Source organism: Paracoccus haeundaensis (assembly GCF_006239215.1).
GTDB classification, from domain to species: Bacteria; Pseudomonadota; Alphaproteobacteria; order Rhodobacterales; family Rhodobacteraceae; genus Paracoccus; species Paracoccus marcusii.
In genome coordinates this window covers 111,161-153,705 of sequence record NZ_VDDC01000012.1, presented here as the reverse complement: position 1 = coordinate 153,705, position 42,545 = coordinate 111,161, and the positions used below count along the sequence as shown (strand labels likewise).

Below are 42,545 nucleotides of genomic sequence, written 5' to 3'. Positions count from 1 at the left end.
GGCGGCGTCCGCCGCGTCGCTGGCCGGCGCGGCGCCGGTGTCGTTCGATGCGGCGACGGCCTCGGCCGCGGCATCGGCGGCGATGGCGGCGGCGTCGGCGGCCGCATCGGCTGCGGCATTGGCCGCATCCTGGCTGTCCGTCGCCTCTGTCGCGGGGGCCTCGTCTGCGGTTTCCGCGGCTGTCTGTGCGGCGTCGGCGGCATCGTCGGCCAGGCGCGCGGCGTCGCCCGCGACGGTGTCGGGGGCCGCGGTCGGGGCCTCGGAGGCCTGGGCCATCTCAACGGGTTCGTCGGTGCGGTCTTGCATCAGGTATGACGCGCCCCCCGCGGCCAGAACCAGAATCACGACGATGGGCAACAGTTTCGGCATCATGGACCCCTGATGTTCACGGCATTTGCACACTCTATGACACAGCCCCCCGCGCCGGAAAAGCGCCGCACCCCCCGATTGCCCCCGGATCAGGTCGCCGCAGGGCCGAATTGCGCCCCGTCCTGATCAATTCCGGTTGAATAATGGCGCGGTTGCCCTTATTTTCCTGTCACTTCGCATTGGCCATAAAAGGAGCAACGCCATAGCCCGCCGCCCGCATAACGCACCGCCCCAACGTGACACCGGTCCCCGCACCAACGAACGCATCCGCGTGTCCGAAATCCGCCTGATCGGTCCCGAAGGGGAAAACATCGGCGTCGTGCCGCCGTCGGTCGGCATGCAGATGGCACAGGATGCCGGGCTGGATCTGGTCGAGATTTCGCCGAACGCGGCCCCCCCGGTCTGCAAGGTCATGGACCTCGGCAAGTACAAGTACGAGATGCAGAAACGCGAGGCCGAGGCCCGCAAGAAGCAGAAGGTCATCGAGGTCAAGGAGATCAAGTTCCGTCCGGGAACCGATACCCACGACTATGATGTCAAGATGCGCAGCGTGCTGAAATTCCTGGAAGGCGGCGACAAGGTCAAAGTGACCCTGCGCTTCCGCGGCCGCGAGATGGCCCACCAGGACCTTGGCCTGGAACTGCTGCACCGCGTCCGCGACGACGTCGGAGAGGCCGGCAAGGTCGAGACCATGCCCAAGCTGGAAGGTCGCCAGATGGTGATGATGATCGCTCCGCGCTGATCCATCCCGACTGCGACATGCTGAAAGGCCGTGCGGCATTGCCGCGCGGCCTTTTGCGTTGCATGGATAGGGGCATGACCCACCAGCCTGTCCTGCGCGTGATGCGCCTTCCCGATGCCGACCCCGCCCTTCCGCTGCCGTCCTATCAGACGGCGGGGGCGGCGGGGGCCGACCTGTGCGCCAATCTGGCCCCCGCGGACCGGGTGCAGGGGGTGACCCTGCCGCCGATGGGCCGCGCGCTGATCCCCACCGGGCTGGCCCTGGCCATCCCGCAGGGCTGGGAGGTCCAGGTCCGCCCCCGGTCCGGGCTGGCGCTGAAGCACGGCCTGACCCTGCCCAACAGCCCCGGCACCATCGACTGCGACTATCGCGGCCCCCTGGGGGTGATCGTGCTGAACCTGGGCGATGCGCCCTTCACCATCCGCCACGGCGACCGGATCGCCCAGATGGTCGTGGCCCCCGCGCCGCAGGCCCGGTTCGAACTGGTCGACGCGCTGGACGACACCGTGCGCGGGCAGGGCGGGTTCGGTTCCACCGGGGGGGCGGGGCTGTGACCGGCGTCTTCCTGATCGTGATGCTGCTGATTTTGGGCCGGGTGCTGCATCTGCCACGCCAGGTGGTGCTGCTGATGGTGGGGATCCTGTGGGTCGGCATGCTGTCGCTGCAGGTGATCGCGCCGGGCAGCGGTGCCGCCGCCGCCCTTGGCGGCAGTGCGGCGGGCTGGCTGGTTCTGGGCGCGGTGGTGATGCTGGTCATCGGCTATCGCCGGCTGCTGGCGCGACTGCGCGTTCAGGCCACGCCCGCGCCCGCCCCCGTGACCCGCGATGCCGGGCTGTCGGACGCAGAGCTGGACCGCTATGCCCGCCATCTGGTCCTGCACCAGATCGGCGGTGCGGGCCAGATGCGGCTGAAGGACGCGCGGGTGCTGGTCGTCGGGGCAGGGGGGCTGGGCTCGCCCGTCTGCCTGTACCTGGCTGCAGCCGGGGTGGGGCGGATCACGCTGGCCGATGACGACACGGTCAGCCTGTCCAACCTGCAGCGCCAGGTGATCTTTCGCGACGATCTGCGCGGCGAACCCAAGGCCTATGCAGCGGCCGAGGCGATGCTGCGGCTGAACCCGCATCTGGACGTGACGCCCCTGATCCGCCGCATCACCGAAGGCGACAGCGACCTGATCGCGGGACATGATCTGGTCATCGACGGCACCGACAGTTTCGCGGGCCGCGCCGCGATCAATCGGGCCTGCGTGGCGGCGGGGGTGCCCCTGCTGTCGGGCGCCATCGGCCAGTGGGAGGGGCAGGTGACCTTGTTCGACCCGGCCCGCGGCGGGCCCTGCATGGGCTGCCTGTTCCCCGTGGCCCCCGAACGCGACGCCCCCTGCGCCGACGCGGGGGTGGTCGGCGCGCTGCCTGGCGTGATCGGCAGCCTGATGGCGCTGGAGGCGATCAAGCACCTGACCGGCGCGGGACAGGGCCTGCGCGGCAGGATGATGCTGTTCGACGGGCTCTATGGCGAAACCCGGACGATCGCCTGCGCGCAGGACCCGGCCTGTCCGGTCTGCGGGGCGCAATCGGCGCTGGAACCCGGCGCGGCGCAACCCTAGGCTGCCTGTCGACGACAGGAGGTCTTGATGAATCCGCAACTGACCCGCTGGACCGGCCCCGAAGGCCTGCCGCGTTTCGACCTGATCCACGACACGGATTTCGCTCCCGCCTTTGACCAGGCGCTGGCCGCGGCCGAAGCCGCGAACGAGGCGATCGCCGCCAACCCCGACGCGCCCGACTTTGACAACACCATCGCGGCGATGGAGACCGCGGACGAGGATCTGAACCGTGTCCTTTCGGTGTTCTACACCTTGGCTGGGGTCGATTCGAACGACGTGCGCCAGGCGCTGCAGCGCGATTTCGCCCCCAGGCTTGCCGAATACGGCAGCCGGATCAGCATGGATCCGCGTCTGTACGCCCGCGTGCGCGCCGTGGCGGCCGCCGCCCACGGCCTGTCGCCCGAGGATCGGCGCATCACCAAACTGGCGCTGCGAGACCTGACGCGGGCCGGGGCGGGCCTGAACGAGGCGGGCCGCGCCCGCATGGCCCAGATCCGCGCCCGGCTGGCCGTGCTGACCACCGAGTTCACCCAGAACGTGCTGACGGACGAACGTGATTATGTCCTGCCCGTGGCCGACGACGCCCTAGCGGGTCTGCCCGACTGGCTGGTCCGTGCCATGCGGGCGGCGGCGCGCGAACGCGGCATGACGGGGCAGGTGGTGACGCTGAATCGATCGTTGATCGTCCCGTTCCTGGAACATGCCCAGGACCGCGCGCTGCGCGAGACGGCGTTCCGGGCCTGGACCGCACGGGGGTCGGGTTCGGGGGCAGGCGGCGCGGCGACCGACAACCTGCCGCTGGTCTCCGAGATCCTGGCCCTGCGCCATGAGCGCGCGCAGCTGTTGGGCTATGCCGATTTCGCCAGCTACAAGCTGGAGACGCAGATGGCGGCGACGCCCGAGCGGGTGCGCGACCTGCTGTCCCAGGTCTGGACCGCGGCGCGCGCCCGCGCGCTGTCAGATCAGCAGGTGCTGGCCCAGATGCTGCACGAGGACGGCGTCAACGGTCCCCTGGAGGCTTGGGACTGGCGCCTCTATGCCGAACGGCATCGCGCCCGCGCGCATGATTTCGACGCCGATGACGTGGCCCCCTATCTGACGCTGGACGCGATGCTGGGTGCGGTCTTCGACGTCGCGCATCGCCTGTTCGGCCTGGAGTTCCAGCCGCTGGAGGCGCCGCTCTGGGCGCCCGACGTGCGCGCTTGGCGGATCACCCGCGACGGTCAGCTGATGGCCGTCTTTGTGGGCGACTATTTCGCGCGGCCGTCCAAGCGGTCGGGGGCGTGGTGTTCGGCCCTGCAGATGCAGCACAAGATCGGTGACGGTCAGAGGCCGATCGTGGTCAACGTCTGCAACTTCACCCCGCCGGACCAGCCGGGTGGGCCGGCCTTCCTGTCCTGGGACGATGCACGCACGCTGTTCCACGAATTCGGCCATGCGACGCATCACATCCTGTCGGATGTGACTTGGCCCTCGATCTCGGGAACATCGGTCGCGCAGGATTTCGTGGAACTGCCCAGCCAACTTTATGAACACTGGCTGGAGCAGCCCGCGGTGCTGGACGCCCATGCGCGCCACCATGAGACCGGTGATGTCCTGCCAGCCGATCTGCGCGACCGGATGCTGGCGGCGGGCAAGGCCGGGGCAGGGTTCTCGACCGTGGAGTATCTGGAGAGCGCGCTGGTGGACCTGGCCTTCCATGAGGGTGCGCCGGCATCCGACCCGATGGCACGGCAGGCCGAGGTGCTGACGGGGCTGGAGGCGCCGGACGCCATCCCCATGCGCCATGCGACGCCGCATTTCGCGCATGTCTTTGCGGGCGACAGCTATGCGGCGGGCTATTACAGCTACATGTGGTCCGAGGTGATGGACGCGGATGCCTTCGCGGCCTTCGCCGAGACGGGCGACATCTTCGACCCCGCAACGGCGCGGCGGCTGGAAGAGACGATCCTGTCCAAGGGCGGATCGGCGCCGGCGGATCAGCTGTGGATGGCCTTTCGGGGCCGCATGCCGGGCGTCGATGCCCTGCTGAAAGGGCGCGGGCTGGACTGAGGTCCGCGCGACAGGACGAAGGAGAAGACCCATGACGCCCATCCTGCCCGCCGCCCTGATGGCGGCGCTGGCCCTCGCGGCCTGCAAGACCGAGACCGGCGGCGGCGCCGTGCTGCCCCCCGCGCAGGGCGGCGCGGCGCTGGTCGACGGGACCTATGATCTGCGGGCCGAGGCCTGCGGGGATCCGGCCTCGGAGACGCGGCTGACGCTGGCGGGGGAAAGCTGGCGGTTCTACGAGGCACGCTGCACGCGCAGTGCTGTGGGGACGGACGGGGCGGTGACGCTGAACTGTTCCAGCGAGGGCATGACGGACACGCGTGCCGCCGGCGCCACGATGGAGGGGGCGGCGCTGCGCCTGACGGATGCGGGCGGCACGCGCCTCTATCAGCGCTGCGACGGTTGAGGGTGTGACGGGCCGGGGCGGGGATGCCGACCGATGGTCGGCGTGCTGCCGCCTGGGCCTGAGGCGCCGCTGACGCGGCGCGGTCGTGCGGGGCCGGGGCGGCGTTCCCCGGCCCTGTGGCTCATTCGATCTCGACCAGGAGGTCCTTGGCGTCGATCTGCTGGCCGGGGCCGACATGCAGCGCCTTGATGGTGCCGTCGCGGTCGGCGTGCAGGCCGGTCTCCATCTTCATCGCCTCGATCGTCAGCAGCAGATCGCCTTGCTTGACCTGGGCGCCCTGAGCGACACCGACGGACGCCACGACGCCCGGCATCGGCGCGCCCACATGGCCGGGGTTCGCGGCATCGGCCTTGGGGCGCGCCGCCTGCGCGCCTGTGGCGGAGCGGTTCGGAACGCGGACCTGACGCGGTTGGCCGTTCAGTTCGAAGAAGACCTTCATCTGGCCGGTCTCGTCGGTCTCTCCCAGGGTCAGAAGGCGGACCTCCAGCGTCTTGCCGGGATCGATCTCGACGCTGATCTCGTCGCCCGGCTCCATGCCGTAGAAGAAGGTGCGGGTCGGCAGGGTGCGCACCGGGCCATAGGCCTCATGGCGCTGCATGTAGTCGGTGAAGACCTTGGGATACATCAGGTATCCGTTCAGATCCTCGTCGTCGATGGTCTTGCCGTCCAGCATCTCTGACAGCTTGGCACGCTCGGCCTCCAGGTCGACGGGTTCCAGATGCGCACCGGGGCGGTCGGTGATCGGGGTCTCTCCCTTGAGCACCTTGGCCTGGATCGCCCGCGGCCAGCCACCGGGGGGCTGGCCCAGATTGCCGCGCATCATGTCCACCACCGAATCGGGGAAGGACATGTCGCGGTCGGGGTTCATGACGTCCTCGGGGGTCAGGTTCTGGGATACCATCATCAGCGCCATGTCGCCCACGACCTTGGACGACGGCGTGACCTTGACGATGTCGCCGAACATCCGGTTCACGTCGGCATAGGCCTGCGCCACCTCGTGCCAGCGATCCTCCAGGCCCATGCTGCGGGCCTGAGATTTCAGGTTGGTGAACTGCCCGCCGGGCATCTCGTGCAGATAGACCTCGGAGGCCGGGGACTGCAGGCCTGATTCGAACGCGGCATAGCTTTCGCGCACGCGTTCCCAATAGTTGCTGATCGCGCGGACGGCGCCGATGTCCAGGCCGGTGTCGCGATCGGTCTGGGCCAATGCCTCGACCACGGACCCCAGGGTCGGCTGGCTGGTGTTGCCCGACAGCGCGTCCATCGCGCAATCGACGGCATCGACGCCCGCATCGGCGGCGGCCAGGATGGTGGCACCGCCCATGCCGCTGGTGTCGTGTGTGTGGAAGTGGATCGGCAGGCCGACCTCCTCCTTCAGGGCCTTGATCAGGATGCGGGCGGCGGGCGGCTTCAGCAGGCCCGCCATGTCCTTCAGGCCCAGCACATGCGCGCCCGCGGCCTTCAGCTCCTGCGCGGTTTTCACGTAATACTGCAGGTCGTATTTGGACCGGTCGGGGTCCAGCATGTTGCCGGTATAGCAGACCGTGCCTTCGCAGACCTTGCCGCTGTCGATCACCGCGTCCATCGCGACGCGCATGTTCTCGACCCAGTTCAGGCTGTCGAAGACACGGAACACATCGACCCCGGTCTCGGCGGCCTGCTTCACGAAGAACTGCACCACGTTGTCGGGATAGTTGGTGTAACCCACGCCGTTCGACGCGCGTAGCAGCATCTGCGTCATCAGGTTGGGCATCTGCGCACGGATGTCGCGCAGGCGCTGCCAGGGGCATTCCTGCAGGAAGCGATAGGCCACGTCGAAGGTCGCGCCCCCCCAGCATTCCACGCTGAACAGCTGCGGCAGGTTCGCAGCATAGCTGGGCGCCACGCGGATCATGTCGATCGACCGCATCCGTGTCGCCAGCAGCGACTGGTGCCCGTCGCGCATCGTGGTGTCGGTGATCAGCAGCTGGGTCTGGGCGGCCATCCAGTCGGCCACGGCCTGGGCGCCCTTGGTCTCCAGCAGCTGGCGGGTGCCGGGCGCAGGAGCGGCCTTGGGGGCGGGCGGGACCGGCGCGCGGGCCTGGGCCGGGGGCAGGGCGCGGCCCGCCGTTTCGGGATGCCCGTTCACGCTGATGTCGGCCAGATAGGTCAGGATCTTGGTCGCGCGGTCCTGACGCTTCTTGAAGTCGAACAGGTCATCGGTCGTGTCGATGAACTTGGTCGTGTAGGTGTCATCCAGAAAGGTCGGATGTTTCAGCAGGTTGATGACGAAGTCGATGTTGGTGGAAACGCCACGCACCCGGAACTCGCGCAGCGCGCGGTCCATGCGGCGGATTGCCTGGTCGGGGGTCTGCGCCCAGGCCGTTACCTTGACCAGCAGCGAATCGTAATAGCGCGTGATGACGCCCCCCGAATAGGCCGTGCCGCCGTCCAAGCGGATGCCCATGCCGGTGGCCGACCGATAGGCGGTGATGCGGCCGTAATCGGGGATGAAGTTGTTCTGCGGATCTTCCGTCGTCACCCGGCACTGCAGGGCATGGCCCGACAGGGTGATGTCGGCCTGGCTGGCATGGCCCGTGGCGCTGGCCAGCGTCTCGCCCTCCGCGATGCGGATCTGGCTTTGCACGATGTCGATGCCGGTGACCTCCTCGGTCACGGTATGCTCGACCTGGACGCGGGGGTTCACCTCGATGAAGTAGAACTGCTGGCTGTCCATATCCATCAGGAACTCGACCGTGCCGGCGTTCTGATAGCCGACCGCCTGCCCGATCTTCAGCGCCAGGCCGCAGACCTCGGCGCGCTGCGCCTCGGTCAGGTAGGGGGCGGGGGCGCGTTCGACGACCTTCTGGTTGCGGCGCTGCACGGTGCAATCGCGTTCATAGAGGTGATACAGGCCGCCATGCGTGTCGCCCAACAGCTGCACCTCGACATGGCGGGCGCGCAGGATCATCTTCTCCAGATAACCCTCGCCATTGCCGAAGGCCGCCTCGGCCTCGCGGCGACCCTCGCGGACCTTCTCGACCAGCTCGGCCTCGCTGTTGATCGGACGCATGCCCCGACCGCCACCGCCCCAGGACGCCTTCAGCATCAGCGGATAGCCGACATCCGCCGCCTCACGCTTGATGGCGTCGAAATCTTCGCCCAGCACCTCGGTCGCGGGGATCACCGGCACGCCCGCCTCGATCGCCACGCGCCGCGCGCTGGCCTTGTCGCCAAGCGCGCGCATCGTGTCGGCGCGCGGACCGATGAAGGTGATGCCGGCCGCCGTGCAGGCATCGACGAAGTCGGGGTTTTCCGACAGCAGGCCGTATCCCGGATGGATTGCGTCGGCGCCCGACAGCTTGGCCACGCGGATGATCTCGGGGATGGACAGATAGGCCGCGACCGGCCCCAGCCCCTCGCCGATGCGATAGGCCTCGTCCGCCTTGAAGCGGTGCAGGCCCAGCTTGTCCTCCTCGGCATAAACGGCGACCGTCTTCTTGCCCAGCTCGTTGGCCGCGCGCATCACGCGAATGGCAATCTCGCCCCGGTTCGCCACTAAAATCTTCTTGAACATGCCAAGCCCCCTTCCTCGTTGCCAAGCATCCTATCTGTGCTGCGATGCAGCGCAAGTGTTAGCGATAACCAGAAGCCTCCGCCCCGCGATCTGCGACCAAAAGCTGATAGGTCACGCAGCAGATGTTACGGTGCCGCAGCGATGTTCCGCCTTCGTTCGCAGATGGAACTTGCTTTTCGCCCAAGCGTCCCTATCTGATGCGACTGGTCAGAGGGGCACGTATGGAACAGAAGTTCATCGAGGTTCGCGGCGCGCGCGAACACAATCTGAAAAACGTCGACATGGATATCCCCCGCGATCAGCTGGTGGTGATCACCGGTCTGTCGGGGTCCGGCAAGTCGTCCCTGGCCTTCGACACGGTCTATGCCGAGGGGCAGCGCCGCTATGTCGAAAGCCTGTCGGCCTATGCGCGCCAGTTCCTGGACATGATGGGCAAGCCCGATGTCGACCATATCAGCGGCCTGTCCCCCGCGATCAGCATCGAGCAGAAGACCACCTCCAAGAACCCGCGTTCCACCGTGGGCACGGTTACCGAGATCTACGATTATTTGCGTCTGCTGTTCGCGCGCGCCGGGACGCCCTATTCCCCCGTGACCGGCCTGCCGATCGAGGCGCAGCAGGTGCAGGACATGGTCGACCGCACCATGGCCCTGCCCGAAGGGACGCGCGCCTATCTGCTGGCCCCCATCGTCCGCGACCGCAAGGGCGAGTACAAGAAGGAGCTGGCCGAGCTGCGCCGCCAGGGCTTTCAGCGGGTCAAGATCAACGGCACCTTCCACGACCTGGACGACGCGCCGACCCTGGACAAGAAGTTCCGCCACAACATCGACATCGTGGTCGACCGCATCGTCGTGCGCGAGGGGCTGGAGACGCGGCTGGCCGACAGTCTGCGCACCGCGCTGAACCTGGCCGACGGCATCGCCCATCTGGAGCTGGCGCAGGAGGAGGGGGCCGAGGGCGAACCCGAGCGCCTGACCTTCTCCGAGAAGTTCGCATGCCCCGTCAGCGGCTTCACCATCCCCGAGATCGAGCCGCGGCTGTTTTCGTTCAACGCGCCGTTCGGCGCCTGCCCGGTCTGTGACGGTCTGGGGGTCGAGCTGTTCTTCGACGACCGCCTGGTCGTGCCCGATGCGGCCCTGTCGGTGGACAAGGGCGCGATCGTGCCTTGGGCCAAGACCAAGTCGGCCTACCTGACCCAGACCATCAACGCGCTGGCCAAGCATTACGGCTTTGACAAGAAGACCCCGTGGAAGGATCTGCCTGACAGCGTTCAGCAGATGTTCCTGCGCGGGTCGGGCAAGGACGAGATCAAGTTCCGCTTTGACGACGCCGGTCGCGTCTATGAGATCAGCCGCGTCTTCGAGGGCGTGATTCCCAACATGGAACGCCGCCTGCGCGAGACTGACAGCGCCTGGGTGCGCGAGGAGTTTGAGCGTTACCAGAACAACCGCCCCTGCGGCGCCTGCGGGGGCTATCGCCTGAAGCCCGAGGCGCTGGCGGTCAAGATCGCCGGCAACCACGTGGGCGAGGTCGTGCAGCTGTCGATCCAGGAAGCGCTGGACTGGATCACCGACGCGCCGAACCACCTGTCCAAGCAGAAGGCCGAGATCGCCGCCGCGATCCTCAAGGAGATCCGCGAGCGGCTGGGATTCCTGGTCAATGTGGGCCTGAACTATCTGACCCTGTCGCGCGCGGCGGGCACGCTGTCGGGCGGCGAAAGCCAGCGCATTCGCCTGGCCAGCCAGATCGGGTCGGGCCTGACCGGGGTGCTGTACGTTCTGGACGAGCCGTCCATCGGCCTGCACCAGCGCGACAACGACCGGCTGCTGACCACGCTGATGAACCTGCGCGACCAGGGCAACTCGGTCCTGGTGGTCGAGCATGACGAGGATGCGATCCGCCATGCCGACTATGTCTTTGACATGGGGCCGGGGGCGGGGGTGCATGGCGGCACCGTGGTCAGCAAGGGCACGCCCGCCGAGATCGCCGCCGATCCCGACAGCCTGACCGGACAGTATCTGTCCGGCAAGCGCGCGATCGAGGTCCCCGAGACCCGCCGTAAGGGCAACGGCAAGAAGGTCACCGTGGTCAAGGCCACCGGCAACAACCTGAAAAATGTCACCGCCGAATTCCCGCTGGGCCGCTTCGTCTGCGTGTCGGGCGTGTCGGGGGGCGGCAAGTCCACCCTGACCATCGAGACGCTGTTCAAGACCGCATCCCTGCGCCTGAACGGCGCCCGCCAGACCCCCGCGCCCTGCGAGACGATCCGGGGGCTGGAGCATCTGGACAAGGTCATCGACATCGACCAGCGCCCCATCGGGCGGACGCCGCGGTCCAACCCGGCGACCTATACCGGGGCCTTCACGCCCATCCGCGACTGGTTCGCGGGCCTGCCCGAGGCCAAGGCACGCGGCTACAAGCCGGGTCGGTTCAGCTTCAACGTCAAGGGCGGGCGCTGCGAGGCCTGCCAGGGCGACGGCGTCATCAAGATCGAGATGCACTTCTTGCCCGACGTCTATGTCGAGTGCGAGACCTGCAAGGGCAAGCGCTATAACCGCGAGACGCTGGAGGTGCAGTTCAAAGGCAAGTCCATCGCCGATGTGCTGGACATGACTGTGGAGGACGCGCAGGAATTCTTCAGCGCCGTCCCCTCGATCCGCGAGAAGATGGACGCGCTGATGCAGGTGGGCCTCGGCTACATCAAGGTAGGCCAGCAGGCGACGACCCTGTCGGGTGGCGAGGCGCAGCGCGTCAAGCTGTCCAAGGAGCTGTCGCGCCGGTCCACCGGCCGCACGCTGTATATCCTGGACGAACCGACGACGGGCCTGCATTTCGAGGATGTGCGCAAGCTCCTGGAGGTGCTGCACGAGCTGGTCGACCAGGGCAATTCGGTCATCGTGATCGAGCATAACCTGGACGTCATCAAGACGGCGGACTGGATCATCGACATCGGCCCCGAGGGCGGCGATGGCGGCGGGGTGATCGTGGCGGCAGGCACGCCAGAGGACGTCGCGCATGTCGAGGCCAGCCATACCGGGCGCTATCTTGGACCCATGCTGAACCCCGCCCGCAGCCGCGCTGCGGAGTAGGGCAGGGGGTGCAAAAGAAAATCGCCGAGGGTGCGTTTTTTCCTCTTGCACCCCCCGGCGGGCTTTCGTACATACCCGCTCACCGAAGGCGAGACGGTGAAACGGATCGCAAGAGGAACTGGAGTGCGGGCGTAGCTCAGGGGTAGAGCATAACCTTGCCAAGGTTAGGGTCGGGCGTTCGAATCGCCTCGCCCGCTCCAAAAACAAAAGGCCAGACCTTCGGGTCTGGCCTTTGTCATTTGTGGCCTGCGGCTTGGTGTCAGGCGGCATTAGCCCGAATTCCATTGTGATTGCCTGCGACAATGGTCTGGGTGAATCCGATGCACAAACAGCCTTTGTTGGCACGCGGAGGATGATCCGCCGGATGCGACAGCCACGGTCAGGGCCGCTTTGTTGTACGCCGGTCGATCGGTGACGACATAGGCCGATCCAACCATCGGCACCCTTGGCGTCCGTGCGCAGGCGATCACGGGGGACCGCCTGCGCAACCTTGTCAGCCGTCGACGCGAATGCGGGCGTTCTGCGGGTCGTGCGGGCTGTCCTCGGTCACCACCGCGTCATACAGCTCGCGGAACATCCGCACCTGAAGCTTGGTGCCGGGCGTCGCCAGGTCGGGGCGGACATAGCCCATGCCGATCTGCTTGCCGAAGGCCGCCGAATAGCCACCCGAGGTCAGGCGCCCGATCTTTTCCCCGTCCAGGAACAGCGCCTCGCGGCCCCAGGGGTCCGCATCCGCCGGCCCGTCGATCAGCAGCGTGACGCAGGTTGACCGGATCCCCTTGGCCTGCATCGCGGACTTGCCGCGGAACTCCTTGCCCAGGTCCACGAACCGGTCCAGCCCAGCCTCCAGCGGCGTCGCATCCCGGCCCAGTTCGGTGCCGAAGGCGCGGTACGACTTCTCCTGGCGCAGCCAGTTCTGCGCACGCGCGCCGACCAGCTTCATGCCAGACGGCTCTCCGGCGGCGATCAGCTTGTCGAACAGGTGGTTCTGCATCTCGATTGGGTGGTGCAGCTCCCATCCCAGCTCGCCGGTATAGGCGACGCGGATGGCCATGACCGGGACCATGCCCAGCTCGATGTTGCGCATCGACAGCCAGGGAAAGCGCTTGTTCGACAGGGCGGTCGCGGGTTCCGCGTCACGGATCATCCGGGCCAGGATGTTCCGGCTCTCAGGCCCTGCCAGGGCAAAGACGCCCCATTGCGTGGTCACGTCCTGCACATGGACGTACTGGCCCCCGGCGGCCATGAAATCCTGCGCCGACTTCACAAGGTTGTCGCGGTCGTAGTCGGTCCATGCGCCGGCGCTGACCAGGTAATAGTCCTGCTCTCCACGCCGCACGATGGTGTATTCGGTCCGGACCGTGCCTGCATCGGTCAGCGCATAGGTCAGGTTGATCCGTCCCACCTTGGGCAGCTTGTTGGTGGTCAACCAGTCCAGGAAGGCGGTCGCCCCCGGCCCGGTGACGGTGTGCTTGGCAAACGCCGTCGCATCGACCAGGCCCGCTGTCTGGCGCACGGCCTCGGCCTCGGCCTTGGCGTATTGCCACCAGCCGCCGCGACGGAAGCTGCGGCTGTCATGGTCGTCAAAGCCCTCGGGCGCGTAGTAGTTCGGGCGTTCCCACCCGTTCACATGCCCGAACTGCGCGCCATGCGCCGCCTGCCGGTCATAGGCCGGGGATGTACGCAGGGGGCGGCAGGCGGGCCGCTCCTCGTCGGGATGGTGCAGGATGAAGACGTGGTCATAGGCCTCCTCGTTCTTGCGGGCGGCGTATTCCGTGGTCATCCAAGACCCGAACCGGCGAGGGTCCAGCGAGGCCATGTCGATCTCGGCCTCGCCCTCGGTCATCATCTGCGCCAGGTAATGGCCCACGCCCCCGGCTGCGGTGATGCCAAAGCTGAACCCCTCGGCCAGCCACATGTTGCGCAGGCCCGGCGCGGGGCCGACCAGCGGGTTACCGTCGGGGGTATAGCAGATCGGGCCGTTGAAGTCGTCCTTCAGACCCACCGTCTCCGAGGTCGGAATGCGATGGATCATCGCCATGTATTCCTTCTCGATCCGCTCCAGGTCCAGGGGGAACAGGTCGGCGCGGAAACTGTCCGGCACGCCGTATTCGAACCGCGCGGGTGCGCCTTTTTCATAGGGGCCCAGGATCCAGCCGCCGCGCTCCTCGCGGACATACCACTTGGCATCGGCATCGCGCAGGACCGGATGCTCGGGGTTGCCTTCGGCGCGCCAGCGCATCAGCGCCGGGTCCGGCTCGGTCACGATGAACTGGTGTTCGACCGGAATGGCGGGGATCTTGATGCCCAGCAGCTTGGCCGTGCGCTGTGCGTGGTTGCCGGTCGCAGTCACCACATGTTCGGCGTGGATGTCATAGACCTCTCCGGACGGGATCAGGTTGCCGCCGCGATCCACCATCTTTTCGACCGTCACGACCCATTCGCTGCCGGTCCAGCGATAGGCGTTCACCTGGATCTTGCGCTCGATCCGGCAGCCCGCCATCCGCGCGCCCTTGGCCATGGCCTGGGTCACGTCGGCGGGGTTGATGTATCCGTCGGTCGGGTGGAACAGCGCGCCCTTCAGATCCTCGGTGCGGACCAGCGGCCAGCGCTCCTTGATCTGGGCGGGGGTCAGGAACTGATGCTCGATCCCGATCGTCTCGGCGGTGGCGGAATACAGCATGTATTCGTCCATCCGCGCATCCGTCTGCGCCATGCGCAGGTTGCCGCAGCGGGTGAAGCCCGCGTTCAGCCCCGTCTCGGCCTCCAGCCCGGCATAGAGCTTGACCGAGTAATCATGGATGTGGCTGGTCGCATAGCCCATGTTGAACAGGGGCAGCAGACCCGCCGCGTGCCACGTCGATCCGGCGGTCAGCTCGTCGCGTTCGACCAGCAGCGTGTCCCAGCCCGCGCGCGCCAGATGCAGCGCGATGCCGCATCCGACCGCGCCCCCGCCCACGACCAGAACCTTCACATGCGACGTCATCGCGCTCTCCTGTTGGAACCGTTTCGCCTGTGATGCCCCATCGGTGAAACGCCGCGTCAAAGGCGCCCGACATCTGCGGGCGAAAAACGACATGGCCTTGCCCAGACCCGCCCCCGTCGCTAGGTTGCGGCCCACGCCAACAAGGGGGCACCATGGACATCTGCCGCAGCACCGACGCCATGCGCGCCTGGCGCCGGGACGCGGGCCGCACAGCCCTGGTGCCGACGATGGGTGCGCTGCATCAGGGCCACCTGACCCTGGTCGCGCGGGCCCGCGACTGGCTGGACGGGCAGGGTGGCGGCCGGGTGGTGACCTCGATCTTCGTGAACCCCGCGCAGTTCGGCCCGAACGAGGATCTGGACAAGTATCCCCGGCAGGAGGCGCAGGACCTGGACCTGCTGCGCGAGTCCGGCTGCGACGCGGTGTTCCTGCCGCAGGTGTCCGACATCTGGCGCCCCGGTGCGCAGACCCATGTGCAGGTGACGCAGCTGGGCGGCATCCTGATGGGCCGCCTGCGCCCCGGCCATTTCCGCGGCGTGGCGACCGTGGTCACCAAGCTGTTCAACATCGTCCAGCCCCAGGCCGCGGCCTTTGGCGAAAAGGACTATCAGCAGCTGACCCTGATCACCCGTATGGTCGAGGACCTGGACATTCCCGTGACCATCCTGCCGGTGCCCACCGTGCGCGAACCCGACGGGCTGGCCATGTCCTCGCGCAACCAGCGCCTGACGGCCGAGGATCGCGCAGCCGCCCCGGTGCTGGCCCGTGCGCTGGACCATGCGGCGGAATCGGTCGCGATGGGTACACCCGTCAGCCTGTTGCGCCGCCAGATCCGCGCCATCCTGTCCACGGAACCGCGGGCCGACATCCGCTCGATCGACATCCGCGACGCGCGCGATCTGTCTCGCATCGCCGTCGTGGGCGGTCCGGTGGCGATCCTGCTGGCCGTCCGTTTCGGCGACGTGCTGCTGATCGACCAGCGCACCGCCCATCCCTGACCCGCGCGGCCCCGCGCATCCCCTTGAAAGGCCGACCCATGTCCGCGCAAGCTCCCGTCCGCCGCGTCACCGCGCCCCAGATCGCCGACCGCAAGGGTGCGGCCCCCATCGTCGCGCTGACCGCCTATACCGCGCCGATGGCGGCGATGGTCGATGCCCATGCCGACGTGATCCTGGTGGGCGACAGCCTGGGCATGGTGGTCCACGGCCTGCCCTCGACCATCGGGGTCACGCTGGAGATGATGATCCTGCACGGCCAGGCCGTCATGCGCGGGTCCGACCGCGCCATGGTCGTGATCGACATGCCCTTCGGAAGTTATGAGGAAGCGCCGGAACAGGCGTTCCGCAACGCCGCCCGCGTGATGGCTCAGACCGGCGCCGGCGCCGTCAAGCTGGAGGGGGGCGCCCGCATGGCCCCCACCATCCGCTTTCTGGTCGACCGCGGCATCCCGGTCATGGCCCATGTCGGCCTCACGCCGCAGGCCACGAACACGATGGGGGGGTTCAAGACGCAGGGCCGCGATCCGGCCACCTGGCCCGCCTTCGTCGCGGATGCCCGCGCCGTCGCCGATGCGGGCGCGTTCAGCGTCGTGGTCGAGGGGGTGATGGAGGCCTTGGCCGATCAGATCACCGATGCCATCGCCGTGCCGACCATCGGCATCGGCGCCAGCGCGCGCTGCGACGGGCAGATCCTGGTGCTGGACGACATGCTGGGCCTGTCGGGTCGCGTGCCGCGCTTTGTCCGCCGTTTCGGAGAACTGGGCAAAGAGGCCGACCAGGCCATCGCCGCCTATGCGGCCGCGGTCCGTGACCGCAGCTTTCCGGCCGCGGCCGAACTGTACCGTTAAGACGCGCTCAGTCGTCGCGCGGTTCGAAATCGGCGGTGGCGGCCAGGCGGGACAGCAGCAGCGGGATCAGCAGCAGGGCGGCAAGGCCCAGATAGATGGTGCCAAGGCTGAGGTGTTCGGCCAGGAAACCGATGCTGCCCGGCGCCAGCAGGATGCCGGAATAGCCCATCATCGTGACCACCGACAGGCCCATGCCAGCGGCCAGTCCCGGCACGTTCCCGGCCGCGGAAAAGGCGATGGGCACCATGTTCGCGATGCCGATGCCCGCCAGCGCGAATCCCGCGATCGCCGGGGCGGGGCTGCTCGACAGCCCGGCCAGGACCAGGCCCGCCATCGCCACGGCCGAACTGGCGCGCAGGGTGGTGACCGCGCCAAAGCGGCGGCGCAGCCCGTCGCCCGCAAAGCGCATCGCCGCCATCGTGCCCGCGCAGGCAGCAAAGCCCAGGCCCGCCACCGACAGCGACGCGCCCATCTCGCGCTGCAGATAGACGGCGGCCCAATCCAGGATCGCGCCTTCGGGAATCATCGCGGCCAGGGCCATCAGCCCGATCAGCCAGGGCAGGGGGCTGCGCGGCAGGCGCAGCGGCGCCTTGGGCGCGCCCGCCTCGGGGGCGTCCTCCAGCAGGCGGGACAGCGCCCACAGCAGCACCAGCGCAAAGACCGCGGTGATGACGGCGGCATGGGCCAGCTCCCCGAATCGCTGGATCAGCCAGCCGCCCGCGGCCGCGCCGGCAAAGGCCCCCAGGCTCCAGAACCCGTGGCAGGACGACATGATCGCCCGGCCGCGCGCGCGTTCCACGGCGACCGCGTTGGCATTCATCGCCACGTCCATGCCGCCGACCATGCCGCCGAACAGCACCACGGTCGCCGCCACGGTCCAATAGGTCGGCGCCAGAGAGATCCAGATCATCGACGGCGCGGCCAGCCATGCGGCCAGCCGCACGGCGCTGGCCGATCCGGCCCGCGCGACCATCGCCCCGAACAGCGGCATCACGCAGATCGAGCCCAGGCCCAGCCCCAGCACGATCACCCCGGCGCTGGCCTCGGTGATGCCAAGCCGTTCCATCAGGACGGGGATTTTCGGCGCCCAGCTGCCCACCAGCAGGCCGTTCACGAAAAACAGGGCCGACACGGCCCAACGCATCGTCATCACAGCATCGACGGCACGACCAGGTCGGGCGGGCGGTGCCCGTCGGCAAAGGTCTTGATGTTGATGATCACCTTCTCGCCCATCTCGGCGCGGCCCTCGACGGTCGCGCTGCCCATATGCGGCAGCAGGACAACGTTGGGCAGCTCGCGCAGGCGGGGGTTGATCTCGTGGCCATGCTCGAAGACGTCCAGGCCCGCGCCCGCGATCTCTCCGGCCCGCAGCATGCGGGTCAGGGCGTTCTCGTCGATGACCTCGCCGCGCGAGGTGTTCACGATCACGGCGGTCGGCTTCATCAGCTTCAGCCGACGCGCGTTCAGCAGGTGGAAGGTCGAGGGCGTGTGCGGCGCGTTCACGCTGACGATGTCCATGCGCGCCAGCATCTGGTCCAGGCTCTCCCACCAGGTCGCGCCCAGGGCCTCCTCGATCTCGGGGCGCAGGCGGCGGCGGTTGTGATAGTGGACCTGCATGCCGAAGGCGGCGGCTCGGCGCGCGACGGCCTGGCCGATGCGGCCCATGCCCAGAATGCCAAGACGCCGCCCGCCGACGCGCCCGCCCAGATGGGCGGTGGGCGACCAGCCCTGCCAGCGTCCGGCCTGCATCTCGGCCAGGCCCTCGGGGATCTTGCGGGTCACGGCCAGGATCAGCGCCAGCGTCATGTCGGCGGTGTCCTCGGTCACGACGCCGGGGGTGTTGCTGACCAAGACGCCGCGCTGGCGGGCGGACATCACGTCGATATGGTCGATGCCCGCGCCGAAATTCGCGATCAGCTTCAGCCGCTCGCCCGCGCGGGCCAGCATGGCAGCGGTGATCTGGTCGGTCACGGTCGGCACCAGGATGTCCGCGTCCTGCATCAGCGATACCAGCTGATCGGACGACATCTTGCGGTCGTCGTCGCGCAGGGCCACGTCGAACAGTTCGGACATGCGGGTCTCGACCGCCTCGGGCAGGCGGCGCGTCACGGCGACGCGCAGTCTGCTGCGGGGGGCTGCGGGGGTGGGGGGCATGGTCACCTCACTGTGTCAGAGCCTTGATCGGTCGCCTGCAGGCACGCCCTTCCCATCGGCGGACGCTTTTGGCAAACTGCCCGCGTTGAGGGGCAGGCACAAGACCCCAGAAGGGGCGTCCGCGCCCCGCACAGGACAGGAACGGACAACGCATGACGGCACGGCCAGGCAGGACGGGCGCAAGGGTGGCACTTGCGCTTGTGGCGATAATGGGGGCTGCTGCCCCGCAGGCGATGGCCCAAAGCGAACCGCAACAAAGCCAAGGTGCGACCGAACAGCGGGGTCCGGTGACCAACCTGCCGCTGCCCCGCTATGTCAGCCTGAAGGGCAACGAAGGCAACGCCCGTCGCGGGCCCAGCCTGTCGCACCGCATCGACTGGGTGTTCCGCCATGCGGGGATGCCGCTGCGGGTGGTGGCCGAATTCGGTCATTGGCGCCGGGTCGAGGACAAGGACGGGGCAGGGGGCTGGATCCACTATGCGCTGCTGTCGGGGGTCCGCACAGCGTTGGTCACCCAGGACATGCTGGAACTGCGCGCCCGGCCGCATCGCGATTCCGACATCGTGGCGCGGGCCGAGGCCGGGGCCATCCTGCGGCTGAACGAATGCGAACCGGAATGGTGCCGCGTGTCGGGCGGCGGCCAGCGGGGCTGGGTGCCCAAGACGGCGATCTGGGGCGTGGACGCGGGCGAAATCCGCGACTGATCCGCGCCGCATTGCAACAATTCGCCGCGCTTTCGATCCCCTGCGCCCGTTGACCCCGGACGGTCACGGGTCTAAACCGCACTCAGCCAACCCGTCGCGGGGTCAGCCGTGATCCCCGCGACCGACAAGGGGATCGTCACCCGTGCAAAACATTACGCAGGACTATCTGCCCATCCTCGTCTTCGCGGCGATGGCCTCGGCGCTTGCGCTGATCTTGCTGCTGTCCGCGTTCGTCATCGCCGTGCGCAATCCCGACCCCGAAAAGGTCAGTGCCTATGAGTCGGGCTTCAACCCGTTCGACGACGCGCGGATGAAGTTCGACGTGCGATTCTATCTGGTGTCGATCCTGTTCATCATCTTCGACCTCGAGGTCGCGTTCCTGTTCCCCTGGGCGGTCAGCTTCCAGGCGATCAGCGAGACCGCGTTCTGGTCGATGATGGCGTTCCTGGGCGTGCTGACCGTGGGCTTTGCCTACGAGTGGAAGAAAGGAGCCTTGGAATGGGCGTGATGGCAGGGGCGAACACCGCCGGACCCGATCGCGAATACGCGACCAAGGCCCTGAACGCGGAGCTGCAGGACAAGGGTTTCCTGCTGACCACGACCGAGGACATCATCAACTGGGCGCGCAACGGCTCGCTGCACTGGATGACGTTCGGCCTGGCCTGCTGCGCGGTCGAGATGATGCAGACCTCGATGCCGCGCTATGACCTGGAACGCTTCGGGACCGCACCGCGCGCCTCTCCGCGCCAGTCGGACCTGATGATCGTGGCGGGCACGCTGACCAACAAGATGGCCCCGGCGCTGCGCAAGGTCTATGACCAGATGCCGGAACCGCGTTACGTCATCAGCATGGGCAGCTGCGCCAATGGCGGCGGCTATTACCATTACAGCTATTCCGTGGTGCGCGGATGCGACCGGATCGTGCCCGTGGACATCTATGTCCCCGGCTGCCCGCCGACCGCCGAGGCGCTGCTTTACGGCATCCTGCAACTTCAGCGCCGCATCCGGCGCACCGGCACGCTGGTGAGGTGATTATGGCGACCTATACCGATCCCGACGCGCTGGACCAGCTGGCCGAGCACATCAAGCTGCGCCGCCCGAACGAGGTCATCGGCACCGACGTGGCCTTTGGCGAACTGACCGTGACGGCCACGGCCAGCGGCATCCTGGACCTGCTGGATTTCCTGCGCAGCGACAGCAGCTGCCGGTTCTCCACGCTGGTCGACATCACCGCCGTCGATTACCCATCGCGCCAGCAGCGGTTCGACGTCGTCTGGCACTTCCTGTCGATGTACCAGAACCACCGCATCCGCGTGAAGGTCGCCATCCGCGAGGATGAGATGCTGCCGACGCTGACCGCGATCTATCCCGCCGCAAACTGGTTCGAGCGCGAGATCTTCGACATGTTCGGGATCCTGTTCACCGGTCATCCGGACCTGCGCCGCATCCTGACCGACTATGGCTTTTCCGGCCATCCGCTGCGCAAGGACTTTCCGACCACCGGTTATGTCGAGGTTCGATATGACGACGCCGAAAAGCGCGTGATCTATGAGCCCGTGTCGCTGGTGCAGGAATACCGGCAGTTCGATTTCCTGTCGCCCTGGGAAGGCGTGCAATACGCCCTGCCCGGCGACGAAAAGGGGGCCGCGAAATGATGGACGGCGACATCCGCGCGAACAGCTATGACGACGGCAGCCACGACCTGGTGACCGGCGAACAGCGCATTCGCAACTTCAACATCAACTTCGGTCCGCAACACCCTGCCGCGCATGGCGTTCTGCGCATGGTGCTGGAGCTGGACGGCGAGGTCGTGGAACGCGCCGACCCGCATATCGGCCTGCTGCACCGCGGCACCGAGAAGCTGATGGAAAGCCGGACCTATCTTCAGAACCTGCCGTATTTCGACCGGCTGGATTACGTGTCGCCGATGAACCAGGAACACGCCTGGTGCCTAGCGATCGAACGTCTGACCGGCACGGTCGTGCCGCGCCGCGCCAGCCTGATCCGGGTGCTGTTCTGCGAGGTGGGGCGTATCCTGAACCATCTTCTGGGCCTGACCACCGGCGCGCTGGACGTCGGCGCCCTGACCCCGCCGCTGTGGGGCTTCGAGGCGCGCGAGGATCTGATGATCTTCTATGAACGCGCATCGGGCGCGCGTCTGCACGCGGCCTATTTCCGGCCGGGCGGCGTCCATCAGGACCTGACCCCCGACCTGCTGGACGACATGGAGGCGTGGTGCGAGCGTTTCCCCAAGGTTCTGGACGATCTGGACACGCTGCTAACCGAAAACCGCATCTTCAAGCAGCGGCTGGTCGACATCGGCATCGTGTCCGAACAGGATGCGCTGGATTGGGGTTTCTCGGGCGTGATGGTGCGCGGATCGGGCATGGCCTGGGACCTGCGTCGCAGCCAGCCTTACGAATGCTATGACGAATTCGACTTCAAGATCCCGGTCGGTACGAACGGCGACTGCTATGACCGTTTCCTGTGCCGGATGCAGGAAATGCGTGAATCGACGCTGATCATGAAGCAGGCGATCGCCAAGCTGCGGGCCGAAGGGCCGGGCGAGGTTCTGGCCCGCGGCAAGCTGACCCCGCCCAAGCGGGGCGACATGAAGCGGGACATGGAAAGCCTGATCCATCACTTCAAGCTGTACACAGAGGGCTTCCGCGTTCCCGCCGGAGAGGTCTATGCCGCCGTCGAGGCCCCCAAGGGCGAGTTCGGCGTCTATCTGGTCAGCGACGGCACCAACCGCCCTTATCGTGCAAAACTTCGCGCGCCGGGGTTCCTGCACCTTCAATCCATGGACTGGATGTCCAAGGGCCATCTGCTGGCCGACGTCCCGGCCCTGATCGCCACCCAGGATATCGTCTTCGGAGAGGTTGACCGCTGATGCTGCGCCGCCTGCACCCCGTCCAGCCGGACAGTTTCGAATTCACGCCTGCGAACCTGGAATGGGCGCAGGCACAGATCACCAAATACCCCGAGGGTCGTCAGCAATCGGCGATCATTCCTGTCTTGTGGCGTGCCCAGGAACAGGAAGGCTGGCTGTCGCGTCCTGCCATCGAATATTGCGCGGAACTGTTGGGCATGGCCTATATCCGGGCGCTGGAAGTGGCGACGTTCTACTTCATGTTCCAGCTGCAACCCGTTGGGACTGTTGCGAACATCCAGATCTGCGGCACCACGACATGCATGATCTGCGGGGCCGAGGACCTGGTCGCGGTCTGCAAGCGCAAGATCGCGCCCACGCCGCATACCCTGTCGGCCGACGGCAAGTTCAGCTGGGAGGAGGTCGAATGCCTTGGCGCCTGCGCCAACGCCCCGATGGCCCAGATTGGCAAGGACTACTATGAAGATCTGACGCCCGAGAGCCTCGAGGCGCTGATCGACCGCATGTCGGCCGGAGAGGTTCCCGTGCCCGGATCGCAGACCGGTCGCTTTGCGTCCGAACCCGTCAGCGGACTGACCAGCCTGGCCGATCTGAAGGGGCAGGAGGGTCACAACGCCAGCGTGCAACTGGCCTCTGACCTGGGCGAGACGCTGAAGCGGATCGACGGGACCGAGGTTCCGATCCTGACGAAATGGCGCCGCAAGCCCGATGCCGCGGCGGACGACCAGACCGGCGTGGACACCGCGCCGGAACGCGAACCGCGCCCGTCGGACGGGGCACCGGTCGATTCGACCGGCGTGACCGAGCAGGAGGCGCAGGCCAGTTCGGCCGCGCGCCCGGTTTCGGCGCGCGAACCGGCCGATGTGCGCAAGGATGACAAGGACCGCGACTGACCGCAGCCCGACGACCCGCAGAAAGGATGCCAGCCATGACACCCGCCAGCAGAACCACCGGAGCCGTCACGGCGCTGCTGGTCTTTCTGGGCATCGGCCTGTTCGGGCAGATGGGCTGGCTGGCGGCCTTGGTGCTGGCGCTGATCGCGGGTGGCCTGCTGGCCCTGATGGTGGCTTGGCTTGGCGATCCCCGCGGGGTCGGAATGGACGCGCCGGATTGGGACGCGATGCCGCTGCCGTCTCAGCCTGTCGCGGCCGCGCCCGTCCGGCAGGCACCGGCGCCTGCGGCTGCGCCCGAGATTGCGCCGTCGGGGGATGCCATTCCGCCGGCCGCCCCGCGCGAGACGCCGGACGCCGCGCGCAGCATCTATGCCGGCGGGCCGGACGACCTGCGGGCCATCAAGGGCATCGGGCCCAAGGTCCAGCAGGCGCTGGAACAGGCGGGCGTGACGCGGTTCGCGCAGATCGCGGCCTGGGACGATGCCGACGTGGATCGCATGGCGGCCGGGATCGGCCGCGCCGCGTCGCGCATCCGCAATGACGATTGGGTGGGGCAGGCGCGCGCGCTGGCCGCACGCAGGCAGGAGGCGGGGTGATGGCGGACCCCGCGCAGGACGCCCGCCAGATGCGGCTGGTCGCGATCGTGATCGCGACGACCATGCTGATCTGGCTCGCCATCCAGGCGATCGGGCAGCACTATGACTGGGCGGCGCGGTGGGCCTTTCTGGCCGACCTTGCCGCCATCGGCGCTTTTGTCTGGTCGCTGATCGTGACCTGGCGTATCTGGCGGCGCAGGAATGCGTGACGCCGGGAATAAAGGACGTATCGGATGCTGAAAGACCAGGATCGCATTTTCACCAACCTGTATGGCATGGGCGACCGCAGCCTGGCCGGCGCGCAGAAGCGTGGCCATTGGGACGGGACCGGCGACATCATCGGCCGCGGGCGCGACAAGATCATCGAGCAGGTCAAGGCTTCGGGGCTGCGTGGACGCGGCGGCGCAGGCTTTCCGACCGGTCTGAAATGGTCCTTCATGCCCAAAGAATCGGACGGCCGGCCCAGCTATCTGGTGATCAACGCCGACGAATCCGAGCCTGCGACCTGCAAGGACCGCGAGATCATGCGCCATGATCCGCACACCCTGATCGAGGGTGCGCTGATCGCAAGCTTCGCGATGAACGCGCATGTCTGCTACATCTACCTGCGCGGCGAATACATCCGCGAAAAGGAGGCCCTGCAGGCCGCCATCGACGAATGCTATGACGCGGGGCTTCTGGGCGCGAATGCGGCCGGGTCGGGATGGGATTTCGACCTGTACCTGCACCACGGCGCCGGCGCCTATATCTGTGGCGAGGAAACCGCGCTGCTGGAAAGCCTGGAAGGCAAGAAGGGCATGCCGCGCATGAAGCCGCCGTTTCCGGCGGGCGCGGGTCTCTATGGCTGCCCGACCACGGTGAACAACGTCGAATCCATCGCCGTCGTGCCGACGATCCTGCGCCGCGGGGCGGAGTGGTTCGCGGGCTTCGGCCGTCCGAACAACGCGGGCGTCAAGCTGTTCGGGCTGACCGGACACCTGAACGCTCCCTGCGTGGTCGAGGAGGCCATGTCGATCAGCATGAAAGAGCTGATCGAGAAGCATGGCGGTGGCGTGCGCGGCGGCTGGAAGAACCTCAAGGCGGTGATTCCCGGTGGTGCCTCCTGCCCGGTCCTGACGGCCGAGCAGTGCGAGAACGCCATCATGGATTACGACGGCATGCGCGAGCTGAAATCCAGTTTTGGCACCGGCTGCATGATCGTGATGGATCAGTCGACCGACATCATCAAGGCGATCTGGCGCCTGTCCGCCTTTTTCAAGCACGAAAGCTGCGGCCAGTGCACGCCCTGCCGCGAGGGCACCGGCTGGATGATGCGCGTCATGGCGCGCCTGGTGTCCGGCGAGGCCGAGGTCGAGGAGATCGACATGCTGCTTGACGTGACCAAGCAGGTCGAAGGCCACACCATCTGCGCCTTGGGCGATGCGGCGGCATGGCCCATCCAGGGCCTGATCCGCAATTTCCGCGGAGAGATCGAGGATCGCCTGATCGCCAAGAAGACCGGGCGCACGGGCGCGCTGGCCGCGGAATGAGCATGACGGCGGCATATCACGATCCCCGCACGGGGTCGTGTCGGGCAATGCGCCCGGCCGGTGATTACGTGGAGGCACGTGATCACCGAAAGGATGCCGTGATGAAACGACCCATGCTTGCCGCCATCGCCCTGGCGTTTCTGGCCCTTCCTGCCGTCGCGCAGGTGCCGCTGAGCCAGGAGACCTACATCAACGACCGGCTGGTCCAGGCCCGTGTGGCCGACATGCTGCGCCGGGGATGCCCCGACATCAGCGCGCGGATGATCCGTGCCTTCAGCGAGGCGCGCGCGCTGAAACGCTATGCCCTGGATCAGGGCTATTCCGAGACCGAGATCGAGACCTTTCTGGACAGCCGCGAGGATCGCCGACGCATCTATGCCGAAGCAGACCGCTATATGGTCCAGAACGGTGTCGTGAACGGACAGCCGGAAACCTTTTGCCGCCTCGGGCGGGACGAAATCGCACGGCAGACGGTCGCAGGATCGCTGCTGAGTGCCAGATAAGGAAGTCATCATGGCCGAATTGCGGACAATCAAGATCGACGGCATCGAGATCCAGGTCGATCCGAACCTGACCTTGATCCAGGCCTGCGAGCAGGCCGGGATCGAGATCCCGCGTTTCTGCTATCACGAGCGGCTGTCCATCGCGGGCAACTGCCGGATGTGCTTGGTCGAGGTCGTGGGCGGCCCGCCCAAGCCCGCCGCCTCCTGCGCGATGCAGGTCAAGGACATGCGCCCCGGTCCCGACGGCGCCCCGTCCGAGATCCGCACCAACAGCCCGATGGTCAAGAAGGCCCGCGAAGGCGTGATGGAGTTCCTGCTGATCAACCATCCGCTGGATTGTCCGATCTGCGACCAGGGCGGCGAATGCGACCTGCAGGACCAAGCGATGGCGTACGGCGTCGATTTCAGCCGCTATCGCGAGCCCAAGCGCGCCTCCGAGGAGCTGAACCTGGGGCCGCTGGTCGAGACCCACATGACGCGCTGCATCAGCTGCACGCGCTGCGTGCGCTTCACGACCGAGGTCGCGGGCATCACCCAGATGGGCCAGACCGGCCGGGGCGAGGACAGCGAGATCACCAGCTATCTGAACCAGACGTTGGAATCGAACCTGCAGGGCAACATCATCGACCTGTGCCCGGTGGGCGCGCTGGTGTCGAAGCCCTATGCCTTCACCGCCCGCCCGTGGGAGCTGACCAAGACCGAGACGATCGACGTCATGGACGCGCTTGGCAGCGCGATCCGCGTGGACACAAAGGGTCGCGAAGTGATGCGCATCCTGCCGCGCAACCATGATGCGGTGAACGAGGAGTGGATCAGCGACAAGACCCGCTTCGTCTGGGACGGTCTGCGCCGCCAGCGTCTGGACACCCCCTATCTGCGCGAGAACGGCCGCCTGCGCCCGGCCACTTGGCCCGAGGCGCTGACCGCCGCCGCCCGTGCGATGCAGGGCGGCAAGGTCGCGGGCCTGGTCGGCGACCTGGCCTCGGTCGAGGCGGCCTTCAGCCTCAAGACGCTTGTCGAGGGGCTGGGCGGTTCAGTGGAATGCCGCACCGACGGCGCGCGCCTGCCGGCGGGCAATCGGTCGGGCTATGTCGGCAATGCGGTGATCGAGGATATCGACACCGCCGCGTCCATCCTGCTGATCGGGACCAACCCGCGCGACGAGGCGGCCGTGCTGAACGCCCGCCTGCGCCGGGCCTGGGCGCGCGGCGCGCAGGTCACGGTCGTCGGTCCGGCGGTCGATCTGACCTTCGATTATGACCATGCGGGCACCGACCGTGCGGCGCTGTCCGCCTTGCTGGACAAGGCCGAACAGTCCGAGGACGCGGGCATCATCATCATCGGGCAGGGCGCCCTGCGCGAGGCCGACGGCGAGGCCGTGCTGGCCGCCGCCCAGGCCTTGGCCCAGACCACCGGTGTGCGCCTGCTGGTCCTGCACACCGCGGCGGGCCGCGTGGGTGCGATGGACGTGGGTGCCGTGACCGAGGGCGGGATGTCCGCCGCGATCGACGGGGCGCAGGTGATCTTCAACCTGGGCGCCGATGAGGTCGAGATCGCCGCGGGTCCGGTGGTCATCTATCAGGGCAGCCATGGCGACCGGGGCGCGCATCGCGCCGACATCATCCTGCCCGCCGCCTGCTATACCGAGGAGATGGGCCTGTTCGTGAACACCGAGGGCCGTCCCCAGCTGGCCATGCGCGCCAATTTCGCGCCCGGCGAGGCCAAGGAGAACTGGGCCATCCTGCGCGCCCTGTCGGCCGAGCTGGGCCAGACCCTGCCGTGGGACAGCCTGGCGCAGTTGCGTCGTGCGCTGGTCGAGGCCGTGCCGCATCTGGGCCAGGTCGATCAGGTCGTCGAGAGCGACTGGCAGCCCCTGCCGATGCGGGACCTGGGCCAGGCGGCCTTCGTGAACCCGATCCGTGATTTCTACCTGACGAACCCGATCGCACGCAGCTCTCCGCTGATGGGAGAGTTGTCGCGCATGGCTGCGGCGCGCCATATGCCCGCGTTGGCTGCGGAGTAACAAGGATGACCCCCACTGTTCGGACAAGCGCTTCGGTGACGGCCCTGATCGGGGCCGTCTTGGCCCTGTCGGGCTGCATGCAGACCTCGACCGGTGGGGGGGCGGAGGCGCGTCCTCCGGTGGCGGCCTCGGTGGCGGGGGGCGACAGGCTTGGCCGCGCCCGCGTGTCCAGCCAGTCGGGAGAGATCCTGATCCTGGAGGAGGACGGCAGCGTCACGACGATGGATCTGGACAGCCCCGGCGGCCGCGACGCCTTTGCTGTGACTGAGGCCGACCTCGAGGCGCTGAACCAGAACCTGGACCTGGATTTCGCAGGCTTGGTCGCGCCCAACCGCCCGCGGGAGAAGACCGCGCAGCAAAAGGCGTTGGAGGCGTTCGCCGCCCGGACCCAGCCCGCGCTGCCGGTGCTGGCCGAGGGGACCGAGATCGCGCCCGAATCCTTCATCGCCGTGCAGGTGGTGCCGCTGAACCGCGGCGCGGGCGCCGATCTGGTCGAGGTGACGGCCAATCTGCAGCAGGGGGTGGACGCGGATATCGCGTTCTCGTATGCCACCTGCGCATTGGCCGGTTGGGCCCGCGACAACGGCAACCCCTATGGTCGGCATGTCCGCACGCTTCAGGCCGAACGGAACGGCAAGCTGCTGATCGGATCGGCGTTCCTGCTGTCGGACAGCAAGCCGATGGGATTGCGGGTGATGGAAACGGAAGAGACCTTGCGCGAATGCGACGCACGCGGCATTCCAACGGCGTAAGGCAAAGGGACTGGCATCATGGCTGAATTTTGGGCATCCTCCTGGGGCATCGCGCTGATCCTGCTGGCGCAGGGCCTGGCGCTGATCGTCTTCGTGATGCTGTCGCTGGTCTACATGGTCTATGGCGACCGCAAGATCTGGGCGGCGGTGCAGATGCGCCGTGGACCCAACGTGGTCGGGCCCTGGGGCGTCCTTCAGACATTCGCCGACGCGCTGAAATTCGTGGTCAAGGAAATCGTCGTGCCCGCGGGCGCGGACAAGTTCGTGTTCTTCCTGGCGCCGTTCCTGTCGATGATGTTGGCGCTGCTGGCCTTCGTGGCGATTCCCTTCGCGCCGGGCTGGGTCATGGCAGACATCAACGTGGGCATCCTGTTCATCTTCGCGGTCTCATCGCTGGAGGTCTATGGGGTGATCATGGGGGGCTGGGCGTCCAACTCCAAGTTCCCGTTCCTGGGCTCGCTGCGGTCGGCGGCGCAGATGATCAGCTATGAGGTCAGCCTGGGCCTGATCATCATCGGCGTGATCATCTCGGCGGGCTCGATGAACCTGACCGCCATCGTCGAGGCGCAGCGCGGGGCGGGACTGCTGTCGTGGTTCTGGCTGCCGCACCTGCCGATGGTCGTGCTGTTCTTCGTCTCGGCCTTGGCCGAGACCAACCGCCCGCCCTTCGACCTGCCGGAAGCGGAATCCGAACTGGTCGCGGGCTTTATGACCGAATATTCCTCGACCCCCTATCTGCTGTTCATGGCCGGCGAATACATCGCCATGTGGCTGATGTGCGCGCTGATCAGCCTGCTGTTCTTCGGCGGCTGGCTGTCGCCCATCCCCGGCCTGCCGGACGGCGCGATCTGGATGTTCCTCAAGATGGTCATCTGGTTCTTCATGTTCGCCATGGTGAAGGCCATCGTGCCGCGGTACCGCTATGACCAGTTGATGCGGATCGGCTGGAAGGTGTTCCTGCCGCTGTCACTGGGCTGGGTCGTGATCGTGGCGTTCCTTGCGAAATTCGAAGTCTTCGGGACCTTCTGGGCCCGTTGGGCAGGAGTGTAAAAGATGGCTTTCGACTTCGTCCGCGCCACCAAGTACTTCCTGATGGTGGATTTCATCAAAGGGTTCGGCTTGGGCATGCGCTATTTCTTCGCGCCCAAGGCGACCATCAACTATCCCCACGAAAAGGGTCCGCTCTCGCCGCGCTTCCGCGGCGAGCACGCCCTGCGCCGCTATCCCAACGGCGAGGAACGCTGCATCGCCTGCAAGCTGTGCGAGGCGATCTGCCCTGCGCAGGCGATCACCATCGATGCCGAACCGCGCGACGACGGCTCGCGCCGCACGACACGCTATGACATCGACATGACCAAGTGCATCTATTGCGGCTTCTGCCAGGAGGCCTGCCCGGTCGACGCGATCGTCGAAGGACCGAACTTCGAATTCGCCACAGAGACCCGCGAGGAGCTGTTCTACAACAAGGACAAGCTGCTGGACAATGGCGCCCGTTGGGAGTCCGAGATCGCGCGCAACCTGGCGATGGACGCGCCCTACAGATGACCGATCCCTTCACCAAGATGTTCCAGCAGATGCTGAGCCAGGGACAGGAGATGGCGCGGACCTTCAATCCGGCGCTGGAGCATTTCGACGTCAAGGCGTTCGAGAAGATGTTCCCGACCATGCCCGCGGACATGCTGGAGATGTGGTTCGGCAAGACCTTCAACCGCGACGGCCTGGATGCGCGCACCCGCCTGCTGGTGACCATCGCGGCGATGACCGTGCAGGGCGCGCTGGCCGAACCGCAGATGCGCATGACGATCCGCCACGCCATCGAGGCAGGCGCCACCCCGCGCGAGATCGCCGAGGTGATCTATCAGATGGGAATGTTCGGCGGCCTGCCGGCGATGCAGAAGGCGCTGGAGATCGCCCAGGGCGTCTTTACCGAATCCGAGGGGAGCCCCCAGTCATGATGACATTCGCATTCTACCTGTTCGCCATCTCTGTCTGCACGGCCGGCTTCATGGTGGTGCTGGCGCGCAACCCGGTCCATTCGGTGCTTTGGCTGATCCTGGCCTTCCTGTCGGCCGCGGGGCTGTTCGTCCTGCTGGGCGCCGAGTTCGTGGCCATGCTGCTGATCATCGTCTATGTCGGCGCGGTCGCGGTGCTGTTCCTGTTCGTGGTCATGATGCTGGACGTGGACTTCACCAAGCTGAAGGGCGAGTTCGCCCGCTATCTGCCGCTGGCCGGCCTGATCGCCATCGTCCTGCTGGCGCAGCTGGCCATCGCCTATGGCGCGTGGGAAAGCAGCGACCAGTCGGCGACCCTGCGGTCCGTGCCGATGGCGACCGAGGTTCTGAACACCAACGCGATCGGTCTGCTGCTCTATGACCGCTACATCCTGCCGTTCCAGATTTCGGGCCTGATCCTGCTGGTCGCGATGATCGGGGCGATCACGCTGACGATGCGGCACCGCACCAACGTCAAGCGCCAGGACGTGATCGCCCAGATGCACCGCGATCCGGCCAAGGCCATGCAGCTGCGCGACGTCAAGCCGGGGCAGGGGCTGTAAGCCTCCGCCCCAGCCAACGGAATATCAACGGGTGAGAGAGCCCGGAGGGACTGAACTGATGATCGGATTGACACATTACCTGGTCGTGGGCGCGATATTGTTCGTCGCCGGGATCTTCGGCATCTTCGTGAACCGCAAGAACGTCATCGTCATCCTGATGTCGATCGAGCTGATGCTGCTGGCGGTCAACATCAACTTCGTCGCATTTTCGGCCCATCTGGGCGATCTGGGCGGGCAGATCTTCACCATGTTCATCCTGACCGTCGCCGCGGCCGAAGCGGCCATCGGCCTGGCCATCCTGGTCGTCTTCTTCCGCAACCGCGGCACGATCGCGGTGGAAGATGTCAACGTGATGAAGGGTTAGGGTCATGGCTCAGTTCATTCTTTTCGCGCCCCTGCTGGGTGCGCTGATTGCAGGCTTCGGATGGCGCCTGATCGGAGAGCGCGGCGCGCAGATCCTGACGACAGCCATCCTGTTCGCCGCCGCGGCCCTGTCCTGGGTTGTCTTCCTGACCTTGGGCGAGCCGCAGAGCATCCCCGTCATGGACTGGATCGTCTCGGGCGACTTCACCTCCGAATGGGCGATCCGCCTGGACCGCCTGACCGCGATCATGCTGATCGTCATCAATTCGGTCTCGGCGCTCGTGCACCTCTACAGCTTCGGCTACATGGCGCATGACGAAAACTTCGGCGACGACGAGCCATACCGCGCGCGTTTCTTTGCCTATCTGTCGTTCTTTACCTTCTCGATGCTGATGCTGGTGACCTCCGACAACCTGCTGCAGATGTTCTTCGGGTGGGAGGGCGTGGGCGTCGCCTCCTATCTGCTGATCGGCTTCTACTTCAAGAAGCAGTCGGCGGGCGCGGCCGCGATGAAGGCGTTCATCGTCAACCGCGTGGGTGACTTCGGCTTCCTGCTGGGCATCTTCGGCCTGTGGTGGATGACCGGGTCGATCCAGTTCGACGAGATCTTCGCCCAGGTCCCGATGCTGGCCCAGACCGAGATGACCTTCCTGTGGCGTGACTGGAACGCGGCCAACGTGCTGGCGATCCTGCTGTTCATCGGCGCGATGGGCAAATCGGCGCAGCTGTTCCTGCACACCTGGCTGCCGGACGCGATGGAGGGTCCGACCCCGGTGTCAGCCCTGATCCACGCGGCGACCATGGTGACCGCGGGCGTGTTCCTGGTCTGCCGGATGTCGCCGCTTTACGAATTTGCGCCCGAAGCCAAGATGTTCATCGTCTATATCGGCGCGACCACGGCTTTCTTTGCTGCGACTGTCGGTCTGGTCCAGAACGACATCAAGCGCGTCATCGCCTATTCGACCTGTTCGCAGCTGGGCTACATGTTCGTGGCAGCAGGCGTCGGCGTCTATTCGGTCGCCATGTTCCACCTGTTCACGCATGCCTTCTTCAAGGCGATGCTGTTCCTGGGCGCGGGTTCGGTGATCCACGCGATGCATCACGAACAGGACATGCGGAACTATGGCGGGCTGCGCAAGAAGATCCCGCTGACCTTCGCGGCGATGATGATCGGCACGCTGGCCATCACGGGCGTGGGCATCCCGCTGACCCATATCGGCTTCGCGGGCTTCCTGTCCAAGGATGCCGTGATCGAGAGCGCCTTCGTCGGCAGCACCTATGCCTTCTGGATGCTGGTGATCGCCGCGCTGATGACCAGCTTCTATTCCTGGCGGCTGATGTTCATGACGTTCTTCGGCACGCCGCGCGGCGATCATCATGCGCATGACCACGCGCATGAGAGCCCGCGCGTGATGACCGCGCCGCTGGTCGTGCTGGCCTTCGGCTCGATCTTCGCAGGCATGATCTGGTACAACAGCTTCTTCGAGGAGGAGGGCGTTGCCGGCTTCTTCGGGATCGAGGCCGCCGTCCACCACGAGGAGGCCGGCCATGCCGAAGGCGCCGCCGTCTCGGGCACCGGCACAGCCCTGGAAGGCAGCGTGGCCGAGGCCCAAGCAGCGGAGCCCGAGGGTGCCGCAACCCATGCCGCCGCAGGCGCGGCCGAGGATCCGGCCGACATCGCCAGCTATACCGTGACACCCGGTGCGATCTACATGCGGCCGGATAACCATGTGATGCATGACGCCCACTATGTCCCCGCCTGGGTCAAGGTGTCGCCGTTCATCGCGATGCTGATCGGGTTCGGTCTGGCTTGGCTGATGTACATCCGCCGTCCCGAACTGCCCGGACAGTTGGCGGCGCAACAGCGGGGCCTGTACCAGTTCCTGCTGAACAAGTGGTACTTCGACCAAGCGTATGACGCGATCTTCGTGCGTCCCGCGCGCTGGATCGGCCGCAAGCTGTGGACGGCCGGTGACGGAGCCGTTATCGACGGCGCCATCAACGGGCTGGCCTTGGGAATCATCCCGCGCCTGACCCGGTTCGCCGGACGGGTGCAGTCGGGCTATCTGTTCCACTACGCTTTCGCGATGGTTCTGGGCATCGTGGGCTTGCTGATCTGGGTGATGATGCGGGGCGCGCACTGACATGACGAACCTTCTTTCCATCATCACCTTCCTGCCGATCGTGGCGGCGGGCATCCTGGCCCTGTTCCTGCGCGGCGACGACGCCGCATCGCAGAAGAACGCCAAGTGGCTGGCCCTGATCGCGACCAGCGCGACCTTCCTTGTGTCGCTGTTCCTGCTGTCGGGCTTCGAGCCTGCGAACACGGGCTTCCAGTTCGTCGAGGATCACGCCTGGATCATGGGCCTGCGCTACAAGATGGGCGTCGACGGGATCTCCGTCCTGTTCATCATGCTGACCACCTTCCTGATGCCGCTGACCATCCTGTCCTGCTGGGACGTCAAGATGCGGGTCAAGGAATACATGATCGCCTTCCTGGTGCTGGAAGGGCTGATGATCGGCGTCTTCGCGGCGCTGGACCTGATCCTGTTCTACCTGTTCTTCGAGGCGGGGCTGATCCCGATGTTCCTGATCATCGGCATCTGGGGCGGCAAGAACCGCATCTATGCCTCGTTCAAGTTCTTCCTCTATACGTTCATCGGCTCCGTGCTGATGCTGGTCGCGATGATCGCGATGGCACGCACTGCGGGCACTACCGACATCGCCCAGCTGCTGGCCTTCGACTTCCCGTCCGAGACGATGGCGATCATGGGCTTCAGCATCGTCGGCGGCATGCAGACGCTGCTGTTCCTGGCCTTCTTCGCCAGCTTCGCGGTCAAGATGCCGATGTGGCCGGTCCACACCTGGCTGCCCGACGCGCACGTGCAGGCGCCGACTGCGGGGTCCGTGGTCCTTGCGGCGGTTCTGCTGAAGATGGGTGGCTACGGCTTCCTGCGCTTCAGCCTGCCGATGTTCCCGGTGGCGTCCGACCTGCTGCAGGGCGTCGTCCTGTGGATGTCCGCCATCGCGATCGTCTATACGTCGCTGGTGGCGCTGGCGCAGTCGGACATGAAGAAGCTGATCGCCTATTCGTCGGTCGCCCACATGGGCTATGTGACCATGGGCATCTTTGCCGCCAACCAGCAGGGTCTGGACGGGGCGATCTTCCAGATGCTGTCGCACGGCTTCATCTCGGGGGCGCTGTTCCTCTGCGTGGGTGTCATCTACGACCGCATGCACACGCGCGAGATCGACGCCTATGGCGGTCTGGTGAACCGGATGCCGGTCTATGCGCTGGTCTTCATGTTCTTCACCATGGCCAACGTGGGCCTGCCCGGCACATCGGGCTTCGTGGGCGAGTTCCTGACCCTGATGGGGACGTTCCATGCCAACACCTGGGTGGCCTTCGTCGCGGCGACCGGCGTGATCCTGTCGGCGGCCTATGCGCTGTGGCTTTACCGCCGCGTCACCATGGGCGCGCTGATCAAGGAAAGCCTGCGCACGATCACCGACATGACCCCGCGCGAACGCTGGATCTTTGCGCCGCTGATCGCCATGACCCTGATCCTGGGCGTCTATCCGCGCCTGGTCACCGACATCACCGGCCCCTCGGTCCAGGCGCTGCTGGTGAATTACAACGACGCGCTGCCTGCTGATGCGGCGACGGGCGACCTGGCCTCGGCCACCGCCAGCCATTGAGGAACGCACGATGACCGGTTTGGATATCTCCACCATTCTGCCCGAGCTGCTGCTGGCGATCTATGCGCTGGCCGCGCTGCTGGCGGGGGCCTATCTGGGCAAGGACCGGATCGCACGGCAGATCCTGTGGGCCAGCGTGGCGGCGCTTCTGGCGGCGGCGATGGTGGTGGGCATGGCTGACCGCCCGCAGCAGAGCGCGTTCTTCGGGATGTTCATGGACGACGCCTTCGGTCGTTTCGCCAAGGTCACGATCCTGCTGTCCGGCGCCGCCGTCCTGGCGATGAGCGCCGAGTACATGGAACGGCATCGCCTGATGCGGTTTGAATACCCCATCCTGATCGTGCTGGCGACTGTCGGCATGATGGTGATGGTGTCGGCCGGCGACCTGCTGTCATTGTACATGGGCCTGGAGCTGCAGTCGCTGGCGCTGTACGTCGTCGCCGCGATGCGCCGCGAAAGCGTCAAGTCGTCCGAGGCCGGGTTGAAGTATTTCGTGCTGGGTGCGCTCAGCTCTGGCCTGCTGCTCTATGGTGCGTCGCTGGTCTACGGCTTTGCCGGCACCACGCAATTCGCCGGCATCATGCAGGCCGTTCAGGCGGGAAGCCTGCCCCTGGGCCTGCTGTTCGGTCTGGTGTTCCTGCTGGTCGGCCTGGCCTTCAAGGTGTCCGCCGTGCCGTTCCACATGTGGACGCCCGACGTCTACGAAGGCTCGCCCTCGCCGGTGACCGCGTTCCTGGCCACTGCGCCCAAGGTCGCGGCGATGGCGCTGATCGCGCGGCTGATGTTCGACGCCTTCGGGAACGTGCCGGCCGATTGGGGTCAGATCATCGCGGTGCTGGCGCTGCTGTCGATGTTCTTGGGCTCGATCGCGGGCATCGGTCAGCGCAACATCAAGCGTCTGATGGCCTATTCCTCGATCGCGCATATGGGCTTTGCGCTGGTCGGCCTGGCTGCGGGCACTGCCTATGGGGTGCAGGCCATGCTGATCTACATGGCCATCTATGCGGTCATGAACGTGGGCAGCTTTGCCTTCATTCTGTCGCTGGAACGCGACGGCCGCCCGATCACCGACCTGGAGAGCCTGAACCGCTTTGCCAGCGCCGAGCCGCTGAAGGCGATGGCGGTCCTGCTGCTGATGTTCAGCCTTGCGGGCGTGCCGCCGCTGGTCGGTTTCTGGGCCAAGTACGGCGTGCTGTCGGCAGCGGTCGATGGCGGCATGGCATGGCTGGCGGTCGCCGGCGTGATCGCATCGGTCATCGGCGCGTTCTACTACCTGCGCATCGTGTACTACATGTACTTCGGCGCCGAGACCGAGGGCGTGACCAGCCGCATGGGCAGCGTGCAGTACGCCGCCCTGCTGGTGCCGGCCTTCGCGCTGCTGCTGGGTTCGATCACCCTGCTGGGCATCGACGATGCCGCGGCGCTGGCCGCGCAGTCGCTGGTCGGTGAAGCCACGGTTGCGGGTGAATAACCCGCCCGCCACATGGCCCCAGGGCGTGGCACGCCATGTCCTGGACCGTGTGGACAGCACCAACGCCGAAGCCTTCAGGCTGGCCCCGACGCTTGGCGGGCCGGCTTGGATTATGGCGCGCGAACAGCAGGCCGGCCGTGGCCGCCGCGGCCGCGCCTGGACGGATCCGCCCGGAAACTTTGCCGCGACGCTGGTCCTGCGGCCGCAGGGGGCTGCGGCTGATGCTGCACGGTTGTCCTTCGTCGCGGCGCTGGCCGTGCATGACGCGCTGCGCGATCTGTGCGGTCCGGCGCTGAACCTGTCCCTGAAATGGCCCAACGACGTCCTGCTGAACGGCGGCAAGCTGTCCGGCATCTTGCTGGAGAGCAGCGGGGCAGGGGGACAGGTCGCGGTCCTGGCGATCGGCATCGGCGTCAATCTGGCGGAGGCCCCGGAGCCGTCCGAGGTCGAGGCCGGCGCGCTGCGTCCGGTCAGCCTGGCCGGAGAGACCGGCCTGACCATGACGCCCGACGATCTGCTGGACGCGCTGGCCGTCCGTTTCGACGAAGGCATGCGGCAGATGGCGGCCTATGGCTTTGCGCCGATCCGTGCGGCCTGGCTGGCCCGCGCCGCAAGGCTGGGAGAGACGATCACCGCCCGCACCGGCACCGCCGAGATCACCGGGCGCTTCGACGGTGTCGACGAAACCGGCGCCCTGATCCTGACGGGTCCGCGCGGACGCCAGGCGATTTCCGCCGCAGACATCCATTTCGGGGGCTAGATCCATGCTGCTGTGCATCGATACCGGCAACACGAACACTGTCTTCTCGATCTGGGACGGGACGCGGTTCCTGTCCCACTGGCGGATCCGCACGGATCATCGGCGGACGGCGGACGAATACTATGTCTGGCTGTCCACGCTGATCGCGGTGCAGCGGTTCGAGTTGCAGATCGACGCCTGCATCATCAGCGCCACGGCGCCGCGGGTGGTCTTCAATCTGCGGGTGCTGTGCAACCGCTATTTCGACACGCGGCCCCTGGTGGTGGGCAAGCCCGACTGCCTGCTGCCGGTGCCGCCGCGGGTCGATGCGGGGACGACCGTGGGGCCCGACCGGCTGGTGAACACGGTCGGCGCCTATGACCGGCACGGCCCGGACCTGATCGTGGTCGATTTCGGCACGGCCACCACATTCGACGTGGTCGACATCGACGGCGCCTATATCGGGGGCGTCATCGCGCCGGGTGTGAACCTGTCGCTGGAGGCGCTGCACATGGGGGCGGCGTCCCTGCCGCATGTCGATGTGACGATGCCGGCGACGGTGATCGGCACGAATACGGTTGCATGTATCCAGTCAGGCGTGTTCTGGGGATATGTGGGGCTGGTCGACGGTATCGTGGACAAGATCCGCGCCGAGCGCGACCGACCCATGAAAGTGATAGCCACTGGCGGGCTTGCGCCATTGTTCGATCAGGGGTTCGACCTGTTCGATGCGATTGAAGACGATTTGACGATGCACGGGCTTCGGCTCATTCACGACTTTAACAAGGAGATGGGAAATGGCTGAACGCCTGATCTATCTGCCGCTCGGCGGAGCGGGCGAAATTGGCATGAACGCCTATGTCTATGGATACGGCCTGCCCGGCAAGGAGCGGCTGATCCTGGTGGACCTGGGCGTCACCTTCGGCGACATGGAGGGCAGCCCGGGGATCGACCTGATCATGCCCGACCTGACCTGGCTGGAGAAGAACCGCCACCGGCTGGAGGCGATCTTCGTCACCCACGGCCACGAGGACCATATCGGTGCCATCGCGCATCTGTGGAAGCGGCTGGACGTGCCGATCTATGCACGCCGCTTCACCGGGACGCTGGTGCGCCTGAAGATGGAGGAGCACGGCCTGCCGACCGAGGTGGTCAACATCACCGAAGCGCGCCCTGCCGTGACCAATGTAGGCCCCTTCGGGGTGCAGTTCGTGCCGATCAGCCACTCGATCCCGGAAAGCAGCGCGCTGATCATTGACACGCCTGCGGGTCGCGTCGTGCATACGGGCGACTTCAAGATGGACGTGACCCCGGTCGTGGGCGACGCCTTCGACCCGGTCGGCCTGTCGCAGATCGCCGCCGAGGGCAAGGGCGTCAAGGTCCTGGCCTGTGACAGCACGAACATCTTTTCGACCCATCCCGGTCGGTCCGAGGCGGTTCTGGCGACCCCGATCCTGGAATGGGTCATGGCGCAGCCGAACCTGGTCGTGGCCACCACCTTTGCCAGCAATATCGCCCGTCTGAAGACGCTGGCCGATGCGGCGCGCGCTTCGGGGCGCAAGGTATGCCTGTTGGGCCGCGCGATGCGGCGCATGGTCAGCGTGGGCTTCGACAGTGGCATCCTGAAGGATTTCCCCGAGACGATCGGGCCCGAGGAGGCCGCCAAGCTGCCGCGCAACAAGGTCCTGCTGCTGGTCACCGGCAGCCAGGGAGAACGTCGCGCCGCCAGCGCGCAGCTGTCGCGCGGCCGCTATCTGGGCCTGTCCCTGAAGGAAGGCGACAGCTTCCTCTTCAGCTCCAAGACCATTCCCGGCAACGAGAAGTCGGTCGGCCGCATCATGAATGCGCTGAGCGAGGCCGGAGTCGAGGTCTGGGACGCCGATGACGGGCTCTACCACGTCTCGGGTCACGCGAACCGGCCCGACATCGAGGCGATGCACGACCTGCTGCGGCCCAAGGTCGTGATCCCCATGCATGGCGAGCACCTGCACCTGCGCGAGCATGTGATGCTGGCCCGTGCCAAGGGCATGACCGCCGAGATCGTGACCAACGGCACGATGCTGGACCTGACGGGCGATCGCCCCAAGGTCTGCGATCAGGTCGAAACGGGGCGCCTTTATCTGGATGGTAACCTGCTGATCGGCGCGATGGACGGGGTCGTGCGCGACCGCATCCGCATGGCGCTGAACGGGCACGCGATGGTCAGTGTGATCGTGGACGAGGACGACAATGTCCTGCCCGATGCCTGGGTCGAACTGATGGGCCTGTCCGAGCGGACCCGTTCGGGCGGCGAGCTGGCGCGCCAGATCGAGGCCGAGCTGTCCGAGTTCCTAGAGCGTGCCGATGCACGCACCGTGCGCGACGACGGCAAGATGGACGAGGCGATTCGCAAGATCACCCGCCAGGTCGCGATGGAGGAGATCGGCAAGAAGCCCGAGGTCACCGTCAGCATCAGCCGCCTGATGGCCGACTGACCGGAACCAGGCTTGCGTCCCGCGACGGGCCGGGGGGCCAGCCCCCCGGACCCCCCGATGTCCCACGGAGCGGAGGCGAAGGCTCGATTATCCCGCAGGGGGTCCGGGGGGTGCGAAGCCCCCCGGCCACCGCGGGACGCAAAGGCGCACAGGGGGCTTGAAACCGCGCCGCGCTTGCGGCAATGCCCGGCGTCATGAGCGACACATCCGAATCCGGCTTTGATCCGAACCCGCCCCGCCGCAACTTCTATGGACGGCGGCACGGCAAGACCCTGCGGCAGAGCCAGAAGGGTTATCTGTCCGAGGATTTGGGCGAGCTGCGGCCCTGCGGCATCACCCTGCAGGACAACCCGGAACGCACCCCGGTCGACCCTGCCGCGATCTTCGGCAACGACCGCCCCGTCTGGCTTGAGGTGGGCTTTGGCGGTGGCGAGCACATGGTCCACATGGCCGCCACCTATCCCGACATCAACATCATCGGATGCGAGCCGTTCATCAACGGCGTCGCGATGCTGCTGGGAAAGATCCGGGCGGCGGGCGTGACGAATGTCAGCGTTCACCCGGGCGATGCGCGCGACCTGATGGATGTGCTGCCCGATGCCAGCGTCGAGCGCGCCTTCTTGATGTATCCCGATCCCTGGCCCAAGGCGCGCCACCATCGGCGGCGGTTCGTGACGCCCGAACACCTGCGCCCCCTGGCCCGCGTGATGCGCCCCGGCGGGATCTTTCGCGTCGCCAGCGACATCCCGGACTATATCCGTCAGACCCGCGAGGAGGTGCCGCCGGCCGGGTTCGAGACGCTCGACGACACCGCTGTCGCATGGGACGACTGGATCAGCACCCGTTACGAGCAGAAGGCCCTGCGCGAGGGGCGTCCGCCCCATTACGTGACCTTTCGCCGTCTGTAGGGAAAGGCCCGCCGAAGCGGGCCTTTTTCATTCCACGGTGACGGATTTTGCCAGGTTGCGGGGTTGATCGACATCGGTGCCCTTGGCGACCGCCGTGTGATAGGCAAGGTACTGCATCGGCACGGCATAGAGGATCGGCTGGAACACTCCGCCGCCGGTGGGCAGGGCCAGGCTGGCCGTGATGCCGTCGCCCGCCGCCGCAATCCCCGCCGCGTCCGAAATCAGCAGCACCTGACCGTGACGGGCCATCACCTCCTGCATGTTCGAGATGGTCTTGTCGAACAGCGCGTCATGCGGCGCCAGCACCACCACCGGCACGTCGCCGTCGATCAGCGCGATGGGGCCGTGCTTTAGCTCTCCGGAGGCATAGCCCTCGGCGTGGATATAGCTTAGCTCCTTGAGCTTGAGCGCGCCTTCCAGCGCGACGGGGTACAATGCACCCCGTCCCAGGTAGAGGACGTCGCGGGCCTGCGCCAGCCAGTCGGCCTGCATCCGGCAGTCGTCCGACAGGGCCAGCGCCTGCGCCAGCAGCGCGGGGATGGCGCGCAGGTCGCGCAGATGGGCCGTTAGGGCGGCATCGTCGAGCCGACCACGGTCATGCGCCGCCTTCAGCGCCAGCACGGCCAGCACGGCCAGCTGGCAGGTGAAGGCCTTGGACGACGCCACGCTGACCTCGATCCCCGCCAGGGTCGGCAGCGCCATGTCGGCGTCGCGCGCGATGGCCGACGTGCCTACGTTCACCAGCCCCACGGTCCGCGCCACCTTACCGCGGGCATAATGCAGGGCGGCTAGGGTGTCCGCCGTCTCTCCGGACTGGCTGACGGCGATGAACAGGCTGCGATCCGACAAGGGCGGTTCGCGATAGCGGAATTCGGAGGCGACATCGATGTCACAGGGCAGGCCCGCCAGCTGTTCGAACCAGTATTTCGCCACATGCCCCGCCAGATGCGCGGTGCCGCAGCCGACCAGGGTCACCCGGTCCAAGCCCGCGAAATCCAGGCCGTCCGGCAGGACGATGCGGTCGCCCTTGACGTAATGGTTCAGCACGTCGCCTATCACCACCGGCTGTTCAGCGATTTCCTTGGCCATGAAGTGACGGTGCCCGGCACGGTCGATGACGGTCGCGCCGACATCGATGCGGGCGGTGGCGCGGTGGACCTGGTGGCCCTCCGCGTCCCAGATCTGCACGCCCGCGCGCGTCAGAACGGCGTGGTCGCCATCCTCCAGATAGGTGATGCGGTCCGTGAAGGGCGCCAACGCCACCGCGTCCGAACCAAGATACATCTCTTTGTCGCCATGGCCCACGGCCAGCGGGCTGCCCTTGCGGGCCGCGATCAGCAGGTCGGGCTGATCCTGGAACAGGAAGGCCAGCGCAAAGGCCCCCTGCAGGCGGGCCAGCGTGGCACGGGCGGCCTCCACCGGCGATAGGCCCTGATCCAGGTGATGCGCGGTCAGCAGCGCGACGGTTTCGGTGTCCGTCTGCGATTCGGGCATGATGCCCCGATCGGCCAGTTCGGCGCGCAGTTCGCGGAAATTCTCGATGATGCCATTATGGACGACGGCGACGGGGCCGGACTGATGGGGATGGGCGTTGACCTCGGTCGCGCCGCCATGGGTGGCCCATCGCGTGTGTCCGATACCCGC

At 66.7% G+C, this 42,545-nt stretch carries 38 protein-coding genes and 1 tRNA gene (1 of these 39 cut by a window edge); 33 read left to right on the top strand and 6 right to left on the bottom strand.

Annotated elements, in window-relative coordinates; all coding sequences use genetic code 11:
- The coding region (locus FHD67_RS08050) for a hypothetical protein (RefSeq protein ID WP_218062286.1) at positions 1-372 on the bottom strand (372 nt) is incomplete at its 3' end.
- Between the two features lie 157 nt (positions 373-529).
- On the opposite strand from FHD67_RS08050, the gene infC reads away from it, so the two are divergent.
- The 5 genes from infC to FHD67_RS08025 all read left to right on the top strand — a co-directional run bounded on the left by infC (position 530) and on the right by FHD67_RS08025 (position 5,169).
- The gene (gene infC / locus FHD67_RS08045) at positions 530-1,111 is read left to right on the top strand and encodes a translation initiation factor IF-3 (protein ID WP_425277555.1); all 582 of its coding nucleotides are present in this window, start codon (positions 530-532) and stop codon (positions 1,109-1,111) included.
- A 74-nt stretch (positions 1,112-1,185) separates the two neighbouring features.
- Positions 1,186-1,665 (top strand): dUTP diphosphatase, encoded by a 480-nt coding sequence (gene dut, locus FHD67_RS08040; RefSeq protein ID WP_246071262.1) that lies wholly within the window; start codon positions 1,186-1,188, stop codon positions 1,663-1,665.
- The gene (locus FHD67_RS08035) at positions 1,662-2,714 is read left to right on the top strand and encodes a HesA/MoeB/ThiF family protein (RefSeq protein WP_425467247.1); all 1,053 of its coding nucleotides are present in this window, start codon (positions 1,662-1,664) and stop codon (positions 2,712-2,714) included. The genes dut and FHD67_RS08035 overlap by 4 nt, the downstream gene beginning before the upstream one ends.
- 27 nt (positions 2,715-2,741) lie before the next feature.
- Positions 2,742-4,766: a M3 family metallopeptidase gene (locus FHD67_RS08030; protein WP_139598385.1), complete on the top strand. Its 2,025-nt coding sequence runs from the start codon at positions 2,742-2,744 to the stop codon at positions 4,764-4,766.
- Between the two features lie 31 nt (positions 4,767-4,797).
- Positions 4,798-5,169, top strand: coding sequence for a hypothetical protein (locus FHD67_RS08025; RefSeq protein WP_139598384.1), 372 nt, complete (start codon positions 4,798-4,800; stop codon positions 5,167-5,169).
- Positions 5,170-5,290: 121 nt separating this feature from the next.
- Here the strand turns inward: FHD67_RS08025 and FHD67_RS08020 are convergent, their stop codons facing one another.
- Complete coding sequence (locus FHD67_RS08020) at positions 5,291-8,725, bottom strand: pyruvate carboxylase (RefSeq protein ID WP_139598383.1); 3,435 nt, start codon at positions 8,723-8,725, stop codon at positions 5,291-5,293.
- Between the two features lie 221 nt (positions 8,726-8,946).
- On the opposite strand from FHD67_RS08020, the gene uvrA reads away from it, so the two are divergent.
- A complete protein-coding gene (gene uvrA / locus FHD67_RS08015; RefSeq protein ID WP_139598382.1) occupies positions 8,947-11,814 on the top strand; it encodes an excinuclease ABC subunit UvrA in 2,868 nt (955 codons plus the stop codon).
- Positions 11,815-11,939: 125 nt separating this feature from the next.
- Positions 11,940-12,014 (top strand) — tRNA-Gly (locus tag FHD67_RS08010).
- Positions 12,015-12,307: 293 nt separating this feature from the next.
- Here FHD67_RS08010 and FHD67_RS08005 read toward each other — a convergent pair.
- Positions 12,308-14,800 carry a GcvT family protein gene (locus FHD67_RS08005; protein ID WP_139598381.1) on the bottom strand — a complete coding sequence of 831 codons (2,493 nt, stop codon included), beginning with the start codon at positions 14,798-14,800 and terminating at the stop codon, positions 12,308-12,310.
- Between the two features lie 152 nt (positions 14,801-14,952).
- Here FHD67_RS08005 and panC point away from each other — a divergent pair, with 152 nt between their 5' ends.
- Complete coding sequence (gene panC, locus FHD67_RS08000; protein WP_045998802.1) at positions 14,953-15,798, top strand: pantoate--beta-alanine ligase; 846 nt, start codon at positions 14,953-14,955, stop codon at positions 15,796-15,798.
- A gap of 38 nt (positions 15,799-15,836) precedes the next feature.
- The gene (gene panB, locus FHD67_RS07995) at positions 15,837-16,646 is read left to right on the top strand and encodes a 3-methyl-2-oxobutanoate hydroxymethyltransferase (RefSeq protein WP_045998803.1); all 810 of its coding nucleotides are present in this window, start codon (positions 15,837-15,839) and stop codon (positions 16,644-16,646) included.
- A gap of 7 nt (positions 16,647-16,653) precedes the next feature.
- Here panB and FHD67_RS07990 read toward each other — a convergent pair whose 3' ends face one another.
- Positions 16,654-17,796 (bottom strand): MFS transporter, encoded by a 1,143-nt coding sequence (locus FHD67_RS07990; protein ID WP_045998804.1) that lies wholly within the window; start codon positions 17,794-17,796, stop codon positions 16,654-16,656.
- Entirely contained in the window at positions 17,796-18,800 is a 1,005-nt protein-coding gene (locus FHD67_RS07985) for a 2-hydroxyacid dehydrogenase (RefSeq protein WP_139598397.1), read from the bottom strand. Before FHD67_RS07985 ends, FHD67_RS07990 begins: the two co-directional genes overlap by 1 nt.
- Before the next feature lie 233 nt (positions 18,801-19,033).
- On the opposite strand from FHD67_RS07985, the gene FHD67_RS07980 reads away from it, so the two are divergent.
- The 24 genes from FHD67_RS07980 to trmB all read left to right on the top strand — a co-directional run bounded on the left by FHD67_RS07980 (position 19,034) and on the right by trmB (position 40,901).
- Positions 19,034-19,504 carry an SH3 domain-containing protein gene (locus FHD67_RS07980; RefSeq protein WP_052715054.1) on the top strand — a complete coding sequence of 157 codons (471 nt, stop codon included), beginning with the start codon at positions 19,034-19,036 and terminating at the stop codon, positions 19,502-19,504.
- Positions 19,505-19,694: 190 nt separating this feature from the next.
- Positions 19,695-20,012: an NADH-quinone oxidoreductase subunit A gene (ndhC, locus tag FHD67_RS07975; RefSeq protein ID WP_206692694.1), complete on the top strand. Its 318-nt coding sequence runs from the start codon at positions 19,695-19,697 to the stop codon at positions 20,010-20,012.
- The gene (locus tag FHD67_RS07970) at positions 20,012-20,536 is read left to right on the top strand and encodes a NuoB/complex I 20 kDa subunit family protein (protein WP_176695081.1); all 525 of its coding nucleotides are present in this window, start codon (positions 20,012-20,014) and stop codon (positions 20,534-20,536) included. Before ndhC ends, FHD67_RS07970 begins: the two co-directional genes overlap by 1 nt.
- 2 nt (positions 20,537-20,538) lie before the next feature.
- Positions 20,539-21,159, top strand: coding sequence for an NADH-quinone oxidoreductase subunit C (locus tag FHD67_RS07965; protein WP_045998808.1), 621 nt, complete (start codon positions 20,539-20,541; stop codon positions 21,157-21,159).
- Entirely contained in the window at positions 21,156-22,397 is a 1,242-nt protein-coding gene (locus FHD67_RS07960; RefSeq protein WP_045998809.1) for an NADH-quinone oxidoreductase subunit D, read from the top strand. Before FHD67_RS07965 ends, FHD67_RS07960 begins: the two co-directional genes overlap by 4 nt.
- Positions 22,397-23,290, top strand: coding sequence for an NADH-quinone oxidoreductase subunit NuoE (nuoE, locus tag FHD67_RS07955; protein ID WP_045998810.1), 894 nt, complete (start codon positions 22,397-22,399; stop codon positions 23,288-23,290). Before FHD67_RS07960 ends, nuoE begins: the two co-directional genes overlap by 1 nt.
- Positions 23,291-23,325: 35 nt before the next feature.
- A complete protein-coding gene (locus tag FHD67_RS07950) occupies positions 23,326-23,886 on the top strand; it encodes a hypothetical protein (RefSeq protein WP_052715055.1) in 561 nt (186 codons plus the stop codon).
- A complete protein-coding gene (locus FHD67_RS07945) occupies positions 23,886-24,095 on the top strand; it encodes a DUF5337 domain-containing protein (protein WP_045998811.1) in 210 nt (69 codons plus the stop codon). The genes FHD67_RS07950 and FHD67_RS07945 overlap by 1 nt, the downstream gene beginning before the upstream one ends.
- Before the next feature lie 24 nt (positions 24,096-24,119).
- Positions 24,120-25,415: an NADH-quinone oxidoreductase subunit NuoF gene (gene nuoF / locus FHD67_RS07940; protein ID WP_045998812.1), complete on the top strand. Its 1,296-nt coding sequence runs from the start codon at positions 24,120-24,122 to the stop codon at positions 25,413-25,415.
- Between the two features lie 101 nt (positions 25,416-25,516).
- Positions 25,517-25,918, top strand: a complete 402-nt coding sequence (locus FHD67_RS07935; RefSeq protein WP_045998813.1) for a DUF5333 domain-containing protein — start codon at positions 25,517-25,519, stop codon at positions 25,916-25,918.
- Between the two features lie 10 nt (positions 25,919-25,928).
- Positions 25,929-27,941 carry an NADH-quinone oxidoreductase subunit NuoG gene (gene nuoG / locus FHD67_RS07930; RefSeq protein WP_139598380.1) on the top strand — a complete coding sequence of 671 codons (2,013 nt, stop codon included), beginning with the start codon at positions 25,929-25,931 and terminating at the stop codon, positions 27,939-27,941.
- A gap of 5 nt (positions 27,942-27,946) precedes the next feature.
- The gene (locus FHD67_RS07925) at positions 27,947-28,693 is read left to right on the top strand and encodes a hypothetical protein (protein WP_045998815.1); all 747 of its coding nucleotides are present in this window, start codon (positions 27,947-27,949) and stop codon (positions 28,691-28,693) included.
- An 18-nt stretch (positions 28,694-28,711) separates the two neighbouring features.
- Positions 28,712-29,743 carry an NADH-quinone oxidoreductase subunit NuoH gene (nuoH, locus tag FHD67_RS07920; protein WP_045998816.1) on the top strand — a complete coding sequence of 344 codons (1,032 nt, stop codon included), beginning with the start codon at positions 28,712-28,714 and terminating at the stop codon, positions 29,741-29,743.
- A gap of 3 nt (positions 29,744-29,746) precedes the next feature.
- The gene (gene nuoI / locus FHD67_RS07915; RefSeq protein ID WP_139598379.1) at positions 29,747-30,238 is read left to right on the top strand and encodes an NADH-quinone oxidoreductase subunit NuoI; all 492 of its coding nucleotides are present in this window, start codon (positions 29,747-29,749) and stop codon (positions 30,236-30,238) included.
- Positions 30,235-30,648 (top strand): carboxymuconolactone decarboxylase family protein, encoded by a 414-nt coding sequence (locus FHD67_RS07910; RefSeq protein WP_045998818.1) that lies wholly within the window; start codon positions 30,235-30,237, stop codon positions 30,646-30,648. Before nuoI ends, FHD67_RS07910 begins: the two co-directional genes overlap by 4 nt.
- Positions 30,645-31,247, top strand: a complete 603-nt coding sequence (locus FHD67_RS07905) for an NADH-quinone oxidoreductase subunit J (RefSeq protein ID WP_045998819.1) — start codon at positions 30,645-30,647, stop codon at positions 31,245-31,247. Before FHD67_RS07910 ends, FHD67_RS07905 begins: the two co-directional genes overlap by 4 nt.
- A gap of 58 nt (positions 31,248-31,305) precedes the next feature.
- Positions 31,306-31,611, top strand: a complete 306-nt coding sequence (nuoK, locus tag FHD67_RS07900) for an NADH-quinone oxidoreductase subunit NuoK (protein WP_042248542.1) — start codon at positions 31,306-31,308, stop codon at positions 31,609-31,611.
- A gap of 4 nt (positions 31,612-31,615) precedes the next feature.
- Positions 31,616-33,754 (top strand): NADH-quinone oxidoreductase subunit L, encoded by a 2,139-nt coding sequence (gene nuoL, locus FHD67_RS07895; RefSeq protein ID WP_139598378.1) that lies wholly within the window; start codon positions 31,616-31,618, stop codon positions 33,752-33,754.
- A 1-nt stretch (position 33,755) separates the two neighbouring features.
- Positions 33,756-35,309: an NADH-quinone oxidoreductase subunit M gene (locus FHD67_RS07890; protein WP_045998821.1), complete on the top strand. Its 1,554-nt coding sequence runs from the start codon at positions 33,756-33,758 to the stop codon at positions 35,307-35,309.
- A 10-nt stretch (positions 35,310-35,319) separates the two neighbouring features.
- Positions 35,320-36,780, top strand: a complete 1,461-nt coding sequence (nuoN, locus tag FHD67_RS07885) for an NADH-quinone oxidoreductase subunit NuoN (protein ID WP_139598377.1) — start codon at positions 35,320-35,322, stop codon at positions 36,778-36,780.
- A gap of 25 nt (positions 36,781-36,805) precedes the next feature.
- The gene (locus FHD67_RS07880) at positions 36,806-37,540 is read left to right on the top strand and encodes a biotin--[acetyl-CoA-carboxylase] ligase (RefSeq protein ID WP_246071261.1); all 735 of its coding nucleotides are present in this window, start codon (positions 36,806-36,808) and stop codon (positions 37,538-37,540) included.
- Between the two features lie 4 nt (positions 37,541-37,544).
- Positions 37,545-38,324, top strand: coding sequence for a type III pantothenate kinase (locus tag FHD67_RS07875; protein ID WP_045998823.1), 780 nt, complete (start codon positions 37,545-37,547; stop codon positions 38,322-38,324).
- Positions 38,317-39,993, top strand: a complete 1,677-nt coding sequence (locus tag FHD67_RS07870) for a ribonuclease J (protein ID WP_045998824.1) — start codon at positions 38,317-38,319, stop codon at positions 39,991-39,993. The genes FHD67_RS07875 and FHD67_RS07870 overlap by 8 nt, the downstream gene beginning before the upstream one ends.
- A 194-nt stretch (positions 39,994-40,187) precedes the next feature.
- On the top strand, positions 40,188-40,901 hold the full coding sequence (gene trmB, locus FHD67_RS07865; protein WP_139598375.1) for a tRNA (guanosine(46)-N7)-methyltransferase TrmB: 714 nt from the start codon (positions 40,188-40,190) through the stop codon (positions 40,899-40,901).
- 27 nt (positions 40,902-40,928) lie between these two features.
- Here trmB and glmS read toward each other — a convergent pair whose 3' ends face one another.
- A protein-coding gene (gene glmS, locus FHD67_RS07860) for a glutamine--fructose-6-phosphate transaminase (isomerizing) (RefSeq protein ID WP_139598374.1) crosses the window boundary here: on the bottom strand, positions 40,929-42,545 show its 3' portion. Its footprint extends 201 nt past the window's final position; only the last 1,617 of its 1,818 coding nucleotides appear in the window; the start codon falls outside the window, past its right edge; the stop codon is at positions 40,929-40,931.

Bases quoted from the DNA above. Each gene is read 5' to 3' on its own strand.
- dut (WP_246071262.1), top strand. From the start codon at position 1,186: ATGACCCACCAGCCTGTCCTGCGCGTGATGCGCCTTCCCGATGCCGAC.
- FHD67_RS08030 (WP_139598385.1), top strand. From the start codon at position 2,742: ATGAATCCGCAACTGACCCGCTGGACCGGCCCCGAAGGCCTGCCGCGT.
- FHD67_RS08025 (WP_139598384.1), top strand. From the start codon at position 4,798: ATGACGCCCATCCTGCCCGCCGCCCTGATGGCGGCGCTGGCCCTCGCG.
- FHD67_RS08020 (WP_139598383.1), bottom strand. From the start codon at position 8,725: ATGTTCAAGAAGATTTTAGTGGCGAACCGGGGCGAGATTGCCATTCGC.
- uvrA (WP_139598382.1), top strand. From the start codon at position 8,947: ATGGAACAGAAGTTCATCGAGGTTCGCGGCGCGCGCGAACACAATCTG.
- FHD67_RS08005 (WP_139598381.1), bottom strand. From the start codon at position 14,800: ATGACGTCGCATGTGAAGGTTCTGGTCGTGGGCGGGGGCGCGGTCGGA.
- panC (WP_045998802.1), top strand. From the start codon at position 14,953: ATGGACATCTGCCGCAGCACCGACGCCATGCGCGCCTGGCGCCGGGAC.
- panB (WP_045998803.1), top strand. From the start codon at position 15,837: ATGTCCGCGCAAGCTCCCGTCCGCCGCGTCACCGCGCCCCAGATCGCC.
- FHD67_RS07990 (WP_045998804.1), bottom strand. From the start codon at position 17,796: ATGACGATGCGTTGGGCCGTGTCGGCCCTGTTTTTCGTGAACGGCCTG.
- FHD67_RS07985 (WP_139598397.1), bottom strand. From the start codon at position 18,800: ATGCCCCCCACCCCCGCAGCCCCCCGCAGCAGACTGCGCGTCGCCGTG.
- FHD67_RS07980 (WP_052715054.1), top strand. From the start codon at position 19,034: ATGGCCCAAAGCGAACCGCAACAAAGCCAAGGTGCGACCGAACAGCGG.
- ndhC (WP_206692694.1), top strand. From the start codon at position 19,695: ATGGCCTCGGCGCTTGCGCTGATCTTGCTGCTGTCCGCGTTCGTCATC.
- FHD67_RS07970 (WP_176695081.1), top strand. From the start codon at position 20,012: ATGGCAGGGGCGAACACCGCCGGACCCGATCGCGAATACGCGACCAAG.
- FHD67_RS07965 (WP_045998808.1), top strand. From the start codon at position 20,539: ATGGCGACCTATACCGATCCCGACGCGCTGGACCAGCTGGCCGAGCAC.
- FHD67_RS07960 (WP_045998809.1), top strand. From the start codon at position 21,156: ATGATGGACGGCGACATCCGCGCGAACAGCTATGACGACGGCAGCCAC.
- nuoE (WP_045998810.1), top strand. From the start codon at position 22,397: ATGCTGCGCCGCCTGCACCCCGTCCAGCCGGACAGTTTCGAATTCACG.
- FHD67_RS07950 (WP_052715055.1), top strand. From the start codon at position 23,326: ATGACACCCGCCAGCAGAACCACCGGAGCCGTCACGGCGCTGCTGGTC.
- FHD67_RS07945 (WP_045998811.1), top strand. From the start codon at position 23,886: ATGGCGGACCCCGCGCAGGACGCCCGCCAGATGCGGCTGGTCGCGATC.
- nuoF (WP_045998812.1), top strand. From the start codon at position 24,120: ATGCTGAAAGACCAGGATCGCATTTTCACCAACCTGTATGGCATGGGC.
- FHD67_RS07935 (WP_045998813.1), top strand. From the start codon at position 25,517: ATGAAACGACCCATGCTTGCCGCCATCGCCCTGGCGTTTCTGGCCCTT.
- nuoG (WP_139598380.1), top strand. From the start codon at position 25,929: ATGGCCGAATTGCGGACAATCAAGATCGACGGCATCGAGATCCAGGTC.
- FHD67_RS07925 (WP_045998815.1), top strand. From the start codon at position 27,947: ATGACCCCCACTGTTCGGACAAGCGCTTCGGTGACGGCCCTGATCGGG.
- nuoH (WP_045998816.1), top strand. From the start codon at position 28,712: ATGGCTGAATTTTGGGCATCCTCCTGGGGCATCGCGCTGATCCTGCTG.
- nuoI (WP_139598379.1), top strand. From the start codon at position 29,747: ATGGCTTTCGACTTCGTCCGCGCCACCAAGTACTTCCTGATGGTGGAT.
- FHD67_RS07910 (WP_045998818.1), top strand. From the start codon at position 30,235: ATGACCGATCCCTTCACCAAGATGTTCCAGCAGATGCTGAGCCAGGGA.
- FHD67_RS07905 (WP_045998819.1), top strand. From the start codon at position 30,645: ATGATGACATTCGCATTCTACCTGTTCGCCATCTCTGTCTGCACGGCC.
- nuoK (WP_042248542.1), top strand. From the start codon at position 31,306: ATGATCGGATTGACACATTACCTGGTCGTGGGCGCGATATTGTTCGTC.
- nuoL (WP_139598378.1), top strand. From the start codon at position 31,616: ATGGCTCAGTTCATTCTTTTCGCGCCCCTGCTGGGTGCGCTGATTGCA.
- FHD67_RS07890 (WP_045998821.1), top strand. From the start codon at position 33,756: ATGACGAACCTTCTTTCCATCATCACCTTCCTGCCGATCGTGGCGGCG.
- nuoN (WP_139598377.1), top strand. From the start codon at position 35,320: ATGACCGGTTTGGATATCTCCACCATTCTGCCCGAGCTGCTGCTGGCG.
- FHD67_RS07875 (WP_045998823.1), top strand. From the start codon at position 37,545: ATGCTGCTGTGCATCGATACCGGCAACACGAACACTGTCTTCTCGATC.
- FHD67_RS07870 (WP_045998824.1), top strand. From the start codon at position 38,317: ATGGCTGAACGCCTGATCTATCTGCCGCTCGGCGGAGCGGGCGAAATT.
- trmB (WP_139598375.1), top strand. From the start codon at position 40,188: ATGAGCGACACATCCGAATCCGGCTTTGATCCGAACCCGCCCCGCCGC.